Consider the following 57671-nt stretch of genomic DNA (forward strand, 5'->3'; position numbering starts at 1 on the left):
TACTGTCCCGGCTTACCGCCGTACCGGCATATACGTTGATATATCTTGCCGAATTAATAAACACGCCATATCCCTTTGATGATACATAAAATGGTGTCGGCGCATGCGTGCGGCCATTATCTTTACCTGCGTAATTATCAACATGAAGGGTAAGCACCTTTCCCCGTTGAAATACGGTTTGAAAATTTAAGCCGAACCCAAACAACTGTTCCTTTTTTTCAAGAGGAAAGCGGAGATAGGTTTTACCATCCTGTACCTTGCCGGTAATTTCCTCCTGTGCCAGGGGAAAACCGGCAGCAGGCATTTTCTGTAAACCGGCATGATAAGCTTGTGCACCTGAGGCCTTCAACAGGTCAAACTCCTCGGGCTTGCCAATGACACCTTTCCAGATGCCTGGTTCTATCTCCGTCCAGCTTATTGATTGCGCATGGAGTGATGCAGCAAAACTTAAAAACAAAACAAACAGCAAACAATATTTTAAATTTTTCATGGTATTACCGGGGAATAACAGTGTATGTTTTGCCTTTTTCAGTGGCAAAATCAATTAAGTAGCCTTTATTAAATGTAATGTCAGGAAGTTGAGTATCATCCACTTTTTGATAAACCGGCATCGTTGGCGGAGTATTTAGTATATTACTATTTATACCAACAGCAGTCTTACTGCCTGTCTCCACAATTTTCACGGGAATAGGTGTACGCAGCCTGCAAATGCCTCCCATGTTTGATTTAATGGTTGCTTTGCTCAGTTTCCCCTTTTTCCAGTCGATAGTCACCTCAAAATTTCCGCGAGCTTTGATGCCTTTGACGCTGCCATCGGCCCAGGCATCGGGCAGGGCTGGTAACAATTCAATTTCACCATCCTGGCTTTGCAGAAGCATTTCGGTCATGCCGGCTGTTCCTCCAAAATTTCCGTCAATCTGGAAAGGCGGGTGCGCATCAAACAAATTGGGATAGGTACCCCCACCGCTCATTTGGGCTTTTTGCTGCAAAGGATCCATATAATTAAATGCGGCGGCCAGTATTTTATAAGCATGATTACCATCGTGCATCCGGGCCCACCAGTTCACCTTCCAGGCCATTGACCAGCCTGTACTTACATCGCCCCGATAAATCATGGATTGCTTTGCCGCCGCCGCTAACTCTGGCGTATTAAATACCGAGATCTGCCTACCGGGAAACAGGCTGAACAGTTGGGAAATATGCCTGTGGGTATCTGCCGTATCATCCCAGTCTTTAAACCATTCCTGCAATTGGCCATGCTTGCCTATGTGAAACGGATAAAGTTTATTATATGCATTTGTCAGCTTATCGGCAAATGCTTTATCTATATCCAAAATACGGGCACTACCGATACAATCCTGAAACAGCTCCCTAATAATTGACATATCCATAGTAGAGGCCATACTTACCAGGTATTCTTTACCATTGATTTTTACGGTATTTTCGGGTGATGTGGAAGGATTTGTTACAAGATAACCTGTATTAGGATCGGTAACCAGCCAGTGCAGCATAAACTGCGCGGCACCTTTCATAACCGGATAAGCGGTTTTACTTAAAAAGTTTTTATCGCCGGTAAAAAGATAATGATCATACAAATGAAGGCTCATCCAGGCGCCGCCCATTGGCCATGCGGACCATCTTACCGAACTTTTTGGGTCCTGATCAAAATTACCAACGGTTGAGGTTTTAGCCCAGATATCGGTGTTATGATGCTCAACCCAACCCTCATCAATATTATAATTTACTTTGGCTGTAATTTTACCATTCACTGCAAGCTCCTTCAAAAAATCAAACAAAGGCTGATGGCATTCTGAGAGATTGGTGTTTTCGGCCAGCCAATAGTTCATTTCGGTATTGATATTGGTGGTATAATTACTACCCCAGGGTGGTGTAACCTGATCGTTCCAGATCCCCTGTAAATTGGCGGGGGCACTTCCTTGCCTTGAGCTGGCAATAAGTAGATAACGCCCGAATTGGTAATACAGGGTTTGCAGCTGCTTATCCGGTTTTGCTATGTTGAAGTTTTTAAGCCGTTCATCTGTAGGGTGCCTCACCATTTCGTCATCGGCACCCAAATTAAAATCCACACGTTTAAATAAACGCTGATAATCGGCGATATTCCTTTGCTTAAGCAAGTCATATGTTTTTTGTTCGGCAGCTGAGAGGCTCCTATCAGCCTCGATAGCAGGGTCTTTACCCTGTAATCCAGGCGACTTATTAAAGCCATTAAAGCTGGTAGCTTCAGTCAAAAATAAGACAACTTCATTTGCACCGCTAACCTGCAGCGCGTTGTTAACGGCACTTACTTTACCGCCGTAGTTCTTTATCTTCAGGTTGATGCGGAAATTCATGCCCTCGCCTTTAGGCTCGTCATAAATCACTTGCCTGGGTTCATAATCGCGGTTTGCAACATAAGTTGGCGCTTTCCCATTCAAAACCAATTTGTTGCTTCCGACTGCCGTAACAGTAAAGCGTAATTTACTTTGCAGGTTGGCCGTTAAGTTTACTGCCCCCTTTTTATCGGCAGTAATACGCACCACCATCACCTTGTCGGGGTAACTTATGAAGGTTTCTCGCGAAAAATTAGCTCCATTAACCTTATACCTCACCGTAGATACGGCATTATTTAAATCCAGCTCACGGCGATAATCGGTACTGGTGCTATCAGTCAGGTTAAAATCAAGCAACAAATCACCTAAAGGAAGATAACGTGCAGTGTAGGGGCCCTGCAGATATTTTTTCCATATTGCTGCTGCCTTATCAAAATCGCTGGCGAAAACAGCAGCGCGCACTTCGGGCAAATGAGCAGGCCCCTGCGGGTTATTTCCCGGTTCAGGATAGCCGCACCAAAGATTATGATCATTCAACTGAAAACGTTCGTGATTAACCCCGCCAAATACCATAGCCCCGGTAGTAACGTTGCCCAACGGTAGCGCCTGTTCCCAGGCAACCGCTGGATTGGTATACCAAAGCTTTAATGCCGAATTATTACCTGCGGTTTGCGCTACAGCAAGTTTAGCACTAATCATACCTACAAAAACTAAATACCTTTTAAGCCGATGCATTATTAAAGATTTATAAATACGGTTTGTAATCCCGGCGATTGTACGCCGACAACACTTTTACCGTTTTGGGTTTGTACTTTTATAGTAGCGCGACCATTGTAAGCCTGCACCTTTCTCGATCCGCCTGAGGTGCCTAAATCATCCAGCAGGATGCCATCTCCACTGAGCGAAAAGCTGATCCAATTTATAGCATCCAGGCATTGAATGCCATTTTTATCTAAAACCTTAACCTGTACTGTTGCAAAGCCATTTTTATCGGCTATTTTCTCAACTATCAGTTTAGCCGGCTTGTCCCATTTGTCGGTCTGATAAACCTGGTTGATCTCGTCGGTTACGGTAGTTTTGCCTTTATGAGCCACTACGCGGATATTATTGTTGCCTTTCTTAAACGTCACTACCCAGCGCAAACCAGCTGCCGGAAAATCCTGGCTGTTCCTCTTTTTTACACCGTAACTTTTACCATTTAAAAAGAGTTCGGCCTTTTCACAGTTGGAATAGACTTTAATTACCTTCTGCTCTCCGTCAGTTCCCCATCGCACAGGCCAGGTTCGCCCGTAGATATGCGCCATAGGTTTGGTTGTCCAATACGATTGGAAAACGTAGTATGATTCCTTTTTGGTCATGTCCCGCTCCACCACGCCCTTTTGGTTCATATAAGGGATTGGGTTATCCGGCCTTAATGGTGTCGAAAAATCTTTAAATACCCAAAAAGCCGATCCCGTTAGCCAGGGCATAGTTTCCTGCTCTTTTAAATGCCAGTCGAACAGGTTACAGATATAACTTTCGCTCCAGTCGCCATCCTTTGAAACCCGCGCATCTCCGCCAGAAAGCGAAGCGTCACCCGCACGTTCATCGGCACCACCGCCCGTTTTAATATTCACAAAGGCCTTATCAGGATCTTCGGAATGACGCAAGGCATGGCTATCCCCACCCCACTCTGCATGAAAAAAATGGGTTACTTTATTAAACTCATCAAGAGTGGTTTGCTTGTACTCGTTATAAGTACCACGGTACCAGCCTGCCCATATAGATGGCGAATACACATCGACAATATCTTTGCAAAAATCACAGCGGCGAATAGTGGTTTTGCGGAATGGATCGAGCCGGTGGGCAAGGTCATTTTGCTCGCTCATAAAAGCCCTGATCTTCGCCTTATCAAACTCCGGAAAATCACCCTCCCAGTCGTTCTCGTTTCCAAGCCCCCATAAAATTATCGCCGGGTGATTGTAATGCTGCTCAATCATGTTGGTAAGCATTTGCCGGGCCTGGTTTTTATAAATGTCGCCTCCTAAACCACCCCGGCACCAGGGCTCTTCTTCCCAAGCTAAAATACCAAGGCTATCGCACAGATTGAGTACAATACGCGATTGCTGGTAATGACCCAGGCGAATAAAGTTTACCCCCATATCTTTCATCAGCTGCATTTCCTGCCTGATCATGCCTTCGGTCATAGCGGCTGCAACTCCTGCCTCGTCCTCATGACGATGGGTCCCCCTTAACAATAAACGCTTACCGTTAAGCATAAAAGGGCCATGATCCACAAATTCAAAATTCCGGAACCCTATCCTTTCCCTTTGGGTAAAAGTACTACCATTGGCACGCGCACTAACCTCAATAGTATATAACACCGGATGATCTGGCGACCATAATTGCGGCGTTTTAACCGTAAATGAACCAACCGGTGTTTCAGCTGCGGTAGACGACAAATTATATTTTGATTGCTGTATAACTTTACCCTGCGGATCAATGACCTTAACATCACCCTCAACAGCATTTATTTTTTCAGGATCATAGACCCTGACAGCCACATTTAATTTCCCTTGCCTGCCATCTTTATCAACCTCTGCCCTGGCAAAAACCTTTTCCAGCGAAACAGCCGGCACATACACCAAATTGAGATATCGATAAAGCCCTCCGTACACCGTAAAGTCAGACAAACGTGAAGGAATACTTTCAAGATCGCGCGAGTTATCACACCTTATTTCGACTGGGACATTCCCTTTAAATTGAGTTTGACAGACCTCGGTTTTCTTAAAGACATCAACGGCTTTTGTTATATCTACCGTCCATTCATCGTAGCCGCCCAAATGCGCACCTACTTTGGTGTCATATACGTAAACGTCGGTCTTTTGTCCGGCGCCTTCAAAATGCAGCAATACACGGCCTCCTTTATAAGGGTTATTAATGCCTAACTGCGTGCGGTACCATCCCGGGCCCTGGTAGTAGTTCATATCAGGATCCACAGCGTCGCGCGCATTAAAACAATGCGGAAGCGTTACCTGTTGCCAGTGCGGAACATCATGCGGGATACCTTTATCTTCGGGACGGATAGCTTCCCAGATCCCACCTAAATCCTGTCTTATAAACTGCCAGCCCGTATCTAAACGGGTACTTTGCTGCGCGAATAAAGACCTTGTACTCAAAATAAATATGATTATTAAATACAGTCTCAGATTTTTCAACTGCATATTAATGGGTAGTTAGTTTATAAGCCACTACTTTTTTGCCGAAAAACGTTGGCACATACAAAATATGATTAACAGTATCGTACCCCAAATCGGCGGTATTCATCTTTTGTGCCTCCGAATCGAGCAGAGTCTCTATTTTACCATCGGCTGTTACGTAAAATATGTGACCAGACCAGCAGGTGATCAAAAAGTCGCCATTACCAACCGGCTCCAAACCATCACCTCCGCAACTAAGCGTAGTAATTAGCGTTAAATTGCCTTTACTATCTGCTTTCATAAACTTCGGTCCGCCAAGGATATAAAGGTCATCATTGATGGCTTTAAGTCCGTTCACACCATTTACATTCGTTAAAAAAGTAGTTACCTTGCCTTTTTCAATCCGGTGGATCTTTTTGGTTTTACTGTCTGATACATAGACTATCCCTTTGCTATCCACCGTAATATCATTTAACATTTTTGCGCTGTCGACAGGGATTTTATTAATGACTTTGCCGGTTTCAATATCAATTACTACCACTTCCGACAAATCAGCGGCATACAGCTGATCGCCAACCCGGCCCAGGCCCTTAGGTGAGTTTAAACCGGTTGTAAAATCGAGGTCAATGATCTTTCCGTCCAAACCAATTTTAGCAACCCCACCTTTGCCATCAACAGCACTCGGGTTCCCTTCAATTTCTGACACATATAAGATCTTTTTTTTGAAATCCGGCAAAACCGATTCGGGGATCCGTACAACAGTATCAGTTTCCCAAAGCTTCTCTAATTGGTGGGTTTGCGCAAAAGCCCCGCGTACCATAAATGCCATTAAAGCAGGCAGTGTGCATTTCAATATCTTTTTCATGGTGTTTGTTTTATAATATAACAGCTTGTGTTGCTCCATCGGCTATTCTGTATTTAATTACTTTGCTGCCCTCTGTAATGGCAATAAGCAGTTTTCCTTTGTTTTGGCGTGAAATGTGAAGATCAAAAACATGCCCAAATGCATGAATGTTATTCAATGACATTTCATTCCACCCTTTTGGTAAACGGGGCGTGCAATCAAAATTACTGAAACCTGTTGGCCTGATACCGAATAAACCCTCGGTAAAGATTCGGCAATAAAGACCGCTCTCTGCCGATAAATGCCTTTGGTTGCCCTCGGGATAAGCTTCAACCGGATAAGGTACATGCTCACCTAACAATCTTCTGCGAGAATAATAGCGCAGATAATCCATTGCCTTTTCTGTATCGCCGGCCTGCAATACACCACGAAGCGCATACAAGGTTGAACGGTCCCAAAATGTTTCTTTGCCTGCCTGTGTTGCTAAACCATCGGCTGTCCACAAGCTTGGCGAAAACAGGGCTTTGATGGTTCCTTCGCTGCGGTTTAAGATATCCATGGTAAGCGGCAGGCAGATCCAGGCACGCAGTACATCATTGGTTTCGTAGTATCTGTAAGTTTCAAAGCCCCCGATAGTTGCCCCGAAGTATTTTTCGATATTAATTTTAAGCGTGGCAGCCTGCTTTAAATATTCATCTGTTTGTGTTTTGGACTGATGCAATTGTTTGCCAAGATATGCAGCGGAGATCAGGGCATCATAATAAAGGCTATTGGTTGAAAGGTTGGCTTTGCCCGATGGAAAGCGCCCTTCCAGTTCATCATGATCGGATGTAACTACTCCCTGATCATTCAGTTTCCTGTGACTGTATTCCAGGCACCAGGTAATAAGCGGCCACAATTTTTTGGCAGAATCGGGCTTTCCATACGCTAATGCATACCTTGATGCCCCATAGGCAATCATAGCCTGATCTCCCCTGTCGCCGGCACCTTTCCATACCGCATCACCTTCAGCCACTATCGAACTGGGAATGGGTTTATATTCCGGGTTCATATACTTTGCAAATAACCGATAACAGTTCATGGCCGACATGTTACCGATACTATCTCCCGAAAAAGCGAAAAACGGGCTGATGTATTCGGCCTGGTCGTTAGCCCAGATGGCGGCGTAATATGCAAGCCCACCCGGGCCGTGCAGGTAACCAACTTTGGTTTTGTAAATACTCTCCGTCCCCCTGATTTTGGCAAAGGCGAAGGCTGTATTCAATAAGGTGTCGGGCGTTTTTAATTGCAGGGGTGATAAAATTGTATTTATACGATCTTCACGAGCCTTTTCTTCCGCATTAGCATCAATTTTAACAGGCCGGGTCGGAAAATCTGTAGCCAGATAATAAACCGAAAAGGTGGTTTTTGCTCCGGGTTGAACTACCCTGCTCCCCGGATCGACAGTACCCATGATAACCGAATGGGGCCTTACCTTACTTTTAGCACTATCCGTCCTAACCTCACGCCGCAGATATTCCATAGCAATGGTAACCGGCTTATCGGTTATATTGGTAAACACAAACTTTTCAATTACCATTGGTTTATCTACCGACGGAAAAATACTCCGGTCGATTTTTACCAGCGCCGGATTACCCGCAGTGGCGGCTATCCGCATGATTCCTTTATGGCTGATACTGGTGATATTATATGAAAGATCGCCTGACTTTTTGCCGTTGGCCAGGTCTGTCTTTAGCTTGCGGTTATTAACAAAAAAACGCGGCAATTCGTTGTCAACAAATGAATAATCGATGTGTGTCCGGGTACCATCGGGCAGCATCCTGAAAGTAGGAAAAACAACGGTTCTTGAAATAGACGAGTTACCGGCGCTATCCAAGCCATACTGTACCCATACAGATACTTTCTCGCCCGACATTTCGATATGATCGGTGTGGGGCAACCGGCCATTAATAGTCCATTTGATGCTTCCGTCAGGCTGAATTGCCCATCTATCTGTTTGCACTGGCAACGCAACCTGCTGGGCATAAACCATATACGGAAAAAGAAAAGTGAGGACAATTAAAAATATTTTCTGTGGATATATCTTCATATGTTCTGTTTGATGGCTAAATAATGCTAATCTAAAATGGCAATGCCTGCTTTCAGACCGGCAGATAGTTCAACCTTTTTTTGTATTCCTGGGATTTTATTTTTCAGGAGATGTATATCACTGCTTGCATCGCCTTCAACACGCACAAATGCACCTGCAGAACCAGTAACGGTGGTATTGTTCACCAAAGCACCAGCAACGTTTTCTAACCTGATCACTGCTTGAGCTCCCGTGGTTTCAGGAATTATGCAGGAATTAAGTTCAATGTTTTTCCCGTCTTCGCAGATAAAGGCTGGCCTGAGATCATTGTTGCCCAATGTAAATTTCACATTGTCGAGTTTTAATCCGTCAACATGCCTGGCCCATATACCGTAGGCAGGCACAAGCGGGCCAAACGTTTTTACTTCCGGGTATTTATCAATAGCCTCAGGAACAACCTGCCGGGCGTTTTCTTCGCTGCCGCCGCCGGCCAGGTTTATCTCAATGTTTTTTAATGTGAGCCCTTTAATCTTATGTCCTGGAATCCCTGTTATCAGAATACCCGACGGCGGCATCAGCTGCGCGTTATCCGCAGCTTTTGCCTTCACGTTTTTAATGGTTACATTTTCAAGCGTTCCTACAGGTTGCTGAATATCCTGATCTTTACGGAATACGCTTAGGCGGGCACCTAAACGGATCAGGATAGGCGTTTTTACTTCAACCATAGTAATATCATCAATTTCGATATTCCTGATATTCGCACCATCTACAGAAAGCAGCTTGATGCCTCCGTTAGCCGTGTCATAAATATAACACTTTGAAATCCTGATATTTTCAAATGGCGCCATCGATTCGGTGCCCATCTTTATGGCTCCCTGCCCGCTTTTTAGGCGCAGGCCCGAAATCACAATATTTTTGCAGGCCATTTTGCTTGATGTTGTTTTAAAACACAAGGCATCGTCGCCGCTTACCACATCGCAATTTTTGATAGTAACATCCTGGCAACCGTCTATGTCCATACCATCGTTATGGGCAACGCCCCTGCTTTCAATTTTTACATTTTGAATATTTACCTGCTTGCATTGAAAGTAATGTGAGGTCCAGGCGGCTGAGTAATTTAAAGTAACACCGCTTACAGAAACATTTTGGCAACGTACAACCCGCAATAAAAACGGACGCCTGCCCCAACGCTGTGATTCGGCCCGGGTATCGATTAAGATCTGCTGGGCTTTCAGTTTTGCTCCCTGTCCGTCAATAATTCCTTCGCCCTCAATACTAATGTTCTTTTTATCAACGGCAACGACCAATGCCCAGCCTACACTGATACCAAGACCTTCAACAAAGGGATCAAGGTTTTTATAATCGTTAACATCGGTACTTCCTAATAAAACAGCCCCCTTATTCAAATGCAGGGTAATATTGTTATTCAAGGCAATTGTGCCGGTTAAAAATACGCCTGATGGAACAACAACCTTGCCGCCGCCACTTTTATGGCACGCGTCAATAGCATTTTGAATTGCCATTGTATTTAGTGTTGTACCATTACCGGTAGCGCCATAAGCGGTGATATCCACATCGGCAGCAAACAACCTACAAGTAGGCACCAGCGCTATAAAAGCGATGCACACCAACAACTTCATTGACCTGCACATTGCTTATTTTTTCTTTTCGGCTTTAATCATTTCTGTTCCGGCCAGTAATAACGCGCCTAAGCCGTGCGTATCGTTCAGTTCGGTTGGGCGGGTGTAATAGAACTTGATGTCGGTATCCATATTGGTGCCGATACACACATCCTGTAGTTGCCCGTCGGCTGTTACTTTTGAGGCTAAGCCTTTCCATCCTTCACGGGCAATGGCTATATATTTATCATTTATCCAGCCTTGGTTTACGGCCCTGGCTACTGCATAGGTATACATGGCTGTAACGGATGTTTCGAGGTATGAATCTGGCTTATCCAATAACTGATGCCATAACCCGGTTTGATCCTGGTAACGGGCGTAACCTACTATTTGCCTCAAAAGCAATTTGATCAGCTCTGCACGTTTAGGATGGTTTGCAGGCAAATTGTTCAACAGTTCAACCTGTGCCATGGCTATCCAGCCATTGCTCCGCCCCCAGTGACCTACACCATTAGTTTGATCATCACTGTAATAATTATGAAAGAACAGACCTGTAGCCGGATCATAAAGGTATTTGTTGAAATTCTCGACCTGCTTAATAGCATCATCAAAGTATTTATTATCGCCGGTAAGCTTACCCATACGTGCTAAAAACGGAATGCTCATAAACATATCATCGGCCCAAAGCGTACCAAAACGGGGCTGCGGGCGGGCAAGTGTACCATCAGGCAAACGCATTTGTTTAGTTAAGATATAGGCCGCAGATCTTTCTAAATAAGCCTTATAATCCTTCCTTTGCGCAAGGGCGTCCACATCAAACAAACCGGCCGACATTGCACCACAGGCATCAAGATTGGTTATATTGAATACAGAACCATATTCAACCTTACCTGCTTTTGCTTTGTAAAGTGTTTCGAAATAACTGAGGTTATCAAAAATAAAAGCAAAGTTATGCTGCGAATAGTCTGAGTATTTTTTGTCGCCCAGCACATCAGCAGTTTGCATCATGCCTATAGTTAAAACACCATTTACGTATGCCCACTTGTTGTACTTATTGTCAACCTTGATATCTATGGATGAGGCCAGGCCCTTTGTAGAATTGTATTTTTCGTTTGTTTTGGCATTAATAAACTGGAAAGAGGTTTCCTTAATAACGTTATCGGCTACACGGCGCACAATATTCTCAGTATTAACATCCTGCCCAAATGCTGCCGAAGCGTAGGCAATAAGCAACAAGTATAAAAATGATTTCATTTTAGTTTTTTTAGTTTGATTGTTATATGTTTTTTGCCGGCGCTTTCTTTTTATTTTTCTCACGGACTGCCTTAACCTGTGCTGCCGTAATTGCACCGCCTTTATTGCCGAAACTTTTCCTTACGTAAGTCAATACATCAGCAATTTCACGGTCTTTCAAAAAATCATGGGCAGGCATTACGTTTGAATATGATTCTCCATCAATATCAACGTTCTCCGAAAACCCGTTAAGCACCACTTTAATTAATTGTGCATGATTACCTGTTATATAGGATGTTTTGATTAATGGCGGATTCATGTTTGGAACACCTCCTCCATCGGCCTGGTGGCAGGTTAAGCAATGATTTATATAGACAGCTTTGCCATTTGCCATAGAAACGGCCAGATTCGCAACCGGCTTTGCTTTTGTCTTTGCCCTGGTTTTAACCTGCGCCATCAGCTGAAAGCAGCTAAAAGCAAAAAAGAGGCTAAATAGATATTTAGTCATTTGTCTATTACTTTTTAAGGTAGATAATACGGTATATGGTACCTTTTGAATCGTCTGTAACATATAATGAACCATCGGTGCCCTGGGCAAGGCCGCAAGGGCGATGATCGGCACGCCCGGCTGCTGTTTTCTCCGGCGAGCCTGAAAAGCCGTCGGCAAACACTTCCCAGTCACCATCAGGCTTACCATTTTTAAATGGCTGAAAAACCACAAAGTATCCTGCCTGTGGCTCAGGGGCACGGTTCCATGAGCCATGAAAGGCTATAAAAGCCCCGTTTTTATACTTCGCCGGGAATTGATTTCCGGTATAAAATAACAAGCCATTAGGTGCCATATGGCCGGGATAGGCGACGGCGGGATCAAGAAACTTAGGGTCGGCCTCTTTTTTTCCGTCGCCGCCATATTCAGGGGCTTGTATCTTTTTATGCTGGATTTGATCGTAATACATATATGGCCAGCCTGCATTGTCGCCTTTTTTAAGGGCATACATACACTCGGCAGGTAACTCGGCAGATTGTTTGGTGGTATACAGTTCGGGCCATGAACTATTCAGGTTATCCCTGCCATGCTGCATTACAAAAAGCTGGTTATCCTGTTGGTTCCAGTCCATACCTACCATATTCCTTAAGCCGGTTGCATAGCGTACACCATCGCCATAGGTTTGGTTTAATTTATCAGTTTTAAACTGCCATACCCCACCCATCGAATCCAGTATCGGGCATCCGGGTATTCCCGGCGAATGCAGACCGCGGTCTTTTTCCTGACACGAGTTAAACCATGCACCTATATTTACGTAGATATTGCCGTCGTTATCCAAAGCAAATGATTTGGTTTCATGCTGACGGCCGGCCTTTAGCCCGATAATGATTTTTTCGGGCTGATCAGGATTGATCACCTCGTTTTTGTCATCTACCTTATACCTGAACACCTCGGTATTTGATGATGCATACAGGTACCCGTTTTTTAAATAAACCTCGGTGCCGCCATAAGTACCGAAACCTGATTTAAGTTCGGCCTTGCCATTGGGCGCTTCATGAAATACTAAAATCCCCTTCCCCTCTTTATTGGGTTTGGCCAGCTTTACATAAATATCACCCTGCGGCGTAACTACTAAATGCCGGGCCTTTGCACCGGTTTCGGCAACTTTCATGGCACCAAAACCAGCGGGTAATTTTAAGCCTGCATTATCAGTGTCGGGCACCACTTCCGGCCCTGGTTTCAGTGCATAAAGCATGAGGCTTACAGGCAGTAGTGTAAGGATTATTGCCCATTTAAATAGTATACTTTTCATGCTGTTTATTTAATTATAATTCTTTTTTGGTTGCATTAGTCAGTTTAGTATCTGCTACCGGGCGGCTGTTATAAAGGTTAAAATCCTTCACCTCGTTTAAAACAAACGTTGGCGAACCTGCTGCTTTCTGTGCTTTAACATGTTGAAAATCTGCGCCTGAAACATGATCAAGAATAAATGCCGGGCGAAAGTCATCAGCCATATAGCTCACTTCCACATCATTCATTTTCAAATCCTTAACATTCCGGATAAAAAAGCCGTAAGAAGGCATAGTACCAAAGCGATAAGGTTCAGGATATTCTTTTTCTAACCCAGGTACTTCACGCATGGATTGCTCTTTAGTGCCCCCACCTTTATAATAGATCCTGATATTACTCAACCGCAGGTCTTCTATATCATGCCCTGGGATCCCGCTTATAATTGCCCCATGCTTATTATCGGCATTATAGCATACCACATTACTAATGATCACGCGCCTGAGCGCCCCTACAGGCGCATTTTCCGGCCCGCGCATGCGTGCACCAAGCCTTACAAAAATTGGCGCGTTAACAATATCACGCATAGTTACATTGGTGATGGTAACATCCTCTAAAAGTGCACCATCAACAGTTTCAAGGGCCAGGCCGCGGCAGTAATCAAATACGCAATTGGAGATGGTAACATTCTTAAAACCACCGTTTGATTCGGTACCCATTTTTATGCGGCCTGTAGGATTGCCGTCAGAATATTTTTTTTCGTTGCGGGTAAAGGTGCCTGCCAAAAACGAACCCTCGTCATAGCCACTCACCTGGCAATTGGTAATAGTAACATTTTCGGTAGCCCTGGCAAAGCCAAGTCCATAGGTACTTTTAAGGCAAATACCATCATCATAGGGAGAGTTGATGCTACAATTTGAGATACGTACGTTACGGCAACAGTCAATATCCATCCCGTCACGGTTAGTGTCCATCTTAACATTATCGATAGTAAAATTGTCTATCCCGGTTGCGAGGATCCCAAACCAGCCGCCATGCAGAATCGAAATATCCCTGATAATTACATTACGGCATAAATAAAGACTGATCGTTTTGTTCGGGCGCTTATCATCTTCACCCTTATTGCTCCGCACCAGGTCTTTACCCCAAATGGTACCGGGACCCAGTATTGAAATATCATGCAGGTTTTCGCCCCAGATCAGGCTGTTATGCCAGTGCCTGTGTCCAAAGTCCTGGTAGTTATTATCTGTTTTAGCTTCTGGCTCATCATAACCTGAACCAGCTTCAATAGGCGCCGCGATTATAGTTGCTCCCTGATCGATATACAGACTTATCCCACTTTTTAGATGAATGGAACCGCTTAAATAATTCCCTGCCGGAAAATAAACGGTTCCGCCCCCGGCCGCTGCTGCAGCCTCAATTGCTTTATTGATATTTTGGGTATCGATAGATTTTCCGTCGCCCTTTGCCCCATATAACTTTACGTTATATGGGGATGTTTCGGGCGAAGTAATATTATTTGCCTGAGCTTGAATGAAGCAGAATGGCAAAAGAAAAATCAAAAGAATACGAAGTATGGTATAGTGGTTTTTCATAGTATTTTTTATCGCTTTACGTTATGTACTCCTTATCCTACTCCTGGCTTACCAACCCGGATTTTGCGGATACGGAGTACCTGTAATTGTTGCATCGATTTGTGTTTGCGGGATTGGGCGAAGCACATGAAATGGTTTAATATTAGCTTTACCGTCGGTATTATGCAGTTTTACCCTTTCCAACAGTTTACCTGTCCTTGCAAGGTCAAGCCAACGTACAAGTTCACCGCACAATTCTCTCGAACGCTCGTCCAAAATGAAATCCAGCGAAAGTTTATCTACAGTGATATCCATTGCTGCTGCGTTGCCTGACGGGTAAGCGGCCCTTTCACGGATAGCATTAATATAGGGCACTGCGTCACCGGCACGTCCATCCATAAATAAGGCCTCGGCAGCAATTAAATATGTTTCGGCCAGGCGATATATAATGATAGGCCTGCTTGAGGGCGAATTTTGATCGGGACGTTTTGTATCAAAATACTTGATCATTGCAGGCGATAAGGCAATACTGTACTTGGCAGGCGGAATAACCTGGTAACGATAACCGGCAATCTGTGCTGAAGTCATAGCTACGCCAGGCATCCAGATAGCAGTATCTCCTACAGTAAATTTAGGCGCACCCGGCTGAGCACCAACAGGCGCACCGGCTGGTAACGGGTTAGACCATGTTGGTATTGAAGCTGCATTGTTACATAACCAGGCTGTTTGAAAGGTTTTATTATAACGCTGGTCATTAACCCTTTCACTAAATACAGTATCAGTAAGCCAATGTGTAGGCACCACGCGGATATAGGGACGCCCGTAAAGGGTACTACGTTGCATACCGGGCTGCACCTCATACTTAGGAACAAATAAATGGCATAGCAGGTTGTCCGGACCGCTGTTATTTTGCGTGGCCGAGCCATTGTATGCAAGTGTAGTGGTATGCTGTACTGTCCACAGTATTTCGCTGTTAGTTTCATTGCCCTCGGCAAATACTTTCCCGAAATCCTGCTGTAATTTTATACCTCCGGCAGGTGCAACGTTTGTTATCAAATCAATTGCAGTAGCATAGGCATTTTTATAGTCATCTGCCTGTTTGGCCGATGAGCCTGCCCTTGTTAAATATACTTTTGCAAGCATGTGCATTGCGGCGGCTTTTGTAGCCCTGCCAGGTTGCACACCATTAGTTAAAGGACTTGCAGGAAGAACCGCTATCGCATCTTTCAGGTCTTGAACGATGAAATTATATACATCGGCCATTTTGTCCCTTGTGGCCGAAGTAGTAGGTACCGATTGAAATGTTTTGTTCAAAGTAACATCGCCCCAGAACTGAACTAATATAAAGTAATAATTTGCCCGCAAAAACTTTGCTTCACCAACCATGCTCGCTGCCGTTGTAGCATCAATACCGACAGGAACATTACCAATCAAGCCATTACATGTGTTAATATAGGTGTAGCAGTTTTTCCAGATGGTAGCAACGGTACCATCTGCAGTATTAAAGTTGCTGTTATATTTTACCAGGCCGTTGTTTCCATCGTTACCGGCAATAAATTCGTCGGTGCCGGGTACAGTTAATTCAAAATAGGTATCCGGCCCCCAAATGGTTCTGAAACCCGCATAGGCTGCAGTGAGACCTGCCTGAAAGCCTTGGCTTGTTGTAAAAAAAGCAGGGGTAAGCGTTGATTTCGGGTCTTCTATCAGTGTTTTTTTACAAGCTGTGGTTGCAAGATCTAAAAACAAACAGGTGTATAAATATATAGATATCCTTTTCATCTTATTTAAATTTAAAGTGTCATGTTAATACCGAATGTAAATGACTTTGTAGGAGGCGTATCAACGTTTAAGCTTCCGGCTGTTTCCGGGTCCAAACCATGATAAGTATTACGATACGGCGAAAAAAGAATAAATGGATTTTGCGCCGTAGCATATACTCTTAGCGACCGTGCACTGATATGCCTGGTTATCGATTCGGGCATATTATAGCCTAAGGTCAGGCTCCTGATTTTTAAAAAGGTACCGTCAAAATAACTTAAAGTGGATGAATAAGGCGTATTGGTTGAAGCAGAATTGGGTTTAGGATAGTAATTCTGATGATTGGTTGGTGTCCAGTAATCCTCATTCAGGTTATTATAATTACCCTGGAAGGTGTTAATAAAACTTCCGCTCTGGAACATTTTGGAAGTGATTAATCCCCCCACCCTATAAGCGGCCACTACCGTAAAATCAAATCCTTTATACCCTATGCGGTTGGTAAAACCGCCGGTATAAGTTGGCTGATCTGACCCAAGTACAATCCTGTCGGCAGCGCTAATCTTTCCATCTTTATTTACATCCTCTACCCTGATAGTGCCAATCACAGAACCTGTACCGGTGGTTGTAAGACCTAAGCTTTTAGCCTGGGCAGTATCGGCAGCTGTATTTTGCCAGATGCCAATTTTTTTATAATCAAATATGGCATTGATAGGCTGCCCCACAAACAAACCGTTTGTGATATCCTGGGTAACTCCGCTTGCTAATTTGGTTACTTTACCCCTGTTAAAGGCGATATTGAAATTGGTAGTCCAGCTAATGCTGTTCCTGCCGTTACCGGGTAAATTAACGGTACTTATGCTTACTTCAATACCTTTATTTTGCGTTTGGCCCACATTAGTTAAAATACTGTTTGGTATACCCGAGGTTGGCGGCAATGATAATGGTAAAAGTAACGACCTGGTATACTGATGGTAGGCTTCAACCGTACCCGTAACCCGTCCCTGGAAAAGCCCGAAATCAACGCCCGCATTTAATGTAGAAGTATACTCCCATGTTAGATTTGGATTAGGAACATTGGTTGGATAAGCTCCGGTTAGGTTGGTAGAACCAAAGTTATAGTTAACAGATGATAAAGCTCCCAAAGTTTGATAAGGGTTGATAGCTGTATTACCAACTGTACCATAGCTTGCTCTTAGTTTAAGGTTTGACAGTACGTTTGAGTTCATTAAAAAAGGTTCCTTGGTAACATTCCATGCAAGTGCCGCCGATGGGAATACATGATATTTATTACCCGGCGCCAGGCGCGATGAGCCGTCTGAACGCATGGTTAAGGTAAGCAGGTATTTATTGGCATAGCCATAGTTTACCCTGGCCATGTACGAGATGATATCCCACTTAGAATATGATCCTGAGCCGCTTAAATTAGCTCCGTATTGCGGGTTAAAATATTGAATACCATCAGAAAGGATATTGTTATAGCTAAATGAATTTGACTGGCTCTGGCTTTCCTGTAAACTGTACAAACCAGTAAAGTTTACATGGTGTTTTTGCGCAAACACTTTATCGTAAGTCAAGATATTTTCAAGCGTATAATTATAGCTGTAAGTACTTTGGTTATTTGCGGTTGATGCACCACCCAGGTTGTTGGTGGTAGCGCTGGCGTAGTAGTTACCATAAATATCGGGCCTTATTTCGGCACCGCCATTAAACCTGTATTTTAAACCGGGGGCAAGGGTAGCTTCAAGGTAGGCTGTTGTAAAAGTTCCGAATCTTTTGCGTGTTTCAACAGCAGCGCCCGGAACAAAATTTGCAAGCGGGTTCCATACCTGGTTAGCGCTTCCAGCTGTAAAACCTACTAATTTACCGGTAGCATCGTCATAAGGCGTTGAAAGCGGGCTCGCCCTCAATGCCTGGCCAAGCGGGTTTGCATTTTCACCGTTGGTATAGCTTAACGTGTTTAAGCTGCTTAAACCAATCTTTACATATTTACCCAGTTGCTGGTCAACACTCAACTTAATGGAATAACGAACAAACGACTGACCGAAATAGATCCCCGTTTCATTGTAATATCCGCCGGATATAGCATATTGGGTAAGCTCATTTCCTCCGGCAACACCCAATTGATGGTCTGTTACAAAACCGTTTTTATAGATGAGTTTTTGCCAGTCGGTATTGCGGCCGCTTTTTATCGAAGCCACCTCTTGCGGGGCAAATGAGCCATCCGTAAAAAATGCGGGATCATCAATGCCTGTATATTTGCCGGGGTTTCCGTTGAACAAGCCCCATTTTTTCAGGTCTTGAAATTGAGAGCCGTTCATAATATTATACTGACCAAGCGGCTTATTGAAACCGGCATAAGCACTATAAGTTACAGATGTACCGCCCTTCTTACCCCTTCTGGTAGAAACCAGCAAAACACCATTTGCGCCTCTTGAACCATAAATAGCAGTGGAAGAAGCATCTTTTAATACCTCTAATGAAGTTATGTCATCAGGATTGATGTCATTCAAACTTCCGTTAAAGGGGATCCCGTCAACTACAATAAGCGGTGAGTTTGAGGCATTTATTGACCTGTTTCCACGGATTAAAATAGAGGGCGATGCACCCGGGTGGCTATTACCACCGCTTTTCTGGATATCCACACCGGCAGCCTGGCCTTGTAATGCCTGGCCGATGTTAGCTGCCGGAACATCACGGAGCGATTGCTCACTAACAGAAACAATCGAACCCGTTACGTCGGACTTTTTCTGAACCCCATAGCCAACCACAATAACATCACTTAACGACTTCAGATCGCCCGTCATGGTTACGTTGATGCTTGTTTGATTGTTTACGGCAACCTTTTGCGTTTTATATCCAACGGAAGAAAATATAAGCGTAGCATTGGCAGGCACCTTAATGGTATAATCCCCCTTGGGGTCGGTGATCACCCCTCTTCCACCGCCTTCTATACTTACAGAAACACCCGGCAGGGCGCCATTTGAATCGGTTACTTTACCTGTTACTGTAATATCGGCAGCTTCAATATTTTGCTCATTGGTTTTGTTGGTTAGTACACTTGGTTTGGCGGAAGCTGATTTATCGTAAATTACAATTCCGGTATTTATCTCTTTAAATGACAAACGGGTTTTAGCGAATAAATAATTAAGGATTTTGCCTAACGGTTCATCTTTGAATTTACGCGGTGTAATTTTGTAACCGCTTAACTCAACCGGGTTATAAGAAAATTTAATATTGGTTTGCTTTTCGAGCTTATCAATTGAGCTTTGCAACGATTCGTTTCCAAACGCGATTTTCACGGGGGAATCCGAGATCTGGCTCGTTGCATGTTTGGCAAGCAACACCTGGCAAAATACCAGTGAGCTAACCATAGCAATCGTTGATACCTTCATGAAAAAATTAAAAAATTTAGTTGATTTTTTTTCCATCTTTACGAGTTTTTTATTCTAAAAAACTATATGAACTATTGGATTAGCTTGGAACCTGCCAATAATTTATATCTGCACTCTCTGCCAATACCCCTGCAGCCCGGCTTCGGGGGTACTGGCTTTTTGGGTTTAGCTGTTTTCGTTTTTTGCCAGGTAAACCTCCTTTCCTTTCAAAACATAATCTAAATGATGGATGGTTTTAATGATGTCAAGAACATAGGATAGTGTATTATTATTTGAAAAATGAATAGTCGTTATCAAATGATCATTCACTTTATGACTATAGTTAATGTGAACACCATAAGTGTTTTCCAGCCGCATTACCAGTTCATTAAATGAAACACCATACAAATTGACCTCGCTTGATTTCCAGGCCGCTACCTTTTCGGAATCAATCGTCCTGATTTGGTGGGTGGCTTTTTCTTGGTCGTAAACCATTTCTTTATCCGGTGTAAGTAAACCAAAGCTCTCAGTTTTGTTACCAACAGCAACAAGTCCTCTGGTAACCGTTAACCTTACGTCACTGATGTTTTTGTAAAACTTTAGATTGAATGCCGTACCTAATACCTGTGCGTGTAAGCGGCCATAATGAACAATAAAAGGTGAAGTGCTATCGTGCTTTACATCAAAGTAAGCTTCGCCGTTAATAAGCTGTACCTCTCTCGTTTTTCCAAAGCGTTCGGGGAATTTTATGGTTGAACCTGAGTTTAACCATACGGTTGATCCATCGGGAAGAGTTATCGTTTTGAGATTGCCTTTTTTTGCGGTTACGGCCATCATAGCTGCTTTATCTTTAACCGACAATTTGAAGTAAAAAAGCACAGAACTACACATCAAAACCAATGAGGCAGCAATGGCATATTTGGCGGCCGATGTTTTTATAAAATGCCATTTCCCATAAATTTCTTTATGGATGTTATAAAGCATTTCCTTCTCTATAGCCCGCATAGCTTTTTCGTCCTGAAGATGATCATCTCCAGGACCGGAACCAGGACCGGGCTTGCGCCATTTTATCATTATGAATGTTATTTTAAGTTTATCTCAACCGCTATAGCAGTCATTTTGGCTTTGTACTATATATACAAGGTTAACTGGTTTTGGTACCAGATATATTTTGCATTTTTTATCAAATACGGCTATTCATGACCAATAGAAAGCAATGATGTTATTAAAGGATATTTCAAAATATCCCCAGTTTTGTCCGTAATATTTTTAATGCGTTGGAGAGTTGATTCTTGACCGTACGAGGAGTAATATTAAGGGTTTCCGAAATTTCATTAACGGATAAGTTTTGCTGCCGCGATAAAATAAAAACCTCCTGCATTTTTTTTGGCAATTCCCTGATCCCTCCTTCAATCGTTGCTGAAAGTTCTTTCGCTATTAAGCTATCCTCGTGGTTATATTGATCTGTATCTTCCAGGTACAGCAAGCTATCCATGCCTCTTTTTCTGACCGAATCCTTTTTATGAAAATTGATGATGCTGTTTCTTAAACTTCTGAAAAGATAAGAGGCATTATACCTTTCTGGCTGCAGGCTATACCTGCAATTCCATAAATTAATAAAAACAGTTTGCACAAGATCCTTTGCATCATCCGACGAACCTGTTGAACGATAAGCTGTTTGGTATAAAGCCCTCCAATTGCGTTTATAAAACTCATCAAAGGCGTTTATATCCCCTGCTTTAATTAATATGATTAATTCAACTTCTGAAAGCATTACTTTAAACTCAAAATGTCTTAAATTATTAATGTTATATAATTGGTTTAGGGATATAAACGCCACCCGATATGCAGCCCCGGTTCTTTATTTCTTTATCGGGATTTGAGATAACAGCCATTTGCTCAGGTCATCGGCTGCTTTATCATTATCAAAACCCATGACTGCCGGCAACCGCCCGTTGGTATATTCATTATACAGCCAGGGATCACCTACGGCGATTACTGTACCTGTCCCATATTTGACTGTACCAATAATCACATGGGCGCTATCAGTTAGCAACGGCACTGCCGGAGGCGATAATTTTAGCGTGGAGATATCCTTCAGATAGATCTTTTTTGCCGTTTTAAGTACCGGATCATTTGGAGGAACCATTATAGCACCCATCTCAAACTGGGTACCAATTACATGTTTGTACAAGTCATCATTGAAATGGATCCCAAATTTTTCGGCCAGTTTATTGAGATGCGATAATTCGGCGTTTGTGCTGTCGTTTGCCATTAAAACCAGTACCCCACCGCGTTTAACCCAATCAGCAATAGTTTTGATATGCCTGGATTCGATGTAATTAGGGTTAACCGTTTCCTTTTTGGTATCAGGGTCAACTATTATATAAATATCTGTCCCAGTCAAATTTTGGGCATCCGGTTCACTTTCAAGGCTCTTAAGAAGGCCCCCATTCTTTTTAAAAACATCTCCCCAAATAGAGTAACCGCTGCTCCTCTGATCCTCCCAGGTATAATGATACCGTTCTAAAGTACCTGCGGAATTCTTACGGTATTCATTATTAAAAAAATAGTCTAAAGTAACGGTCTTAGTCTGCGCCATTATAGTAGGCCTTCCCAGTAAATTAAATACCAGTAGTATAATGTATCCTTTAATCCTTCTCATATAATTTTGTATCGGCTTTTATTGAATGCTATTATTTGTTAAACCTCGCCACATATCCGCCGCCCACACCTAAACTTAATGACAGTACATCGGTTGGCTTTGCAACGGAGCGCTCTGTTTTCAATGTTGCAGAACTCTCCGGATTATCATGAATATCGGTGCATTTAGCAGGCGAGCTGAGGAAGCTGAGCGGTATTTTTATGTTTCTGGGCTGAGTTCCGTTCATGACGGCTAAAAACCAGGTATTGCCTTTTCGCCGGGCAAAAACTGCCAGCTCACCAATGGCCGATGACGGCAACACAATCGTTTCGTCCCATGTTGAGGGGATACTTTTGATAATGTCGGCGCCGGGATTTGCCAGCAGATTTTTAGGGTTGGCAGCATAGGTTAATAGAGGTGCACTTAAAATAACCGCGCTGGCTATCTGATTAGTCCAGGTAGTGTTTTTACGGCGGTCGCCAAAATGTACCGGTGTATATTCTGCCGGGCCTGCTAAAAAACGGGTAAATGGCAGCGTTGTGCTGTGTGTTGCCCTGTCTTCCAGCTTGCTTGATTCCATACCTTTAACAGCTTCCCGGGTAAGCTCATTGGGCCAGGTACGCGATTGCCCGGTAGGCTTATTTGATCCGTGAAAGTCGACCAGTAAATGCAGCTGTGCAGTCTCTGTTAAAATTGCCTGATATAAATCAACTGTCTCTTTTACTTCATTATCAAAAAAGTCAATCTTTAAACCCGTTATTCCCAGATCATGGCAACGCTTAAAACGCGCGTGCCTGATGCTTGAATCGCGCAAATCCTTAGAGTGCATCCAAACCCAAATACTCACCCCCTTTTGCTGCGAATAATTAACAAGGTCCCTGATCTCGTCGTCACTCCATTTTTCCCAAAACCCTTCCAGTATATTGTGCTCAAAACCTAACCCGGCTGCCAGACTCGAATACTCTTTCATACCGGCCACCGATTTGTCAGCAGCGCCATCCAAATATTGCCATACTGCCCGTCCCGGCTTTACCCACGAAGTATTGACTCCTTCAGGAAAATATTTTTTATCGGGCGGAGGGCATAAATCGTGTACGGCATCACAATTAACCATTGCATTTAGATCAGCACCGATCATGATCACACGCCAGGGTGTGGTGATGGTTCCGCTAATTGCCGCAGGCTTTAAAACCCTATCAATATCTTCTTTACTATATCTTAGCTCATAAGGATGAGATATGGGATGATGATGAGCTAATTGCAATATCAATTGACTTTGCCCATTAGCCAGCAAGGCCATCCCGGAGTAGTTTTTAAGGTCGGCCTCGGTAATAGAAGCATATCCTGCGTTATCGGGTAACTTAATTGTGGCAGGCGGAGCTATCCATTGACCATTTTTTACAGAGTCAATTAGTTTATGGGTATGCACGCCCTCATAATGCCCGTTAAGGTCATGATACCAAATGGTGCTGCCGGCGGGAATATTAAACGCGGTGGCTTCATCGGGTACGTGGATAACACCTTTATCTCCTGGTATTGTAAAGCTAAAAGCAGCCGCGTCGTTAAATACCCTTACATCAAGTACAAAAGCGGTTTCGCCATGTAATAGCTTAATTTTTGCACCGTTAAAATGATTAACAGCTTTTGAATGCACGCCATACCATGGATAGGTTTCATTTATGCTGTAAGTTGTGCTTCCTGTAATAGTGGCCCAGTTGGTTAATGCCGTTTGATCAATACTGACCGACATGGCTGATGTATTGACAACCGGCTGGCTCTTATAAGTGACTGTATAAAATATGGTTCCCTGTTTGTTGAATACTTCCATTCGGACCTGCTTATCCGGGCTGTAAATAACTACATTAACGGCAGCAAACAAGCCTGATGAACAAGCCATCAAAGAGAGCGCTATACTTATAGGCACTCTCATTTTTTTAATAATTTTCATCGTTTACAGCTTGATTAATAGCCCGGTGTTTGTTTAAATGCGGTGTTGCCCACTGCTTTGGCAATATCAATTTCTGTTTGCGGAACCGGCCAGATAGTATCCCTCAGCGGAAACATTCGCTGTGTTGCGTTCGGGTCTTTGATGGTTGGTATAATTACCCTATCCAAAGCCCATCTTTTTAAATCAAAATATCGTTGTCCTTCAAGTGCCAGCTCAATCCGCCTTTCATGGCGGATCCTTGTACGCATATCATCCTGCAAAAGTCCGGTGGGTATTGGCGGCATATTTACTCCAGGGCGGGTACGAACTGCGTTAATTGCAGCATACACACGGGCATCAGGGCCGGAAGCCTCGTTCTGTGCCTCGGCATACATCAGCAAAACATCTGCATAGCGTAAATAAACCCAGTCCTGATCGCTTTGTGTGCCTATAACTGTTGCACGGGTGGAATCAACTCCCTTTTTGTTAAGGAAACCGGCAGAAGCGCCAATAGCCGCCGGAACAAAAGGGATCCCTCCTTTATACAACACGCCGGGCGTTAATATTGTAGCCAATAACCTTGGATCGCGGTTAGCATATGGTGTTGCGGAATTATATAAAGGCGATGTACTGATTGGTTGCCCGTCGGTACATTCATAATCATTAACCAGGTAACTTAAAGGCTGGAAACTTGAGCTGTAGGTATATAAATAATCTGCCGGGCTAAAAGCCGTGGGAACCTGGTAACGCCCCGAGAACATGATCTCGGGGTTGCCGTTTTGTCCCGGTTTTAAAAACAAGTTCCTATACCCGCCGGTATAAATACGAAACTTGCCGTCGGTTATAATGGTATTAGCGGTAGCAGCAGCCTGCTGGTACTGATGCCTGGCCAGGTATACTTTTACCATATAGCCCATAGCAGTGCCCTTAACGGCATGGCCGGAATAAGTAGTATTGGGTAAATTATTTGCGGCAAAGGTAAGGTCGTTTAAAATGGTATCAATCACCACAGATTTTGATGTCCTTCCCATCTGGGTATTCGCCGGATCTATGGTGATCTGATGAAGCGATAAAACAACATCGCCATACAATTGGGTAAGCGTAAAATACCAGTACGCCCTTACAAATCTTACCTCGGCCAAATATTGGTTTAAAGTTGCAGATGGCAGCTTGATTTTACGTACGTTATCCAAAAAAGTATTACACGCCTGGATAGCCCTATAGGAAGTTGAATATGCATCTGTTTGCAGGCCGCCAACGGTTGGCGTTATGGCTCCCTGCGCTATATTTGAATAGGCACTGCTGTACGCATTATCGCTAAGACTGTCCCAATATGGCGTACCAGCGCCAAAGCCCTGCCCGGTATTTCCGGACGCGGTATAGTTAAAACCCTGGATAAAAAAGCTATAGATCCCGGCTAAGGCAAGGTCGGCATCGTTTTGTGTTTTCCAGTAAACGGAGCTGGCGATATCTGCCGGAGGATTTTGATTTAAAAGGTCTTTTTTACAGCTACTCACCATTAAAACGGCTGTCAAAAAAAGCATCAAATATTTTATCGTTGTTTTCATGATCGTTTCAAATAATAAATGTTAAAATGTAGCCCTTACCCCAAAGGAGTAAACCTGGTTTTGGGGGTGTGTAACATACCTTGTGTTGGAAACTATCCTTTCGGGATCAAGACCGGGAAACTTGGTGAACGTAACCAGGTTATCTCCGGCAAAATAGATCCGCAGGCCCGACATAAATAGATACTTAGCCCAATCTTTAGGTAAATTATAGCCAAGCTGCACGTTTTTCAACCTTAAAAAAGAAGCATCTCTTAAATAATATGTGGAAGCTGTGTTGGCATTACTGCTGATGTTTCCCTGGCCCAAAACATAAACCATAGGCATGGTTGTGCTTGGGTTAGATGGTGTCCAGGCGTTTAACCACTCTTTGGGCGGAGGAGATCCCTGGTTAAATGGTTGTATCCCCCAACCGTTAACATATAATTTTTGCCCGTACGAGCCGTAAAAGAACACCGTAAGATCAAAATTATTCCAGTTAACACTTGTGTTAAAAGCGTAATTAAATTTAGGATAGGCACCCGGCACTATTACCCTGTCACTATCATCCACCTTTCCGTCGCCATTGGTATCCGCATACTTTATATAACCTGGCTGCGGATTATATTGCTGCGTTGGTGAAGCCGCAATTTCTGCCGCCGACTGGAAGATTCCTACATATTTAAGCATATAAAAGCTGCCGTAAGGTTGCCCCTCCTGGTTGATAGTATTGGTTCCGGTACTTATGGCCGGGGCACCATAAGAAACTAAAGTGTTTTTATTGGCTTGAATGTTTCCGCCAAATGAAAATCCAACGTTACCAAAGCGGTCGTTATACTCAAACGAAGCCTCAATACCTGTATTTTTCATTTTACCGTAGTTAATAACAGGTGCACTAAGGCCAAAGTAAAGCGGCGTAAGCGTAGTGGCTGTTTCAAGGATACCTGATGTTAATTTGTCATACCAGTCGAACGAGAAACTGAGTTTGTTGTTCAACACCGTAATGTCAGTACCGATATCAAATACCCTTGTAGTTTCCCATTTAATATTAGGGTTGGTTAATGAATTATTAATAACGCCGCTTGTTACCGTAGTGCCTGCAAATGGATAAGCATAGCTTGTTTTAGTATTGTAGTAGCTTTTGAAATTGTAGGTTTCCTGGTATGGATAGTTACCAATATTCTGATTTCCTAAATTACCCAGAGATGCCCTTAGCTTTAAATTATTTAACCAGTTTACATTTTGCAGGAATTTTTCTTTCGTGGCCGCCCAACCTAACGATACCGACGGGAAAAATGCCCACCTGTTGTTTGCCGGAAAACGGGAAGATGCATCATACCGGGCATTGGCTTCCAGCAGGTATTTCTCCTGGTAATCATAATTTAAACGCCCGTAGTACGAATGCAGGGAGTAAATATTGCTTGTGCCGTTGGTAAGCTGCGAAGCAATGGGCCCGGCATCAACCTCCTGTAATGTATTGGATGCAAATGGTAAATTACGGAGCCCTTCCAGATTTTGCGACTTGTTATACTCAACCTGTGTGCCGGCCAGTAATTTAAAGTTATGATCGTTATTAATTGATCGTGAATAGGTAAACTGTGTATAGGCAACCGGGTAAAATGAATTATTATCGGTTACATCAATGCCTTGTCCATTTACATCCAGGGTACGTTCAGGTGCATCGCCGGGCTTTGCAAACCAGTTATATTGATTAATTACCGGCTTAAAATCAATGGTTTTATTGTAATCAAAATTAAAGCCGCCGTTGGTACGCCAATCCAGGCCTTTTAGCAGATGGATGTTTAAATAGAAACTGCTTTGTAAATAATAGTCGTTTTGTTTATTAATGGCGTTTTGGGCAACTGCAATTGGATTTTTGTTGGGCGTTTGAACACTCGGGAACACCGAATTGGTATACCGGCCGCTGCCATCGGGCAATATGGGGCCATACATAGGCTGTTGTGACAGCGCCGATAAAAACTGATCCTGGCTCCCCCTTGAGGTGTAACCTCTTTCGCTGCTGTTTAAAGTAATGGCTGAACCAAATGTTGCCCACTTGTTCAATTTTGAAGTGAGGTTGAGTTGAATATTGTATTTTATATAGTAATACCCCAGCATAACATCGGGCTGATCAACATAGCCTAAACCAACATTATAAGTGGTGCCATTGCTACCTCCGGTTATACCGAGGTGATGTGTTTGTACCTTAACTGTATTAAAAATGGCATCTAACCAGTTATAGTCGGGGTATAATTTATGATCGGTAGTATTGGTATATAAGGCTATTTGAGCATCGCTATATTTATTGGGATAGTTTGAATTGGTTGCGGCCTGGTTCCAGAGTGTCATGTACTGGGCCGAATTGTAGATCAGGTTGTTGGGCAATGCAGAAGCTCTTGTGATACCAAGATTATAATCATAAGAGAGCTGCATTTTGCCCTCCTTGCCTTGCTTGGTAGTTATTAATATAACTCCGTTTGCAGCACGGGTACCATATATTGATGCCGAAGCTGCATCTTTTAGTACAGTTACCGATTCAATATTTTGCGGATCGAGGGCTGTAATACTCCCCGGCAAACCATCAACAATGATGAACGGCGAATTGCCTGCGCTGCTGAAAGTACCCGTACCCCTTATGCGTAAAGAAGTTCCTTCGTTACCGGCTTCGCCCGAACCTTGTACAACGGATAAGCCAAGCAGTTTTCCTTGTAGTAGCTGGGTGGGATCCGTAGCTACACGTTTATTCAGTTCCGACCCCGTTACAGTAACAACGGCCCCTGTCAAATCAACTTTCTTTTGGGTTCCATAACCTACAACTATCACTTCGCTAAGCCTGTTTGAAGCTTCTTTCATCGTGATATTGATCGCCTTTTTATCGCCAACAACCACCTCCTGCGTTTCAAAGCTTACATAGGAGAATACTAATACCGCGCGCTCATCGGATACTTTTATGGTATACTCACCCTGTGCGCCTGTAATGCTTCCTATAGGGGCCCCTTTTACCTTTACATTAACACCAGGCAGCGGCTGTCCTTTTTCGTCAATTACCCTACCATGAATGTCAATGCTTTCCTTTACTTCCGCTGCTAACTCTTCCTCCTTTTTTTTTATAATAATAGTTCCCTGAATAATGGTGTAAGTAATAGGTTTATTGCGAAAACACTCATTTAGTGCCTCTTCAACCGTTGCATGTTCAAGATTGATATTTATCGTCCCGGCAAGGGTTGTTTCGGCATTCACATTTATCAGTATTACATGATAGCCGCTTTGCTTTTCAATATATTTGAGGATTTTTTTGACAGATACATTTTTTTCATGAAGCGTAACTGTTTGACTAAAGCTTTTGGCACTTACGCTGCTAAAAACAGTAATCATTATAATGGCAATCAGTTTCATAACCAATAAAACTTTAGTTATAACAGGCCACATGCCCGCTACAGAGTTAGAAATGAATTTCATACTTTTGTATGGTTTGGGTTAGACGTTGAATTTCAATTATGCTTTCCAGGGATAATTGGTTTACCCAGATACTACCGGGCAGTGTTACGAGCACTTCCCGGTTACTATCTTCGTTTTTCGTAAAATCGTATTTATAAACATCTGTGGCTATAAATACGGGCGGAGTGAATTCCCTTTAGGGAGAGATAAGTATTTGTTTTCTCATCATTTTTAATTTAGGTGAACAATTGGTTGTTGTGGTTAAATATTAAGCGCTAATCTTCTCACACATTAGCCCTCTAATTACTTTGCTACAATTACCGTTTTACCCTTAATAGTGAAGTTTAACCCGGCGTATTTTAATATATTAGTGAAGCCTGAAAAATCAACCTTACGCGACAACTGACCGGAAAATTGAAGGTCTGGCACCTTGCCTTCATACACCACCTCTATATCATACCATCTGGATACCTGCTGCATAACATCTTTGATATCGGCTTTAGTAAACATAAACAATCCATTTTTCCAGGCTACCTCTTCTTCAACATTAATGTCGCTCGTGATTTTTTGCTGCCCCTGGCTATTGATTACAGCCTGCTGCCCCGGTTTAATCTCATTTATCATAGCAGAAGATTGTACGCGTACGGCCCCTTCTAAAAGCGTGGTTTTGCATAGTTCTTCATCCCCGTAAGCTTTTACATTAAAATGGGTTCCCAGTACCTTTACTTCAGCTTTATCAGTTTTCACAATGAAAGGCATCCTGGCGTTCTTTGCTACTTCAAAATAGGCTTCTCCACTCAAATAAACCCTACGTTCGCTGCCCGAAAAAGAAGTTGGATAACGTAATGAAGAAGAAGAGTTCATCCAGATCCTGGAACCATCGGCCAAAACCAATTGGTATTCGCCCCCCCGCGGAACAACAATCGTATTATATATCAGCCCATGTCCGGCGTTTGTCTTCCCGCCGTGTTTATAAGCTAATATTTCATTTTTGTTTGATAGGGTCGTTCCATCATCTTCATTGATGGAGATCTGTGTATGATTTTTAAGTGCAACTGTTTGGCCATTGCCTAAAATCAACATGGCCTGATTGCTTCCCGGCCGGATAGAATTTTGAACTATTGATTTGTTATGATCTGTTTTTGTACTGCTTTTGTTTTCGCGATATAATAAAATGGAAATCCCTAAAACCATTATCGCAATGGCAGCACATTTCAATAGAGATAAATAATTAAAGCGCTTTTGGGGTTCCAGTTCTGCTTCAGGTAATTTCCGCAGCAGCTCGTTCCATGCTTTATCATTATCAATTTTGTTCCAAAAGCTTAGTTTATTTTCAAGGGAACCTGCGTCTGTGAGCTTTTCAAATTGGGCTTGGTTTTCGGGCCTTTCATTAATCCAGTTTTTCAACCATATGTCTTCCTCAGGCGATATATTACCTTTTAAAAGTTTGCTGATTAATTCAGCTACATAAAATTCACGCTCGTTTTTTTCCATTTAATATCATACAAACAACTAAAGGAAGCAGACGGGTGACAGACCTAAATATTTTTTTATTTTTTGTAGGGACAGAATATCCGCGATCAGAAGTATAAAAAGCAGATCACAACTAAATTTTATGGACGAGCAATAACAAAGCGGTTGGGGAATGCTTTAATATTTCGCGAAGTATACGCAGGCTCCGTACTTTTTGAGTTTTTACGGTATTAATGGAAACATTTAAATAGTCGGCAGTTTCCTGATTGCTAAGCCCCTCAAAATAACTAAGGTAAATAACCTTACGGTAGCTTTGTGGTAATTGCTGTACGGCCAACTGAACTTCTTCTAACACTTCGGCCTCTATAAGTCTATAAATTATGTTTGATTCATCGATACTCTCAGTTTGGTAGTTCTCAAACTTTTCAACCACCTTTTGATGCTTGTAAGTATTAATGCAGCTGTTTTTGGTGGTTAAGTATAAAAACGCCTTAATTGACGTTAAGCTATCAAAACTTAATCGGCGCTCCCACAGCTTTACAAACGCATCCTGAACAAGATCCTCCGCAGCATCTTCGTTAACAATTCCTTCGGCAAAAAAGCAAACCCGCTTATAAAACATATTAAAAATATGATTAAAAGCTTCCTTGTCCCCATTTTGAAATGCCACCATCGAAATTGCTTCAGGCATAAACATCAAACTTTAAGTTTACTAAAAATTTAACAATAACAAACAACACAAGCGAGCCATCTTAGTGTATTGAATACACATAAAGCTATTTGTTTTTGATACCTGAACAACAATAAACAAACCGGGCTTAAACTGGATGACAGTATTATTTATCTTATTATTACCCTTATCATGAAAAAATTATTAACCATATTGTAAAAGTAATGATTACGCATTGTCGGGCTATAATTGGTAAAACTAAAGTAGAGATAAAATTTAATAGTAAAATGATAATTTACTACAAAATACGCAAACGTTTGCGTTGTTGTAATTACTAACGCTATAATAACGTGTACGTACCCAATTTAATCAGCAGGTAACTGCTTAGTGTTTCGAAATGTGGTTAATTTGAGGTGCTTATTTCTATTATCATACTGGTTAATGGCATCAATTTTCCGGGAGTTAGGTTAAGTCCCTCGGACATCAGGTAATCACCGCTAAATGTACCGCCGTTTTCTGCAAGGCTTGATTTAGTACCCGGCATCAGGTTTATTTCTTCTATTTTGTACAATTTGTGACTGTCCAGTCCTTGCAAACGTACCCGGTTAAATACTTCTTTATAACGCGTATTCAGGTTGTAGTTAAATAGCACTGCTTTTGACTTTTCATCATTCACATACATAGCCACCATACGGTTTTCTTCATAAGGCGAAATAATGCGATATAAGTCCCCAAACCAAATCACATTGCTGAGCCGGTTGTAGTTTTTAACTGCTTGCCGGCTAAACTGCAGCTCCTCATCTGTCATTTTGTTAACCTTGGTATCATACCCCAGCTTATCCATCATAGCAACATCCGTTTTAAATTTAATGGATTGCTTGCCCCATGAAGTAACGTGGCTTGATATGGTTAGTGACGGAAAGAAGTTGCTGTACCCCCATTGTATATATACACGTTCCAACGGATCTGTATCGTCGCTGGGCCAGAACTCGGTGAAATATTTTAACGCCCCGTAATCTGTACGCCCACCACCTCCTGCACACAACATCATTGGTAAATGCGGATATTTTTGACGCACCCGATCCAGGATCTTATACAGGCTCAAAGTATAATTAACGTATAATGACGACTGTTTGTCTTTTAAATATGGCGACCAAGCATTGGTCATGTTACGGTTACAATCCCATTTAATATAAGCCAGACCGGGATTCTTAGTCAACATATCATCTACAATACGGTATACATAATCTGCCACTTTAGGATTGGTAAGATCAAGCACCAATTGATTGCGCTGATAATTTTCGTCACGATTGGGCAATTTCAAGATCCAATCGGGGTGTTGCTCATATAGTTCACTTTTGGGGTTTACCATTTCTGGCTCAAGCCAGATCCCGAATTTCAAATCTTTGGCTTCGGCTTGTTTTACAAGATACGCTATGCCGTTAGGTAATTTTGATTTATCTTCCTGCCAATCGCCCAGGCCGGCTTTGTCGTTATTCCGTGGATATTTGTTTCCGAACCATCCGTCATCCAATAAAAACAGGTCGGTGCCCAGCTTTTTGGCATCGTCAAATAAATTAACCAGTTCTTTTTCATCAAAATTAACGTGTGTAGCCTCCCAATTATTGAGCAAAGTAAGGCGCGGTTTATTACCATCAAGTATACCATAATAGCGGGCCCATCTATGTAAATTACGACTGACCTGCCCCTTTCCATTAGCCGAATAAGTAAAAATAAAGGCCGGTGTCGTAAAAGTTTCACCGTTCTTTAGTTCATATGCCGATGCATAAGAGTTAATACCCGGTATAATCCTCAAGGCATTGCGCTCATCAAGTTCAAAATGGAATTTAAAGTTGCCTGTCCATGCCAGCGTTCCGGCTATCAGTTCGCCTGTTGTTTCGTCTGCCTGTTTATTCATTGCGAGAAAGAACACCGGAGTTTGGTACATATCTGCCCTTGTACCTAATTTGCTGTCTATTTCCTTTACCCCACTGGTCAGCTTACTTTCCTGCATTTTCATTTCAGATGCCCAGTCGCCATGAAACTGGGTAAGCCAATAATCCTTAGCTTCCAGGTGAAGCATACATGAGGCATAATCTTCGAGCGTTACTGTTCCTTTTTCATTGTTTTTAATTTCTGTCCATGCCTTTATAATATCCTCCTTGTTAAAGGTCTGGTAGTGTAAAGTAACCTGAACAGAATATTGGGGATCCTGAAGCAGGATGGTTGTTTCGTTAACATTATCATCAAGGCTTTTTGTGCTATGGCTTAAATATCTCAACTCAAGCGAAGGATTATGATCGCTATGTATTAAACGGATGGCAGGCTGCAGTAAATCTTCCATCCCACCGGTAATATATGCTTCATGTTTCCCGGTGGGAATCAGGGCGGTTTCTTCGTTATTTAAAAGCCGTTTACCAAGGTATGACTGATAGATCCTGTTATTTGCGCCTAATGTAAGCACCATGCTTACATTATTTGTGCTTATCAATATTGCCTTACCAGTTTGCGCGCTTACAATTGCCGAACGGCAAAAAATAACTAAAAAAAAAATCCGTATAAAATTATTCATATTATAAGTTTTACTTTAATTCTGGTATCAACTCTTTGATAATTTAAAAAGCCATACATGCACAAGCTTAAGTGCTCTAAAAACTATGTGTTAAAAAACTGTCAGTTTTGTTCCCCGATAGAAATGTCGGCAAACATTACATCTTCGTCCCTAATGTAAGCAGGGCTTTTCAAGCTCCGGTATACGCCCCATTTCGGCCTGCAAAATGAAGTATCTTTTCGCCACAGGTCAATATTGGTATTGACATAGCTGAGCAGTATCTTATTATCTGCAATCCGTTTGATTTCAACATTGTAAGTTCCAACGCTATCATAATGAAGCGTCTCTGTCACTTCAACCCAGTTGCCTTTAAAATCGACCAGGTTAACGCTGACTAAAACCCCTTGCGAAGTTCCTTTTGCCGAACCTGTATGAATTATTTCAAACTTATCAGGCTCACCAAACCGGGGTGTAAAAGTTATAATGGGAGCTCCGGCATCTCCATCACCCGCTTTTATCTGGTGGATATGCGTAAACGTTGGCTGCGCTTTAAAACCGCTGTCTATTTTAAACTTCCATTTGTAAATAACCCTTTCACCCCGCTCTCCCTTTAATTTAACTGCGGATGGGCCATATGTTTTGATTTCTACCCGCACCCTGTCGTAATTCCGGCAGCGATCATTATCTTCTTTAACATGGCTGTGAAAGACAAAAACATATTCATCTAACTGCTTATCGAAGGCTTCTGTAATATGTTTAACATGATGGGCACAATCAGGAACTTCACAGGCATCGCCACCCAATACACGAGATATTTGCTGATATGCATCGTCACTTCCGTCTGCTTTTAAAACAACTTGTGCTTTAAGCAGGTTGCTCATAAATAGCAATCCTATAATCAAAGATTTTTTTAAAAACATAGTTGATCTTTGTTTCAATTGTTAATCAAGCGCACCTGTTTTCATTGTACCGGTTGGGTTAGTACCCTGTCTGCTTATCTCCCCTTTTACCTCTACCTTTATTACGGTAGCAATGCTATCCATGGCTTTATCAGGGACATTTATAATCAGGCCTTCACTTGATAGCGCAGCTTTTAATGCTGTATTTCCGGCAAGCATTTTAGCGCTTAAAACTTCATTTTTGAGACCGGGAATAACCAACTTTCCGTCCGAAGGCCAGTTAAATACGGAGAAATACAAGGTGGTATTTTTAACGTTTGGTTTAAGGGTACATCTGCCCCAGCTTAAGGGCTGAAGTGGACTTGCCTGGGTAGCGTATATTGCTTCGCTGTTTACCTTCATCCATTCACCCATCTTTCTCAAAGTGGTTATACTTTCCTGCGGAAATTCGCCTTCGGCATTGGGACCAATATTTAACAGGTAATTCCCCCCTTTTGATGCAATATCAATGAGGTTGTGAATTAACGTTTCAGGAGTTTTCCATTTATGATCATAGCTTTTATACCCCCAGGTACCATTCATAGTCATGCAGGTTTCCCAATCTTTTCCATCAAGCTCGCTCAGGTTGGGTATTTTTTGCTCTGGTGTTTTGTAATCACCCGCGAAGTTTGGACGCTTAAGCCGGTCGTTAGTGATAATGTTGGGCTGTAATTTTAACAGGTCATGCAATTTTTGGGCAAACTCATCAGTCATGTTTGTAGGTGTATCCCACCAAAATACGGCGATATCACCATAATTGGTTAACAGCTCTTTTACCTGCGGAACAGCAACCCGATCAATATAATCAGCCATTGTTGCCGAAGTTTGAGCAGGATCCCAATGGCCATTATGTTCAAGGGTATAAGCATCAATCTTGGCTGAGTCGGGGTTCGGCCAACCTTCGCTGCTTAATTTACGCGCTGCCGCACCACCCGGGTTATTCCAGTCTTGTGCTTGCGAATAGTAAAACCCTAATTTAATGCCATACTTTTTGCACGCCGCCGCTAAGGGCTTTAAAACATCCTTACCATAAGAGGTGGCATCTGCAATATTCCATTTGCTGGCATTTGATTTAAACATGGCAAAGCCGTCGTGGTGTTTAGCTGTAATTACAATATACTTCATACCGGCTTCCTTGGCCAGTTTTACCCAGGCATCCGGGTTGTATTTTACGGGGTTAAATTTTTTTGCAAACTGCTGGTACTCGGCTATCGGAATCTTGCCCCTGTTCATGATCCATTCGCCACCGTGCCCTATCTCGTATCCTTTATACATACCGGCCAGCCCGGCATAATCGCCCCAATGTATAAACATGCCGAAACGGGCCTCCCGCCACCATTTCATACGTTCATTGCGGGACAGCTCTTTTTGTGCAAAAACATTATGCGCAACAAAAATGAACAGCCAACAAGCTATAAAAAGTTTTTTCATAAGGATTTAATTTTAGCGGTTATAATCGCATTGGTTTATAATAATGCTCGTATTAAAGCAATATGTATGCATAAGTAACTATATTGCTTTACAATATAATACACGTACCATAAGGTTTGGTACCAGAACACTCCGTAATAATTTCAGATTGATCGCATAATAGCATTTGTATCATGACCCCGCGCTCTTCAAAGCCGCCGCTTACATCAGTAGCAGGATTAAGGGTTCGATTGAGCTCCCTCCGGCTCCAGTAATTGCATTTTGGATCATTTTACAACAAGGCCAATTTCTTCAGATCCTCAAGAAAAAAGTTCGAAAACTGTGGTTAATCTGTCACTTTTATTGCATCGATTATCATCTTTATCGCTAATCAACTTTTAGTCAGGCGTCGCCATTTGCTCCTTATAAATACCAAAAGTATGAATTGCCAAGCAAGCCTTACCCGAGATGACTTTCAATCTGACTTTTGACGCTGTTACCGGCTTAAATTTAACAAGCCATTTATATCCTATGGATTGTTTTCCGGCTGCTTCCGGAATAGGTGTCCAGTTTTTTCCGTCAGATGAGTAATCTACAGACCAGCCCGTTGTACGATGTCCCAGTTCGATGACCTCCTGTAACATCAATACGTCAAAAATCTTTTTTTTGCCAAGGCTGAAAGTTATGGTATCTGTGGTCGCTTGATCACTTGTAGCATAATAAGTACTTTCATTATTATCAACCATATTAACCGGTTTGTACTTGCCGCCACGCGGATGAAGCGATTTAATAGTTGCACCTGCCGCCAAATTGTTTTTAAATGTACCGTCAATTAAACGGCGCAAGCTATCGGCCCTTACCGAATCTATGGCAGGAATCAATCCCCTCTTATCGGGTGGGAAATTCAATAACAGCACACTATTGTGACCAACGGAATTGAAGTAAAGATCCCATAAGGCAGTAACGTTTTTAACATGCGCATCTTCTTCTTCATGATAAAACCAGCTTGGGCGAATGGAAACGTCTACCTCGGCCGGTACATATGCTGTGCCGTCAACTTCGCCATGGTTTAATTGGGTTATATGAGCTGCTTCCTCTTTGATAGAAACCGGATTAATCGTTGACCAGCATGGATCCCCTGATAACCCCGATTCGTTGCCCATCCAGCGGCAGTCGGCATAGCGATATGAGTTTTTAGTTCCAAAAACAACACAATTGGGCTGCAATTTGCGTACGGTATCAGCCCATCGATCATAAAAAGTTGACGTAATTTGATCAGCACCTGCCCCATCCCACCATATTTCCCAAATGAGGCCATAGTTTCTTAGCAGTTCCGATAACTGATTTGCATAATAGTCGCTGTAATCGGGTGTTCCGTATCTTGAATCGTGCCTGTCATGCGGGCCTAAATAGATTGCCGCTTTTATCCCCGCAGCTTTACAGGCCTCAGTAAATTCTCTTACAACATCCCCTTTACCATCTTTCCACGGGCTGTTTTTTACCGAATAATTGGTATGCGCTGTTGGCCAGTTGCAAAAACCATCGGCATGCTTGGCAACGAAAATGGCTGTTGTAATCCCGGCTCCTTTAAGTACGCTTGTCCATTGGTTACAGTTTAATGCTGTAGGGTTAAATAATTGGGGGCTCGCGGTTCCATCGCCTTCGTTAACATTCGCAAACGTATTCATCCCGAAATGAAAGAAAGCTATTATTTCGCGATGGTACCATTCAATTTGCCGGGCATTGGGTACAGGGCCTACGGGAACCGGGCCTGTTTGTGCATTAACCGCCGGGGAGATTAAAACGAAGGCCATAGCAATTAAGCTAAAAGACCTTCTTATTTGAGTAACTAATTGTTTGAAATCCATATAAATAAGATTAAACAAGCTTGTATTTATTATATGTCGACAAATGATATTTCTTGCGTTATCAACGAGCATTGAAAGCTGATTTTGCAGCTGTATAAATTGCATGGAATGTTTATGGTTTAATTAATAAGTTATCAAACTGCGCCTTGCGCCATGAGCTTACATAAAGGCCGATCTGGCCCCCGCTTGATTGATTGTCATTTAGCGATGCCAGTCTTTTTTTATCAACAAACACTTCAATATGATTATCCATGAAGCTTAATGCCAGGTTATGCCATTTATTACCCCTGAAGTTCAGGAAGCCGGACGCCAGTATTTTATTAACCGGTGGCATATTAACTGCCGAATCTTTAGGATCAGGTTTTTGGTAATAAAACACCCACTTGCCCGAACGCTGAACTTTAAGGTGATAGCCCCGTGCACTAACATACCGCCAATTCATAGGTTGTTGATTGATACGGCCTAATAATTCGACCGAACCGGATTTTCCTATCAATACATCAATAGATACTTTATAATTTTTCCACTGCGGGTCCCCCATGATGGTAAAGGGTTCCATGGGTTTATTAAGCCAGGGGATTGGTGCTTGTATAGCCTGCTGCTGCAAACATTTCCCTTTTCGGCCACCGCCTGCATCAGCTATTTCAAAGGCCCCGTTAAGGGTCGAAAAGTATTTGGGTATAACGTCATTAGCGTAGTTATTAAAATTATCCGCATAAGGAAGTTTAAAAATAGCCTCCGGCCGTTGAATAACGACGCCCTTATACTGCCCTGTAGTAGTAGTAAATGTATAAATGTTACCGGGTTCAAGCGTTATCGTAAATACCCCGTTTAGCGGGTTTATGTCCTGTTGTTTAACGAAATACTCCTTTTCATCTGTTGAATTAAGGTGGGTACGCCATACATGTATTGTTCCATTAAACAAGCCACCAACAGGTTTAAAGGTAATGGTCTGACTGTTATTAGCATCCATCGTTTCGGCGATAATGCTGTAATCAGCCCCGTTTTTCAGCGTTACATAAGTACCGTTGCCTTTTAAATAACCGCAGGCGTTATCAATATACTGCCATCCGGGCTTAGCAAACTGTGCTGTATGGGCCACAGCCCAAATGCTTTTACCAACTGTAAAACGACCGCTCCAGGGCTCGTCGGCCAGCATCAATCCTTCACCTGCATGAGGTAAGGTTGAATACCATGCAGCTATAACAGCCCAGTTAATATAAGCAGTCATTTTACCTTCTATATATCCCCGGTTGTAGCTTCTGGCAATAGCGGTTGCGCCTTCGTTATAATTATTTGTTCCGTGTTCGCTGGCCCAGGGTGGTTTATTCAGGTTTTGGGCTTCGGCGCTACTGGTACACCCTGTACCTTTTCCATTATCATTACAGGGATAATGCTGGCCGACAATGGATACTGCAGAACTGAATGCAGAATCAGTTGCCAAATCCTTTGCAACGCTCCAGCCGCCACCGTCGTCGGCCACTATCATTGTTTGCAATCCGTTTTTATCCAGCGCCGCTTTTAGCTTCCGGTACCATTCTTTATTATAGCCACGCTCATTCCATCCACCTAAATAGTCGATAGTAAGCCCATGATCAGTTTTGGCGTGTCTAAGCCAATTAATAATATAGCTAATGTTGTCATCAGACCAAAACCCTCCTTTAAACCAGCCCGGTGCGCCCCATTCAAGGGCATACAGTTTTATTTGGGGGTTACGCAGTTTTGCCTGTTTCATTAACCACCATTCATATCCCCTGTTATAATTCTGGTCGCCGGGTGTACGCATATGGCTGGCTTCAGCACCATTAGTGGTATTTACATCGCTGCCTATCTCAACTTTCAAAATATGTAAGGATGCTCCCAAATTAGGTTTAAATAGAAAATCAAGGATCTGATTTTGCTGCTGCAAGGGGTAGTCTATTAACAGGCGTGATGTTCCGCCTCCGCCGCTAACTCCGCCTATACCGTCAAAGATGCGGCCTTTATCATTTCCGTTAATATTAATTATTGTTTCGGCCGTCTGGGCTACCAGCTTCGTGCTCAAAATAAAACACAAAGCAATAGCTATCCGTAGTCTGGCGTATACCAGCTTTCTCATGTTAGTAGTGATCATATTTATTGTTTTTTGTAATCCTGCCGGTATAACTACCTGGCTGTTAACTGAGCAACAGGCAGTACTTGTCCGTTTGTGATAACGGACAAGTACATTTGGCGGCATTAATTATTACAAGGCATATATTTCGGCTATGTTGGTACTGTTACTCCCCCAAACATCGGTAACTGTTATCCTGAAATATCGTGCCTGAAGAAATTGCGGCAGAAAAAAACGGATCTCAGCCTGTGGTTCAACAATAGGCACCTGGAAAGTTCCGTTATCTGTCCAGTTGGTACCGTCAGTACTTACAGACACGGTCATAGCCTTGGGCTGGCCGTGACCATTAATGGCCCAGTCACCGCTGAAGTCCCTGTCGACTATAGAAATGGCGTGTACATCCTTCATCTCCCCCATATCTACGGAGATGTAATGCGGTGGCCCCGGCTCGCCACCCGACCATTTAGATTGCCAGTAAGAACCCAAATCGCCGTCAATCGCATCTATACCAAGCCCATTTCCACTACCTTCAGCGGGTTCCTGGGTTGAGAAGCCGGCAATACTCCATTTTGATCTGTCAAATGGTACCAGGTTTGCCAGTGATGGCGAGCGGGTAACCACAAAGTAAGTTACCTTTTGTACATTACTTATACTGCCGCCATTTGCCTGATCTATACGGATAGGTAAAAGAAAACTTGAAAAAGCACCCAATTTATCACCATTCTTAATGATAAGCTTTAAGGAGCCGGTTGCAGACTGACCTTTGGCAATAGTTGCTGTAGCGTCAAAGCTAAAATTGTCTGCCGGCAAAGCGCTGTAATTAGTATGATTAGCTGCATTAAAAGCCGCTATTAATGAAAGATCGGCCTTAAAGGTCACATTGATATTATTAGCCGCCATTGTTGTGAGTGTTGGGTAATCTGCCCCTACCAAACTTGCCGAATACGGGATCGTATCGGTTATATCAAATGTTTGACTCACTATTGCCTTACCAGCGGGCATGTAAACCGTTGTGGACAATGCTTTTTCTTTTTTACAGGCGGAAACAAATATTATTAAAACCAGCCCAAAGTAAATATGGTATTTGATTAATCTTTTCATAATCTGTGTCTTAAGATTTTTAAAAAATTCTACAAATCATTGTTTAATAACCCGGGTTTTGCCCGTTAACCCAGTTATCCGGGCCTCCATTCTGGGCTTTCATTTTTGGGTTTTTATCAATAGCAACCTGCGGTACCGGCATAAAGTACATCTTATCGTTCCACTGCTTTGTAACCACAACTGCGGTAGGGTCATAGTTCCAGACACCATTTTTCTTAGTGATCAGCATACCATGTGTGGGCCCGTTTAAAACTTTTGACGCTATTTTCCAGCGCAAAACATCCCACCAGCGTTTATCTTCAAAAGCAAACTCAACCCTGCGCTCACGATGGATGATCTGCCTCATTTGCTGTTGGCTTACATTGCCATATGTGGCCTGTACTGTTGGCAGGTTACCACCGCGGGTACGTACTTTGTTAACAGCATCCAATACTGATGCATCGGGACCTACAGCCTCGTTTTGTGCTTCGGCATAGCCAAGCAGTACTTCGGCATAACGGAAAAACATATAGTTTTCTAACCCGCAGCTGCAATTCAGGTTATCGTTACCTTTTATACTTTCATCAAGTGTTTTACGGGCATAGTAGCCGGTATTGCTAATATCTCCGCGGGTTGAGTTGAGGTCTATCTCGTTCGGACTGCCGATACCTACCCTGGTATAAATGGTATCGCCCTGCCAGGGTGCACCATCGTAAACGATACTTTGATAAAAGCGTTTTTCGCGTTTTACATATGGATTTTGCGGGTTATAGCCCGAACCAGGCTCATTTATGGCTTTACCATTATCCATCGAAAACTCGTCAACCAATTCCTGGGTGGGCTCAAAGTTACCCCAGGTTTCAACTGCGCCATGCACAACCACGGGTCCGTAAAGGCCCTCACGCCTTCCGCCTCCATTTTGTGCTCCGGTCATCTGCATAGCGAAAATTGATTCGGGGCTATTATTGCTGGCAGGTAGCCAAACAGCACCAAAATCGTTAAGTAAACTGTAAACGCCTAAATCCATCACCTGCTTGTAAGCAGCTGCAGCCTGTGCCCATTTGCCTGCATCACCAACGGCATCAGCGGTACCCGAATTGTGTAACGGGCTGGCATCATAAAGTTGCACCCATGCTTTTAATGTAAGCGCTGCTCCCTTTGTGGCCCTGCCGTACTCGCTGGTGGTAAGCGGCAGGTCTGCTGCTGCGGCGGTTAATTCATCTGTAATAAATTTAACGGTTTCGGCAGATGTATTACGGGGCCGGTAAATTTCATCGCCCTGGGTGGTGTTATTAAGCACATCGGTAATAATAGGTACTCCTCCGTAGGCTATATATAAGTACTGATAAAAGAATGCTCTTAAAAAACGTGCCTCGGCCAACTTCTGCTTTTTAAAATCAGCTGAAAAATTTGACGCGGTGACCTTTTGAATAAACAGGTTGCAAGCTCGTATAAACTCATAATTGCCGGCACCATCATTATTGGAATTTGTCCCCCTTGCCCATCGCCACATACCCCAGGGGCCTACGGGCATATTATTGGGTGCTATTGCACCTGTGTAAATCATTTGCCGGGCATCAAACCACTCTGCGCCTACATATGAATTATCGCTGAACTGATCGAGCAATTCGGTTTCATTATTCAGATGTGGCAGATCGGTATAAACATTATTTAAAAATATATCGGCATTACTTTCGGTACCAAAAACCGTAGCATCCGACAACTGATTTTTGGGCGTAACGCTAAGCAGGTCCTTTTTACATCCCGCCAAAGCGCTCAGGAGCACAGCTATTAAAGCTAAGCCATAAAATTTCTTTATATGATTCATTTCTTTACGATTAGTGGTTAATTAAAAGGTTATGTTGGTTCCAAACGATATCACCTGTTGCTGGAAATAATATTGTCCGTTGGTTGATTGAGCTTCAGGGTCCATTACTTCCTTCATATAGGGTGTCCAGGTCCATAAATTCTGCCCAGCTACATAAAACCGTACAGACTGGATCTTAATTTTTTGTAGTATTTTCATAGGAATAGTATACCCTATCTCTGTACTTTTAAGCCTCACATAGGTATCATTGCGCATAAACCACGATGAATACTGTTGATTATTAGGCACCGGGGCACTCGTTAAACGGGGATAAAGCGCACTGGTATTGGCTGGTGTCCAGTGATCATTAAATTGTAATGTTGTTGCCGAAGAAGCGATATCAAAAGGATAAGCTATGGTACCACCTATTTGGATACTGCTTTTGGTAGCTCCCTGAAACAACAGGTCGATATCAAATCCTTTCCATGAAAAATTCGGCGCCAGGCTAAACTGCACTTCGGGTGTTGAGGGGTTACCGATGACCTTTTGGTCGCTGTTATCTGTGGTTATCTTGCCATCGTTGTTTAAATCGGCATACCTGATGTCTCCGGGATGTACTACGCCCCAGGGTTGTGTTGGGATACCAGCTTTCAGCGTTCCGTTGGCATTAAAATCATCAGCGGTAAAATATCCAAGTGCAACATAACCAAATGGCGTACCCAACGCCCTGCCTGTTTGGCGGGTATTTAAGTTATTATAAGATGTGGCCAATTCGTCAACACGCAGCAATTTATTTTTCGCATAACTCAATATAGCTTTAACGCCGATACGCATCCCGTTTGAAAGCGTTTGCGACGATCCCAGGGTTAAATCGATCCCCTGATTGCTCATAATACCGTAATTTTCCTGCGACAAGCTAATACCATACTCTGAAGGAGCAGTTATCTGCCTTGTAACCAGCATATTGTTTCGCTTCTGATGAAAATAATCAATATCAAAAGTTAGCTTACCTTGCCATAGCGCTCCTTCAATACCGATGTCCAGCTGCTTTTGCCGCTCCCAGGTAATGTTAGGATTAGGCTGTCCGCTTTCATAAACTCCTTGCGTTGCCTTCGGTGTACCCGATGAAGTAAAAACGGCCCCCTGGCCTAACTGATAAGCACTTAAATATTGAAAGGGGCCTCCTGCCAGGTTACCCGACTGGCCGTAGGACGCACGCAGCTTCAGGAAATCAACCCAGTTATAGCGGTTTTTGATAAATTTTTCCTCTGAAAGGTTCCACGACAGGCCAAAAGTTGGAAAAAAGCCATAGCGGTGCCCCGGAGCAAAATAATAATGCCCGTCATAGCGTCCGATGGCTTCTGCAACATATTTACCGTCATAATTATAAGTAGCGTGGTAAACGTACCCTACCTGTTTTTGCTCACTTGATGATCCACTGTTTTTAGCATCGGTGCTGATTGCGCTGCCCGCATCAAGTTCGTCAATATCCAGATTATAGTTATCCCTTTCGTCCCTTTGCGTACGGCTATTAACAGTCCTGTACTCTGCTACACCCTGAAATGCGACATCACTTTTTCCAAACTTATTATGGTAGTTAAGATATCCCTGGTAAGTTAAGGAAGAACTAAAATTATTTTGAATAATTAACAAAGGGTTAGATTGGCCATCCTGCGCTTTTGAGAATGTATATGGTGTTGTGCTTGTATTTACGGAGTAATAAGTAGCCGGCTTTTGCCAGTTTTTTTCATAGTCGGAATAAGGATCATAGCTTACTGCCCCCTTAATACTTAAGCCTTTTAAAGGTAATTTCTGATCGATAGTTAAAGTGGTATATGACTGTGTCGACACTTCCCTGTCATAACCGGTATCATAAACTTCTCCAAGCAAGCTCCGGTTCTGATAACCTCCATATAACCCGTTTGAATATTTAACGGCAAAGGTTGGCGGATTACGGAATGCCTGGTACATGATATTCCCTGCCGAAGTCCCCGGATAATTTAGGTCTTTTACATAGCTGTTGATATTCAGCGAAACGTTGGTGGTATTGGTAGCCTGGGCGTCAATTTTAGCAATTAAATTGTACCTGTTCATGGCCGTGGACGACCATTGTCCCTGCTGATGAATATAACCGAAACCTGCATAATAATGCACTTTATCCGTACCGCCCGAAAGTTGAATATTGTGTGATGTTAAAATCCTGTTTTTTAAAATAAGATCTTTTAAACCATTACTGCTCGGATATTTGTCAATGTCGGCACCGCTCTCTTTGTTAACGGTTTTCAAATAACCTGCTAAATCGGCCTGTGAATAAGGTATATTGGCACTGTTTTCATTCTGCGCGGCCTCATTTTGCATCAGCGCATATTGGTAAGAGTTTACCATGGATGTGATCCTGGTAGGGTTTTGAAAGCCTACATAACTGTTATAGGACAATGTGGGCTTCCCCGATTTACCTTTTTTAGTTGTAATAAGTATTACTCCGTTAGCTCCGGCCAAACCATAGGGAGCAACAGCCGCGGCATCTTTTAAAACCGTGAACGATTCAATGCTATTCGGATCAAGCGATTCGAAGCTGCGGTAAACACCATCAACCACAATTAACGGCGCATTGTTACCCGTGGTACCGATGCCCCTTATATGAATACTTGCACCGTCCTGCCCGGGCTCGCCATTACCCTGCGTAATAATCACCCCGGCAACCCGGCCTGTTAAACTGTTGCTTAAGCTGGCAACCGGTTTTTGTGCAATATCCTGCCCTTTGAGGGTTGAAATGGCAGCCGTAATATTCTCTCTTTTTTGAGTGCCGTACCCTACTACAACCACCTCTGTCAAATCCTTAGGGAGCGGCTCTAACGAAATATCAATCAGCTGTTCATTATTGATAATTCGTTTTACCGTTTTATAACCAATAAAAGAGAACACCAGTATTTGTTTACTATCCGCCTTAATATTGTATTTACCGTTATTATCGGTAGAGGTAACGTTAACCGATCCGTCTACAGCTACGGTAACACCGGGCAAAGGCTGTCCTTTTTCGTCTTTAACAGTACCCGTAATGGTTATTGGAATAAAGGCCTCTTCCTTTTTTTTAATTACTATGGTATTATTACTTATCGTATAGGAAAGAGGCTGACCATTAAACACTTTATCAAGAACGTCGCCAATGGAGGCATTGCTAACATGTATGTCAACCGGCCTGGTGTCCTTAATCATACCTTCGGTAAAAATAAAGTTGTAGCCGCTTTGCTTTCTGATCTCATTAAAAAGCTTTTTTAATGACACATTATTTTCAGAAAGATTTATCCTTTGCGCATAGGACGAAGCGCTGACTTGCATTATTGCAACTAAAAGGACAAGGGTAGTTATTTTCACAACCAATAATAACTTTTGGGGTATGCGTAATTTGGGCACACCTATGTTAAAAGCAGATATTTTCATACTTTTGAATAGTTTGGGTTAAAACAAGATTTATTGACCAATAATTTTTTCTATGCGCTAGACCGGCGGACAGATTAGTGGGTTAACTCAAACTCTTGACGTGAAAGTGGTGGTACACTTTCACGTTTTTTTTTGAGCACCCAACTGTGATGATTAAGTTTGTAATGTTCTGCTCATACTTCTTTCGGTTTTTAGGTAATTATTCTGGTTAGTTTGACAGGGTAAGTTTATTCTGATACTGTTATTTGTTTTCCGTCCATTTTAAACTTTACTTTATGGGTAAGCTGCAGCATGCGTAACACTTCAGAAACGTTGCTGAACCTGGATACAAAACCGGTAAATTTATCGGCAGGCAGGCTGCCTTTATATACTACATCCACATCATACCACCTTGAAACCATGCGCATGATCTGTTGTATATCATTGTTTTCAAATGTAAAAGTGCCGTTTTTCCAGGCTGTTGCATCCTCCACATCAACATCATTTACATTAAATGAATAGGGATTTAAAACAGCCTGCTGACCTGGTTTTAAAACCCTGATCTGATTTTTGACAACTGACGTTACTTTTACCTTCCCTTCAAGTAGGGTTGTTCTAATGTCAGGTTCATCATCATAAGTATTGATATTAAAATGCGTACCCAACACCTCTACTATTTGCGATTTGCTGTAAACCCTGAATGGTTTGTCAGGATTATGAGCCACCTCAAAATAAGCTTCGCCGGTAAGCTCTACCTTACGCTCAGCACCACCGAAGTTTGTTGGATAGGTTAACGAAGAAGCTGCGTTTAGCAGCGCTTTACTACCATCGGGCAAAACAACCCAGTACTGACCGCCACGGGGAGTAGTCATTGTGTTATAAATAGGCTTCGCGGCGATGTCTGATGCCGAACTCCTCGACGAATTGTAAACAATCTGTCCATCAGTTGTTTTGTTAATTGCCACTTTTCCCTGCACAGCGAGGGCACCGTTACGGGCTCCGGTCAGTATAATTTGCCTGCCATTAGCAAGCGTAAGAACAGCTTTATTACCACCCGGTAAAACATCATTTTGGATAGGAGATTGTTGGGCCAGCTGCTTAGCGGTTTGATGAGATTTCGTAAAAAACCAGGCCCCAAACGAGATGAAAATAAGTATGGCTGCCGCCGCGGCAATTGAATACCATTTTTTAAAGCGCCTGGTTTGCGTTGCTTCAGGAATTTCTTTAGCAATCCTGTCCCATATCAGTTTCTCATCTGTAAGCGGATCGGAAGGCTCATCCCGTACGGGTTGCTTAGCCGCTTCACTTAAATACCAATGATCAAGAAGTTGTTGCTCTTCTGGCGTGCAGCTGCCGAGCTGATATTTGTTTAATAATTTCTGTGCTTGTTCCCTGGTCATGGTTTACTGGAGCTATTATTTATGAAACGGCCAGCCTGGAGGGAAGTAGTAGAAGAAATGAAAAAAAATTAAAATTTTATAAACCCGATAAAATCAAAACAATTACTGAAAGATGCTGGAGCCTGGGTCGCATTACCTTAATCGCATTACTGATCTGTTTTTTTACAGTTTTGTCGGATAAGTTTAACTCATCGGCTATTTCTTTATAAGTACAATGCCGATAGATCCGCATTTCAAATATCTGCTTCATTTTCGGGGGCAGTAATGCTATTTCTCTATCCAGAGCAGCCATGATTTCCTTTTCCTCTATACGTCCCAATGTTTGATTGTTGTGGTCACCGGCAAACGCGGCCAGCGAATCGAGGTAATCGGACTTCACCCGATTTCGGGCTATCAGGTCTAACACCTTATTTTTTGTTGAGATGAAAAGAAAACCGGCTAAGTTGGCATCCGGGCTTATTGATTGTCTTTTGATCCATAACGCAGTAAATACCTCCTGCACGGTGTCTCTGGCATCATCCTGATCCCGGATCATTTTTAGCGCATGCATGTACATTATTGTCCAGTACCGTTTATAAATTTCGGCAAAAGCGTCCCGGTCATCGTTTTTTAACAACGCAATTAACTGCTGATCAATAAGCATCCGTATGGGGGACATAATTGGTTTGAATAACGAATGTAACGTAAATTTAACAAAAACTGCAAAATATGTTACTTCTATTTGTCCAACCAACTTGTAATTGCTCTTTTTAGCCAAGCTTACATTTGCTCTTTCAGCGCCACAATTTTCTTTACGTCATTAATAAATGTGTTCGACATCCGTACTTTTGGGATCACTTTTTTAGGCAAGTTCTCAATTTTATTGGCAACTTTTTTTATGGCTTCAAATTCAATAAATTTAGTTCACCTGCTAACAAAATTGAATTTTGAAAAGCTTCCCCCCTTGTCTATCAGATTAAAGTAGAAGCTTCAAGGCGAAAGATCATAGTTTTTTATTTATTGTAAAAATGCGATGTTAACCTTGTTCGTTATATCTCTATAAATTCTATCTTTAATTGTCTAAACATTTTCACAATGATTCAAAAAAAAGCGTATCGCTTCTTGCTTTTTCTTATTTTACAAGGTTACACTCAAGCACAAACTTTCAATAAAGCCAAGTTAGACAGCTTTTTTGTAGCGCTGAATAAGAATGACCAAAGCATGGGCAATATCGCCATATCCGCGAATGGAGTGTTGGTTTATCAAAACGCTATCGGTTTTAGCCAAATAAACAAAGGGGCAAAAACACCTGCTACCATTGATACAAAATACCGGGTAGGCTCTATCACTAAGATGTTTACTGCTGTTATGATCTTTCAGTTGATAGATGAAGGTAAGCTTAGCTTTGAAACACCTTTGGCACGTTATTTCCCACAACTTCCCAATGCAAGTAAGATCAATATAAGGGAAATGCTTGGCCACCGTAGCGGGCTTCATAATTTTACGAGCGACTCGCTTTATTCCACTTATATGGGCAGCCCTAAGTCTGAAGCTGAAATGATTGCCATCTTTAGCAGACAAAAATCCGATTTTGAACCGGATTTAAAGGCCGAATACAGCAATACTAACTTTGTATTACTGGGTTATATTATTGAAAAATTGACAGGTAAAACGTATGGCGAAGAATTAAAGAAACGCGTCACTTCAAAAATAGGCCTGACACAAACTTATTACGGCACTAAAGCCAATTCAACCAAAAACGAAGCATACTCCTACATTTACCAAGGACAGTGGACACAAATGCCGGAAACAGATATGAGCATTCCGGGCGGTGCCGGTGCTATTGTTTCTACGCCCGCCGATCTGGTTAAATTTATAAATGCACTTTTTGAGGGCAAACTTATTAGTGCCGCCAACTTAGAGCTAATGACAACGATGAGGGACAGTTATGGTATGGCCATGTTTGCTATGCCTTTTTATGATATAAAAGGCTATGGACATTCCGGAGGCATCGACGGGTTTTTAAGTTTGCTTTTATATTTACCGAAAGAGAAGATAGCAATAGCTTACACTTCCAATGGAACACGATACTCATATAATGATGTAGTCATGGGAGCATTGAATATATATTTTAATAAGTCGTTTACTATTCCAGAGTTTAAAACAATTACATTAAACTCAGCTGAACTTGATAAATATGTCGGGGAATATTCCAGTACACAAATACCCTTGAAAATTACTATAACAAAAAAAGACATCACGCTGTTTGCGCAAGCCTCGGGTCAAAGTGCATTTCCCATGGAAGCCAAAGGTGACAATAAATTTGTTTATGCTTCTGCCGACGCCACCTTTCAATTTGAACCGGATAAAAGACGTTTCACTTTAATACAAAAGGGGAATACCTATTTATTTAACAAAACTGACAAATAGAGGCAAATTGAGAATTGGTAGCTGATCTTGCATGACTGGCTTACCTAAATGCTTATAATTAAACTGGGATTTTTTCAACCAAAAAAGTGCTACGGGTGTTAGCTACAGAGCGCCCTTATAGATGGGCAATCGATTAATCACCTTTTTTATTTGGCAACCCCTTACAACCGTTTTTATGAATATTAATAAAAGGTGTTAATTCTTTTAGTTTTGCGAACGGTACTCCAAAGGTGTCGTGCCAGTCTTCTGTTTGAATAACCTTGTAAAATGTTGCGGGTATCTAAAGCCTAGTTCGTAAGCGATCTCACTGACCGATTTATTTCGATCAAATATTTTTTCTTTTGCAAGGTCAATGACTTTTTCTTGTATAAAGTCGTGCGCGGATTTTCCCGTTTCCTTTTTGATGAGCTCTCCAAAATAGTTACTTGAAAGGTGGAGGCTATCAGCACAATAACCAACTGTCGGCAATCCCGTATTCTGTAAATTGTCTGACCTGAAATAGTTGTAGAGTAACGTCTCAAATTTTTCCAGAATGCCTTTATGAATATCTTCCCGCGTAATAAACTGGCGGTCATAGAAGCGAACACAATAGTTTAGAAATAACTCTATGGTGCTGATCACTAACTTTCTACTATGCTTATCAATAGGGTGTTCGAGTTCATAGCGTATCTTACTGAAGCTATCTAATACAATTTGGCGCTCGCGCTGTGACAAATGCAAAGCTTCGTTGACGTTATAGCTAAAAAAGCCATAATCCTGGATATGACGACCGAGCGAAGTGCCGCGAATGAAATCCGGATGGAATACCAGCGCATGGCCGCTCGGTTGAAACAGTTCCTCTTTTCGGACTCCTGCTACCTGTCCCGGAGAAAAGAACACCAGTGTTCCTTCCTGATAGTCATAATTCGCCCTACCGTAAGTAAGATCGCCACAGTCGACATCCTTTAAAATAACTACATAGAGCCCAAAGTACATTTTGTAGCGATTGCGCGGTGACGCTTTTGAAAAGTCGATTACGCTCACCAATGGATGCAGCGTTTCTTCGTTATTGAAGTCATTATAGGACTTAACTGTCTCAAAACGAACTATATCTTCCATGTCTTTTTTCTTTTCTATGAACAAATGTAAAAAGCGAAAATCTTTTTATACCACCGTTAGTGCCCTATCGGTGAAATTGGTAAGCAATACCGTGTTTTGTATAAGTTAAGCTTAAAAAATAGGCTTGACCTTTGTACCATCATCTATTTAAACAAAATTATTTAATTATGGACAAAAGAATATTAGGGAAAGACTTAGAAGTTTCCACACTCGGTTTAGGCTGCATGGGTTTAAGTTACGGTTACGGCCCGGCAACAGAAAGAACAGAAGCGATCGGTTTGATCCGTCATGCGTTTGAAATTGGCGTAACCTTTTTTGATACCGCAGAAGCCTACGGCCCTTACCTTAACGAAGAAGTCGTTGGCGAAGCGCTTGAGCCTTTCCGAAATGAGGTGGTAATTGCAACCAAATTTGGCTTTAAGAATGGTAAAACCAGTGATGGTCTTGACAGCCGACCTGAAAATATCCGTGCGCACACTGAAGCGGCATTGAAACGTCTGCGGACTGACCGGATCGATCTGTTGTACCAACACCGCGTTGACCCGAATGTACCTATGGAAGATGTTGCGGGCACTGTTAAAGACCTGATTGCCGAAGGCAAGGTTGAGCATTTCGGTATGTCTGAGGCCGGTGTCGAAAGTATTCGTAAAGCACATGCCGTTCTACCCGTTACGGCGTTGCAAAGCGAATACTCACTTTGGTGGCGTGAGCCTGAAAAAGAGATTTTACCGTTATTGGAAGAATTAAAAATCGGTTTTGTGCCTTTCAGTCCACTTGGTAAAGGGTTTTTGACCGGTGCGATTAATGAGAAGACGACCTTTGATAAGACCGATTTCCGCAATGTTGTACCCCGTTTCTCAGAAGAGAACCGGCAGGCGAACCAAGGCATTGTAGATGCTTTAGCGGAAATTGCAAAACAGAAAGGTGTAACGAATGCACAAGTAGCGATTGCCTGGCTACTTTCACAAAAACCATACATTGTACCGATTCCTGGTACCACAAAGATCAACCGTTTGGAAGAAAATATGTCTGCTGCCAGTGTGAAATTGAGCCAACAGGACCTGAATGATATACAAATTGCACTTGGTAATATCGAAATTATTGGTGCCCGTTACCCTCAACATTTGGCAGCAAGGCAAGGACGGTAATATGAAAAATTCAAAAAACGTAATCGTATTGACCGGGGCCGGTCAATTAGGTATGGCCATCGCCCGCAGAATGGGTTACGGTAATAAGATCTTTGTAGCGGACTGGAAAATAGAGAATGCTCAAGCAATTTCTAAAACGCTGACGGAGGCTGGTTTTGACGTAGTACCGTTTAAAGTGGACATCTCATCACGGGAATCTGTTCAGTCACTGATTAAAGCCGCCCGAAAGGAAGGTGAGATTGCTATGTTCATCAACGCGGCAGGAGTTTCACCAAGTCAAGCATCCATTGAGCAAATATTAAAGGTTGATTTATACGGAACCTCACTTTTATTGGAGGAGTTTGGCAAGGTGATCAAACACGGTGGTACGGCCGTTGTGATCTCCAGCCAGTCAGGTTACAGGATGCCCGCGTTAACCGCCGATGAGGACAGGTTGCTTGCAACAACACCTACAGAAGAACTTTTGCAACTTGAATTGCTTAAGCCAGAAAATATCAAAGACACGCTTCACGCCTATCAGATGGCAAAACGTGCTAACGGCAAGCGAGTTATGGCGGAAGCTGTAAAATGGGGCGAACGTGGTGCTCGAGTTAATGCAATATCACCTGGCATTATCATTACGCCTCTTGCGCTTGATGAGATCAATGGCCCGAGAGGAGACTTTTATAGGAACATGTTTGCTAAAAGCCCGGCAGGACGTCCCGGAATTGCGGACGAAGTAGCAAATGTTGCGGAACTTTTATTGTCCAATGCTGGCGCTTTTATTACTGGTTCTGACTTTCTGATAGACGGTGGTGCAACGGCATCCTACTTCTACGGTCCACTTCAACCGGAAAATAAATAATATGAACTGTAACGCGCGCAAGTGCAAAAAACAAGATTATGGTAAAAAGAAAATTAGGAAATAGCGGCCTCGAAGTATCTGCGTTAGGTATGGGCTGTATGAATTTAAGTTTTGGTACCGGCCCGGCCGCCGATATCAATGATGGTCTGGCTACTATTCGTGCTGCTGTTGAGCGAGGTATCACTTTCTTTGATACAGCTGAAGGTTATGGGCCTTATACTAATGAGACACTTGTGGGTGAAGCTTTAGAGCCATTCCGTAAAGATGTGACCATTGCCACAAAGTTCGGCTTCAAACTGGAAAATAACCAAATCACCGGATTAGACAGTCGCCCTGAAAACATCCGCGAGGTAGCCGAGGCATCACTCAAAAGATTAAGAACAGATTATATTGACCTGTTCTATCAGCATCGCGTTGACCCTTCCGTTCCAATTGAAGAAGTCGCCGGTACACTAAAAGACCTGATACAGGAAGGTAAGATCAGGTATTACGGACTTTCTGAAGTTAGCGCCAATACCATTCGCAAGGCTCATGCGATACATCCTGTAGCAGCTGTTCAAAATCAATACTCCATCTGGACGAGAGAACCGGAAGCAGATGTATTGCCTGTGTGCGAAGAATTGGGCATCGGCTTTGTGCCGTGGGGACCATTGGGTACAGGGTTTCTTACCGGCACTATCGATACTAGTTCAAAATTTGACGCCAGTACAGATCTTAGGGCCAATTTCCCCCGCTTCAGCCAAGAAAACATCAAAGCGAATATGCCTGTGGTAGATATGCTACGCAATATTGCAGCTAAGAAAAACTCGAACCCTGTTCAGATCGCTTTAGCCTGGCTTTTGGCGCAGAAGTCCTGGATCGTTCCGATACCTGGTATGGATAAAGTCGCCTATATCGATGACAATATTAAATCAGTTGACCTGCTACTTACTACCGAAGATTTGAATGAGATCGACGAACAGCTGTCAAAGATCAATATACGGGGCGACCGCCTGGATGCGGGTTTGCTGTCTATGTCTGAATAAACATGAACCTTAAATTTTATGAAACCGTTAATTTTAATCCTGTTAATTATAGTTTCGCTTGATTGTTCTGCTCAAACAGCTCAAGAAAAAAACTTACTTTCCTTATCAGATCGCATTTTTGAGTGGGAAGTAGCCGGAAAAATCGATTCCCTTGAGCAAATATTTCACAAGAAATTTCAGGTTGTCGGATCGAGCGGCGAAGCACAATCGAAGGCAGCTTATATCGCCAGGTTGCAAAGCGGAAATTTCGTTCACAATGCTATCATAGTAGACGAAAGTGTTGTGCAGATAACAGATAATACCGGAGCAGTGTTCGGCAAAGGCACCTTTACCGTAACCAGCAACGGCCACAAGGTTGTTTTGAAGCTTTCTTACATCGAAGTGTTTACCCGAACAGGCAAAAGCCATCCCTGGAAACTGCTGGCTATGCATGCCGGCAGTTTGCCTGAAAAGCGCTAATTAGCCAAACAATATCAATGAAAAATGTAATTATTTTCGGTGCAAGCGGAAGCCTTGCATCATATGTGATAGATGCGATTGAAGAGTTAGACGACGTGGAACTAACCCTTTTTGTTCGTAACAAAAACAGGTTACAGCAAGGTGCGAGAAACAAACACAGGGTTATCGAAGCCGATGCCACCAACTTTACATCGGTTAAAGACGCGATAGCCGGACAACATATTGTTTATGTGAATCTTGCGGGTGACCTTGAGTTAATGACTCAGAATATTGTGAAAGCAATGATTGAAACCGGTGTCAATCGAATTATCGCTGTAAGTTCAATCGGTATATACAATGTACCGCTTAGTTCAATGCTCGTCCCGTACAGAAAACTTGCCGATATTATAGAAGCGTCAACATTGGACTATACGATCTTACGACCAGATTGGTTTACGAACGGTAGCGAGATCGATTTTACAATTACCAAAAAAGGGGAGCCGGAATCCGGCGGGGCCATTTCCCGCAAGAGTATAGCCGCATTCGTAGCTCACCTCATCGGAAACCCAAATGAATATAATAAAGAGAATGTCGGCATAAGCACGACTGATTGCCGTGAGTAAGCAAAATAATCTATCATAATTTTAAAACCAGGGCGCGCGCCGATCTAAGCGTAAGGTAATGGGAGTAGAAATGACGCCGAATATCGGCTTAAATACCTGGGCCGCGTTTACCGGCACGATGGAGCAGGCACATATCGCAGGTGATGTGGCGATGCCGGAAACGGAAGTAAATAGCGTGATCCGAACCCTCCGCGCTAACAATATTGAGGTGGTGGCAATACAGTATCACATGTCGGGTGATGAGCTGCACATGATCTTTTTACATCACCTGGTTAAAGGCCCAGCTTCGGAGTTAGCGAAGTGCTTTAAAGCAGCGTCAGGGAATTTAGGCAAGAAAAGCGGCAGTATGGGTAATAAGAAAATGCAATGTATTGTCAATGATATTGAACCGTAAGCCAGGTTGGCTGGCTTACGGTTTTTCAGTTTTCCTACAGAATTTATTAGTTAATTTACGCTCATGCTCAAAAGGATCGCGGCTTTTTGGATGATCGGATATTTGCTCTTTGGCAGCATTGCTTTGCCATTGGGTGATTTCTCGCTGCTTAACGAATTGCCGCGCATGTACCAGGCTTATGAAAAGGTGGTCACACCGGATGAAAAAGGCGTGCTGGATTTCATCGGTGATTACCTGCTGAACGGCAAAGATCTGTTAAACCATAACCAGCATGACCAGCCATCAAAACCCGGTGCGCTGCAATTCCAGGGCACGCCATCCTTTGCGGCCATTATTCAACCGGTTAGCCCGTTTTTGGCTGAACCTGTATCATTAGGCTCCGTTACCACAGCTTCGTTACATCATAGCTCCGGTGCTTTGAGCTATTACCACCCTTCTTTATTTCGTCCGCCTTTAGCGTAAGAAAACCTTCATTTTCTTAATCATCAATTCTTACGTTTTAAGCTATTTCATGCGCTATTTACTTTTATGCGCCGTGCTGCTGACTTCAGTGGCCACACGTGCACAGCATACTTTATCTATTCTGGTCAAAGATGACCAGACCAAACAGTCCATAGCCGGTGTTACGGCTTATATCAACGAATTAAAAAGAGGCGCTGCTGCGGACAGCAGCGGGCACATTCAGTTCAACCTGCCCACCGGAAAATACGAGATCAAATTCAGTATGGTGGGTTATCTGCCGCAGGAAAAAACTTTCGTGTTACCACTCAAAAATATTGAGCCCGTTATAGAAGTTTACCTGGAGCCGATGGCAGGTGAATTGGCGGAGGTGGTGGTGCAAACCAACCGCACCAATCAGAACCGCAGTGATGTGCCCACCCGTATCGAAGCATTGCCTGCTGAAGAACTGGACGAAAAAAGCACAATGCGCCCCGGCGATATCAAAATGCTGTTGGGGGAAATCACGGGTGTACACGTACAAGCGGCTTCGGCGGTAAGCGGCACAGCGAGTTTCCGCATCCAGGGGCTGGATAGCCGTTATACGCAGCTATTGCAGGATGGATTGCCAATGTACGATGGCTTTTCGGGTGGGTTAAGCTTGGTGCAGGTTTCGCCGCTTAACCTGAAGCAGGCCGAGATTATTAAAGGTTCGGCATCGACACTTTATGGTGGTGGGGCTATTGCCGGTTTAGTTAACCTGATCACCAAAACGCCAGCGGCAAAACCCGAATTGACCTTATTGCTTAACCAGAATTCAGCCAAAGGCACCGATGCCAGCGGTTTTTACAGCCAGCAATGGACACTCATTGGAACAACAATTTTTAGTTCTTATAACTATAATGGTGCTTACGATCCGGGTAATACAGGGCTCTCCGCGGTGCCTAAAACCAATCGCTTCACGCTTGCGCCAAAAGTATTCTTAAAGCCAGGCAACCGCGATCAACTTTGGTTTGGTGTTAACTTCATGCACGAAGATCGTTTAGGTGGCGATATGCAGGTCATCAACGGCCATGCGGATAATCAGCACCAATATTTCGAGCGTAACCTAAGCGACCGTCTTTCCACGCAGTTTTCCTACACGCATAAGCTTGACTCTAACAACCAACTGAACTTTAAAAGTACGGTTGGCTATTTTTATAGGACAATCGCTGAGCCGCAGTTTCTATTTAAGGGCGATCA

40 protein-coding genes (2 of these 40 running past the window's edge) are annotated in these 57671 nt (G+C 42.8%); 9 read left to right on the forward strand and 31 right to left on the reverse strand.

Annotated features, from left to right (window positions below; all coding sequences use genetic code 11):
- From J3L18_RS09015 to J3L18_RS09160, 30 genes are all read right to left on the reverse strand, one after another.
- A protein-coding gene (locus tag J3L18_RS09015; RefSeq protein WP_129570225.1) for a glycoside hydrolase family 31 protein crosses the window boundary here: on the reverse strand, positions 1-490 show its 5' portion. The gene continues 1658 nt to the left of window position 1, outside the view; the window shows 490 of its 2148 coding nt (coding positions 1-490); its start codon is at positions 488-490; the stop codon falls past the left edge of the window.
- A gap of 4 nt (positions 491-494) precedes the next feature.
- Positions 495-3029, reverse strand: coding sequence for a glycoside hydrolase family 95 protein (locus J3L18_RS09020; protein ID WP_223266201.1), 2535 nt, complete (start codon positions 3027-3029; stop codon positions 495-497).
- A 38-nt stretch (positions 3030-3067) separates the two neighbouring features.
- The gene (locus J3L18_RS09025) at positions 3068-5533 is read right to left on the reverse strand and encodes a glycoside hydrolase family 2 protein (RefSeq protein WP_129570227.1); all 2466 of its coding nucleotides are present in this window, start codon (positions 5531-5533) and stop codon (positions 3068-3070) included.
- A gap of 1 nt (position 5534) precedes the next feature.
- Positions 5535-6374, reverse strand: a complete 840-nt coding sequence (locus J3L18_RS09030) for an SMP-30/gluconolactonase/LRE family protein (protein WP_223266202.1) — start codon at positions 6372-6374, stop codon at positions 5535-5537.
- 10 nt (positions 6375-6384) lie between these two features.
- Positions 6385-8442, reverse strand: coding sequence for a hypothetical protein (locus J3L18_RS09035; RefSeq protein ID WP_129570228.1), 2058 nt, complete (start codon positions 8440-8442; stop codon positions 6385-6387).
- A 26-nt stretch (positions 8443-8468) separates the two neighbouring features.
- Positions 8469-10061, reverse strand: a complete 1593-nt coding sequence (locus J3L18_RS09040; protein WP_223266203.1) for a glycoside hydrolase family 28 protein — start codon at positions 10059-10061, stop codon at positions 8469-8471.
- 15 nt (positions 10062-10076) lie between these two features.
- Positions 10077-11294, reverse strand: coding sequence for a glycoside hydrolase family 88/105 protein (locus tag J3L18_RS09045; RefSeq protein ID WP_129570230.1), 1218 nt, complete (start codon positions 11292-11294; stop codon positions 10077-10079).
- 22 nt (positions 11295-11316) lie between these two features.
- Positions 11317-11781: a c-type cytochrome gene (locus J3L18_RS09050; protein WP_129570231.1), complete on the reverse strand. Its 465-nt coding sequence runs from the start codon at positions 11779-11781 to the stop codon at positions 11317-11319.
- Between the two features lie 7 nt (positions 11782-11788).
- Positions 11789-13072, reverse strand: coding sequence for a PQQ-dependent sugar dehydrogenase (locus J3L18_RS09055; protein ID WP_129570232.1), 1284 nt, complete (start codon positions 13070-13072; stop codon positions 11789-11791).
- A 13-nt stretch (positions 13073-13085) separates the two neighbouring features.
- Positions 13086-14642 carry a rhamnogalacturonidase gene (locus J3L18_RS09060; protein ID WP_129570233.1) on the reverse strand — a complete coding sequence of 519 codons (1557 nt, stop codon included), beginning with the start codon at positions 14640-14642 and terminating at the stop codon, positions 13086-13088.
- A gap of 48 nt (positions 14643-14690) precedes the next feature.
- Positions 14691-16400, reverse strand: coding sequence for a RagB/SusD family nutrient uptake outer membrane protein (locus J3L18_RS09065; RefSeq protein WP_129570234.1), 1710 nt, complete (start codon positions 16398-16400; stop codon positions 14691-14693).
- Positions 16401-16411: 11 nt separating this feature from the next.
- Positions 16412-19807, reverse strand: coding sequence for a SusC/RagA family TonB-linked outer membrane protein (locus J3L18_RS09070; RefSeq protein WP_223266204.1), 3396 nt, complete (start codon positions 19805-19807; stop codon positions 16412-16414).
- Between the two features lie 129 nt (positions 19808-19936).
- Positions 19937-20824 carry a FecR family protein gene (locus tag J3L18_RS09075; RefSeq protein WP_129570235.1) on the reverse strand — a complete coding sequence of 296 codons (888 nt, stop codon included), beginning with the start codon at positions 20822-20824 and terminating at the stop codon, positions 19937-19939.
- 163 nt (positions 20825-20987) lie between these two features.
- Entirely contained in the window at positions 20988-21524 is a 537-nt protein-coding gene (locus tag J3L18_RS09080; protein WP_129570236.1) for an RNA polymerase sigma factor, read from the reverse strand.
- Between the two features lie 87 nt (positions 21525-21611).
- Positions 21612-22415 (reverse strand): DUF4350 domain-containing protein, encoded by an 804-nt coding sequence (locus tag J3L18_RS09085; RefSeq protein ID WP_223266205.1) that lies wholly within the window; start codon positions 22413-22415, stop codon positions 21612-21614.
- Positions 22416-22446: 31 nt separating this feature from the next.
- Positions 22447-24342: a glycoside hydrolase family 97 protein gene (locus J3L18_RS09090; protein ID WP_223266206.1), complete on the reverse strand. Its 1896-nt coding sequence runs from the start codon at positions 24340-24342 to the stop codon at positions 22447-22449.
- Between the two features lie 14 nt (positions 24343-24356).
- Positions 24357-25889 (reverse strand): RagB/SusD family nutrient uptake outer membrane protein, encoded by a 1533-nt coding sequence (locus tag J3L18_RS09095; protein WP_129570237.1) that lies wholly within the window; start codon positions 25887-25889, stop codon positions 24357-24359.
- Positions 25890-25910: 21 nt separating this feature from the next.
- Positions 25911-29324 carry a TonB-dependent receptor gene (locus tag J3L18_RS09100; protein WP_208102472.1) on the reverse strand — a complete coding sequence of 1138 codons (3414 nt, stop codon included), beginning with the start codon at positions 29322-29324 and terminating at the stop codon, positions 25911-25913.
- Between the two features lie 282 nt (positions 29325-29606).
- Entirely contained in the window at positions 29607-30797 is a 1191-nt protein-coding gene (locus J3L18_RS09105) for a FecR family protein (RefSeq protein WP_129570238.1), read from the reverse strand.
- 112 nt (positions 30798-30909) lie between these two features.
- Entirely contained in the window at positions 30910-31467 is a 558-nt protein-coding gene (locus J3L18_RS09110; RefSeq protein WP_189549296.1) for an RNA polymerase sigma-70 factor, read from the reverse strand.
- Positions 31468-31849: 382 nt separating this feature from the next.
- The gene (locus tag J3L18_RS09115; protein WP_129570240.1) at positions 31850-34018 is read right to left on the reverse strand and encodes an alpha-galactosidase; all 2169 of its coding nucleotides are present in this window, start codon (positions 34016-34018) and stop codon (positions 31850-31852) included.
- Between the two features lie 101 nt (positions 34019-34119).
- Entirely contained in the window at positions 34120-34878 is a 759-nt protein-coding gene (locus J3L18_RS09120; RefSeq protein ID WP_129570241.1) for a hypothetical protein, read from the reverse strand.
- Between the two features lie 60 nt (positions 34879-34938).
- Positions 34939-36366, reverse strand: coding sequence for an alpha-L-fucosidase (locus J3L18_RS09125; RefSeq protein ID WP_129570242.1), 1428 nt, complete (start codon positions 36364-36366; stop codon positions 34939-34941).
- Between the two features lie 377 nt (positions 36367-36743).
- The gene (locus J3L18_RS09130) at positions 36744-38159 is read right to left on the reverse strand and encodes an alpha-L-fucosidase (protein ID WP_129570243.1); all 1416 of its coding nucleotides are present in this window, start codon (positions 38157-38159) and stop codon (positions 36744-36746) included.
- Between the two features lie 166 nt (positions 38160-38325).
- Entirely contained in the window at positions 38326-40326 is a 2001-nt protein-coding gene (locus J3L18_RS09135) for a galactocerebrosidase (RefSeq protein ID WP_189549298.1), read from the reverse strand.
- 111 nt (positions 40327-40437) lie between these two features.
- Positions 40438-41406 carry a BT_3987 domain-containing protein gene (locus J3L18_RS09140; RefSeq protein ID WP_129570245.1) on the reverse strand — a complete coding sequence of 323 codons (969 nt, stop codon included), beginning with the start codon at positions 41404-41406 and terminating at the stop codon, positions 40438-40440.
- Positions 41407-41449: 43 nt separating this feature from the next.
- Complete coding sequence (locus J3L18_RS09145) at positions 41450-43213, reverse strand: RagB/SusD family nutrient uptake outer membrane protein (RefSeq protein ID WP_129570246.1); 1764 nt, start codon at positions 43211-43213, stop codon at positions 41450-41452.
- 21 nt (positions 43214-43234) lie between these two features.
- Positions 43235-46633 (reverse strand): TonB-dependent receptor, encoded by a 3399-nt coding sequence (locus tag J3L18_RS09150; protein WP_129570247.1) that lies wholly within the window; start codon positions 46631-46633, stop codon positions 43235-43237.
- Positions 46634-46860: 227 nt separating this feature from the next.
- On the reverse strand, positions 46861-48012 hold the full coding sequence (locus J3L18_RS09155; RefSeq protein WP_129570248.1) for a FecR family protein: 1152 nt from the start codon (positions 48010-48012) through the stop codon (positions 46861-46863).
- A gap of 76 nt (positions 48013-48088) precedes the next feature.
- Positions 48089-48670 (reverse strand): RNA polymerase sigma factor, encoded by a 582-nt coding sequence (locus tag J3L18_RS09160; protein ID WP_129570249.1) that lies wholly within the window; start codon positions 48668-48670, stop codon positions 48089-48091.
- A gap of 416 nt (positions 48671-49086) precedes the next feature.
- Here J3L18_RS09160 and J3L18_RS09165 point away from each other — a divergent pair, with 416 nt between their 5' ends.
- A complete protein-coding gene (locus J3L18_RS09165; RefSeq protein ID WP_129570250.1) occupies positions 49087-50421 on the forward strand; it encodes a serine hydrolase domain-containing protein in 1335 nt (444 codons plus the stop codon).
- 204 nt (positions 50422-50625) lie between these two features.
- Here the strand turns inward: J3L18_RS09165 and J3L18_RS09170 are convergent, their stop codons facing one another.
- Positions 50626-51519, reverse strand: coding sequence for a helix-turn-helix domain-containing protein (locus J3L18_RS09170; protein WP_129570251.1), 894 nt, complete (start codon positions 51517-51519; stop codon positions 50626-50628).
- Between the two features lie 167 nt (positions 51520-51686).
- On the opposite strand from J3L18_RS09170, the gene J3L18_RS09175 reads away from it, so the two are divergent.
- From J3L18_RS09175 to J3L18_RS09210, 8 genes are all read left to right on the forward strand, one after another.
- The gene (locus J3L18_RS09175) at positions 51687-52667 is read left to right on the forward strand and encodes an aldo/keto reductase (RefSeq protein WP_129570252.1); all 981 of its coding nucleotides are present in this window, start codon (positions 51687-51689) and stop codon (positions 52665-52667) included.
- A gap of 1 nt (position 52668) precedes the next feature.
- Positions 52669-53511, forward strand: a complete 843-nt coding sequence (locus tag J3L18_RS09180; protein WP_129570253.1) for an SDR family oxidoreductase — start codon at positions 52669-52671, stop codon at positions 53509-53511.
- 89 nt (positions 53512-53600) lie between these two features.
- The gene (locus J3L18_RS09185) at positions 53601-54536 is read left to right on the forward strand and encodes an aldo/keto reductase (protein ID WP_223266207.1); all 936 of its coding nucleotides are present in this window, start codon (positions 53601-53603) and stop codon (positions 54534-54536) included.
- Positions 54537-54554: 18 nt separating this feature from the next.
- A complete protein-coding gene (locus J3L18_RS09190; RefSeq protein WP_129570255.1) occupies positions 54555-54995 on the forward strand; it encodes a nuclear transport factor 2 family protein in 441 nt (146 codons plus the stop codon).
- Positions 54996-55012: 17 nt separating this feature from the next.
- Positions 55013-55597: an NAD(P)H-binding protein gene (locus J3L18_RS09195; protein WP_129570256.1), complete on the forward strand. Its 585-nt coding sequence runs from the start codon at positions 55013-55015 to the stop codon at positions 55595-55597.
- Positions 55598-55655: 58 nt separating this feature from the next.
- Positions 55656-55991, forward strand: a complete 336-nt coding sequence (locus J3L18_RS09200) for a DUF1259 domain-containing protein (protein ID WP_129570257.1) — start codon at positions 55656-55658, stop codon at positions 55989-55991.
- A gap of 63 nt (positions 55992-56054) precedes the next feature.
- Positions 56055-56453, forward strand: coding sequence for a hypothetical protein (locus J3L18_RS09205; RefSeq protein WP_129570258.1), 399 nt, complete (start codon positions 56055-56057; stop codon positions 56451-56453).
- 49 nt (positions 56454-56502) lie between these two features.
- Positions 56503-57671, forward strand: partial view of a TonB-dependent receptor gene (locus J3L18_RS09210; RefSeq protein WP_129570259.1) — the 5' portion only. Its footprint extends 1003 nt past the window's final position; only the first 1169 of its 2172 coding nucleotides appear in the window; the start codon lies at positions 56503-56505; the stop codon falls past the right edge of the window.

It is taken from the genome of Mucilaginibacter gossypii (genome assembly GCF_017569325.2).
GTDB lineage: Bacteria > Bacteroidota > Bacteroidia > Sphingobacteriales > Sphingobacteriaceae > Mucilaginibacter > Mucilaginibacter gossypii.

What these genes read in the sequence shown, in the direction of transcription:
- J3L18_RS09150 (WP_129570247.1), bottom strand. Translation starts at nt 46,633, where the DNA reads ATGAAAATATCTGCTTTTAACATAGGTGTGCCCAAATTACGCATACCC.
- J3L18_RS09105 (WP_129570238.1), bottom strand. Translation starts at nt 30,797, where the DNA reads ATGGAAAAAAACGAGCGTGAATTTTATGTAGCTGAATTAATCAGCAAA.
- J3L18_RS09045 (WP_129570230.1), bottom strand. Translation starts at nt 11,294, where the DNA reads ATGAAATCATTTTTATACTTGTTGCTTATTGCCTACGCTTCGGCAGCA.
- J3L18_RS09205 (WP_129570258.1), top strand. Translation starts at nt 56,055, where the DNA reads ATGCTCAAAAGGATCGCGGCTTTTTGGATGATCGGATATTTGCTCTTT.
- J3L18_RS09035 (WP_129570228.1), bottom strand. Translation starts at nt 8,442, where the DNA reads ATGAAGATATATCCACAGAAAATATTTTTAATTGTCCTCACTTTTCTT.
- J3L18_RS09145 (WP_129570246.1), bottom strand. Translation starts at nt 43,213, where the DNA reads ATGAATCATATAAAGAAATTTTATGGCTTAGCTTTAATAGCTGTGCTC.
- J3L18_RS09075 (WP_129570235.1), bottom strand. Translation starts at nt 20,824, where the DNA reads ATGATAAAATGGCGCAAGCCCGGTCCTGGTTCCGGTCCTGGAGATGAT.
- J3L18_RS09080 (WP_129570236.1), bottom strand. Translation starts at nt 21,524, where the DNA reads ATGCTTTCAGAAGTTGAATTAATCATATTAATTAAAGCAGGGGATATA.
- J3L18_RS09070 (WP_223266204.1), bottom strand. Translation starts at nt 19,807, where the DNA reads ATGGAAAAAAAATCAACTAAATTTTTTAATTTTTTCATGAAGGTATCA.
- J3L18_RS09095 (WP_129570237.1), bottom strand. Translation starts at nt 25,889, where the DNA reads ATGAAAACAACGATAAAATATTTGATGCTTTTTTTGACAGCCGTTTTA.
- J3L18_RS09190 (WP_129570255.1), top strand. Translation starts at nt 54,555, where the DNA reads ATGAAACCGTTAATTTTAATCCTGTTAATTATAGTTTCGCTTGATTGT.
- J3L18_RS09060 (WP_129570233.1), bottom strand. Translation starts at nt 14,642, where the DNA reads ATGAAAAACCACTATACCATACTTCGTATTCTTTTGATTTTTCTTTTG.
- J3L18_RS09055 (WP_129570232.1), bottom strand. Translation starts at nt 13,072, where the DNA reads ATGAAAAGTATACTATTTAAATGGGCAATAATCCTTACACTACTGCCT.
- J3L18_RS09040 (WP_223266203.1), bottom strand. Translation starts at nt 10,061, where the DNA reads ATGAAGTTGTTGGTGTGCATCGCTTTTATAGCGCTGGTGCCTACTTGT.
- J3L18_RS09030 (WP_223266202.1), bottom strand. Translation starts at nt 6,374, where the DNA reads ATGAAAAAGATATTGAAATGCACACTGCCTGCTTTAATGGCATTTATG.
- J3L18_RS09125 (WP_129570242.1), bottom strand. Translation starts at nt 36,366, where the DNA reads ATGAAAAAACTTTTTATAGCTTGTTGGCTGTTCATTTTTGTTGCGCAT.
- J3L18_RS09020 (WP_223266201.1), bottom strand. Translation starts at nt 3,029, where the DNA reads ATGATTAGTGCTAAACTTGCTGTAGCGCAAACCGCAGGTAATAATTCG.
- J3L18_RS09140 (WP_129570245.1), bottom strand. Translation starts at nt 41,406, where the DNA reads ATGAAAAGATTAATCAAATACCATATTTACTTTGGGCTGGTTTTAATA.
- J3L18_RS09200 (WP_129570257.1), top strand. Translation starts at nt 55,656, where the DNA reads ATGGGAGTAGAAATGACGCCGAATATCGGCTTAAATACCTGGGCCGCG.
- J3L18_RS09085 (WP_223266205.1), bottom strand. Translation starts at nt 22,415, where the DNA reads ATGAGAAGGATTAAAGGATACATTATACTACTGGTATTTAATTTACTG.
- J3L18_RS09025 (WP_129570227.1), bottom strand. Translation starts at nt 5,533, where the DNA reads ATGCAGTTGAAAAATCTGAGACTGTATTTAATAATCATATTTATTTTG.
- J3L18_RS09090 (WP_223266206.1), bottom strand. Translation starts at nt 24,342, where the DNA reads ATGAAAATTATTAAAAAAATGAGAGTGCCTATAAGTATAGCGCTCTCT.
- J3L18_RS09160 (WP_129570249.1), bottom strand. Translation starts at nt 48,670, where the DNA reads ATGTCCCCCATACGGATGCTTATTGATCAGCAGTTAATTGCGTTGTTA.
- J3L18_RS09050 (WP_129570231.1), bottom strand. Translation starts at nt 11,781, where the DNA reads ATGACTAAATATCTATTTAGCCTCTTTTTTGCTTTTAGCTGCTTTCAG.
- J3L18_RS09110 (WP_189549296.1), bottom strand. Translation starts at nt 31,467, where the DNA reads ATGCCTGAAGCAATTTCGATGGTGGCATTTCAAAATGGGGACAAGGAA.
- J3L18_RS09165 (WP_129570250.1), top strand. Translation starts at nt 49,087, where the DNA reads ATGATTCAAAAAAAAGCGTATCGCTTCTTGCTTTTTCTTATTTTACAA.
- J3L18_RS09120 (WP_129570241.1), bottom strand. Translation starts at nt 34,878, where the DNA reads ATGAGCAACCTGCTTAAAGCACAAGTTGTTTTAAAAGCAGACGGAAGT.
- J3L18_RS09135 (WP_189549298.1), bottom strand. Translation starts at nt 40,326, where the DNA reads ATGATCACTACTAACATGAGAAAGCTGGTATACGCCAGACTACGGATA.
- J3L18_RS09185 (WP_223266207.1), top strand. Translation starts at nt 53,601, where the DNA reads ATGGGCTGTATGAATTTAAGTTTTGGTACCGGCCCGGCCGCCGATATC.
- J3L18_RS09130 (WP_129570243.1), bottom strand. Translation starts at nt 38,159, where the DNA reads ATGGCCTTCGTTTTAATCTCCCCGGCGGTTAATGCACAAACAGGCCCG.
- J3L18_RS09155 (WP_129570248.1), bottom strand. Translation starts at nt 48,012, where the DNA reads ATGACCAGGGAACAAGCACAGAAATTATTAAACAAATATCAGCTCGGC.
- J3L18_RS09170 (WP_129570251.1), bottom strand. Translation starts at nt 51,519, where the DNA reads ATGGAAGATATAGTTCGTTTTGAGACAGTTAAGTCCTATAATGACTTC.
- J3L18_RS09195 (WP_129570256.1), top strand. Translation starts at nt 55,013, where the DNA reads ATGAAAAATGTAATTATTTTCGGTGCAAGCGGAAGCCTTGCATCATAT.
- J3L18_RS09065 (WP_129570234.1), bottom strand. Translation starts at nt 16,400, where the DNA reads ATGAAAAGGATATCTATATATTTATACACCTGTTTGTTTTTAGATCTT.
- J3L18_RS09175 (WP_129570252.1), top strand. Translation starts at nt 51,687, where the DNA reads ATGGACAAAAGAATATTAGGGAAAGACTTAGAAGTTTCCACACTCGGT.
- J3L18_RS09180 (WP_129570253.1), top strand. Translation starts at nt 52,669, where the DNA reads ATGAAAAATTCAAAAAACGTAATCGTATTGACCGGGGCCGGTCAATTA.
- J3L18_RS09100 (WP_208102472.1), bottom strand. Translation starts at nt 29,324, where the DNA reads ATGAAATTCATTTCTAACTCTGTAGCGGGCATGTGGCCTGTTATAACT.
- J3L18_RS09115 (WP_129570240.1), bottom strand. Translation starts at nt 34,018, where the DNA reads ATGAATAATTTTATACGGATTTTTTTTTTAGTTATTTTTTGCCGTTCG.